This is a genomic window from Shewanella sp. GutDb-MelDb, assembly GCF_002836075.1.
Taxonomy (GTDB): Bacteria; Pseudomonadota; Gammaproteobacteria; order Enterobacterales; family Shewanellaceae; genus Shewanella.
On the sequence record NZ_PJBM01000252.1, the window covers coordinates 1 to 40,976 of the forward strand.

At 43.6% G+C, this 40,976-nt stretch carries 40 protein-coding genes; 22 read left to right on the plus strand and 18 right to left on the minus strand.

Features of this window, described 5'->3' with window-relative positions:
* The first annotated feature begins 247 nt into the window (after nucleotides 1–247).
* The 4 genes from CXF82_RS17105 (at nucleotide 248) to CXF82_RS17120 (ending at nucleotide 3,844) form a co-directional block, all read left to right on the plus strand.
* The gene (locus CXF82_RS17105; protein ID WP_101091754.1) at nucleotides 248–586 is read left to right on the plus strand and encodes a cytosolic protein; all 339 of its coding nucleotides are present in this window, start codon (nucleotides 248–250) and stop codon (nucleotides 584–586) included.
* A gap of 833 nt (nucleotides 587–1,419) precedes the next feature.
* On the plus strand, nucleotides 1,420–1,887 hold the full coding sequence (locus tag CXF82_RS17110; RefSeq protein ID WP_102038065.1) for a TetR family transcriptional regulator: 468 nt from the start codon (nucleotides 1,420–1,422) through the stop codon (nucleotides 1,885–1,887).
* Nucleotides 1,888–2,163: 276 nt separating this feature from the next.
* A complete protein-coding gene (locus CXF82_RS17115) occupies nucleotides 2,164–2,751 on the plus strand; it encodes a hypothetical protein (protein WP_101091756.1) in 588 nt (195 codons plus the stop codon).
* Between the two features lie 10 nt (nucleotides 2,752–2,761).
* Complete coding sequence (locus tag CXF82_RS17120) at nucleotides 2,762–3,844, plus strand: rhomboid family intramembrane serine protease (protein ID WP_101091757.1); 1,083 nt, start codon at nucleotides 2,762–2,764, stop codon at nucleotides 3,842–3,844.
* Nucleotides 3,845–3,936: 92 nt separating this feature from the next.
* Here the strand turns inward: CXF82_RS17120 and CXF82_RS17125 are convergent, their stop codons facing one another.
* From CXF82_RS17125 to CXF82_RS17140, 4 genes are all read right to left on the minus strand, one after another.
* The gene (locus CXF82_RS17125; protein WP_102044642.1) at nucleotides 3,937–5,316 is read right to left on the minus strand and encodes a MipA/OmpV family protein; all 1,380 of its coding nucleotides are present in this window, start codon (nucleotides 5,314–5,316) and stop codon (nucleotides 3,937–3,939) included.
* A gap of 136 nt (nucleotides 5,317–5,452) precedes the next feature.
* On the minus strand, nucleotides 5,453–6,835 hold the full coding sequence (locus CXF82_RS17130) for an NAD(P)(+) transhydrogenase (Re/Si-specific) subunit beta (RefSeq protein ID WP_102038067.1): 1,383 nt from the start codon (nucleotides 6,833–6,835) through the stop codon (nucleotides 5,453–5,455).
* A gap of 6 nt (nucleotides 6,836–6,841) precedes the next feature.
* Nucleotides 6,842–7,117 carry an NAD(P) transhydrogenase subunit alpha part 2 gene (locus CXF82_RS17135; protein WP_101091759.1) on the minus strand — a complete coding sequence of 92 codons (276 nt, stop codon included), beginning with the start codon at nucleotides 7,115–7,117 and terminating at the stop codon, nucleotides 6,842–6,844.
* On the minus strand, nucleotides 7,118–8,305 hold the full coding sequence (locus tag CXF82_RS17140; RefSeq protein WP_101091760.1) for a Re/Si-specific NAD(P)(+) transhydrogenase subunit alpha: 1,188 nt from the start codon (nucleotides 8,303–8,305) through the stop codon (nucleotides 7,118–7,120).
* Between the two features lie 347 nt (nucleotides 8,306–8,652).
* Between CXF82_RS17140 and CXF82_RS17145 the strand changes: the two genes are divergently transcribed.
* The 6 genes from CXF82_RS17145 (at nucleotide 8,653) to CXF82_RS17170 (ending at nucleotide 16,844) form a co-directional block, all read left to right on the plus strand.
* Nucleotides 8,653–10,434, plus strand: coding sequence for an assimilatory sulfite reductase (NADPH) flavoprotein subunit (locus tag CXF82_RS17145; protein ID WP_101091761.1), 1,782 nt, complete (start codon nucleotides 8,653–8,655; stop codon nucleotides 10,432–10,434).
* Nucleotides 10,435–10,526: 92 nt separating this feature from the next.
* On the plus strand, nucleotides 10,527–12,224 hold the full coding sequence (gene cysI, locus CXF82_RS17150; protein WP_102044643.1) for an assimilatory sulfite reductase (NADPH) hemoprotein subunit: 1,698 nt from the start codon (nucleotides 10,527–10,529) through the stop codon (nucleotides 12,222–12,224).
* The gene (locus CXF82_RS17155; protein ID WP_101091763.1) at nucleotides 12,217–12,981 is read left to right on the plus strand and encodes a phosphoadenylyl-sulfate reductase; all 765 of its coding nucleotides are present in this window, start codon (nucleotides 12,217–12,219) and stop codon (nucleotides 12,979–12,981) included. Before cysI ends, CXF82_RS17155 begins: the two co-directional genes overlap by 8 nt.
* 949 nt (nucleotides 12,982–13,930) lie before the next feature.
* Entirely contained in the window at nucleotides 13,931–15,652 is a 1,722-nt protein-coding gene (locus tag CXF82_RS17160; protein WP_101091764.1) for a hypothetical protein, read from the plus strand.
* Nucleotides 15,653–15,751: 99 nt separating this feature from the next.
* The gene (locus CXF82_RS17165) at nucleotides 15,752–16,165 is read left to right on the plus strand and encodes a DUF3010 family protein (protein WP_102044644.1); all 414 of its coding nucleotides are present in this window, start codon (nucleotides 15,752–15,754) and stop codon (nucleotides 16,163–16,165) included.
* A 106-nt stretch (nucleotides 16,166–16,271) separates the two neighbouring features.
* On the plus strand, nucleotides 16,272–16,844 hold the full coding sequence (locus tag CXF82_RS17170; protein ID WP_102038193.1) for a peroxiredoxin family protein: 573 nt from the start codon (nucleotides 16,272–16,274) through the stop codon (nucleotides 16,842–16,844).
* A gap of 109 nt (nucleotides 16,845–16,953) precedes the next feature.
* Here the strand turns inward: CXF82_RS17170 and rpiA are convergent, their stop codons facing one another.
* Nucleotides 16,954–17,610, minus strand: a complete 657-nt coding sequence (rpiA, locus tag CXF82_RS17175) for a ribose-5-phosphate isomerase RpiA (protein ID WP_101091766.1) — start codon at nucleotides 17,608–17,610, stop codon at nucleotides 16,954–16,956.
* 243 nt (nucleotides 17,611–17,853) lie between these two features.
* On the opposite strand from rpiA, the gene CXF82_RS17180 reads away from it, so the two are divergent.
* The 4 genes from CXF82_RS17180 (at nucleotide 17,854) to CXF82_RS17195 (ending at nucleotide 22,736) form a co-directional block, all read left to right on the plus strand.
* Entirely contained in the window at nucleotides 17,854–18,795 is a 942-nt protein-coding gene (locus CXF82_RS17180) for a DUF808 domain-containing protein (protein WP_101091767.1), read from the plus strand.
* A 17-nt stretch (nucleotides 18,796–18,812) separates the two neighbouring features.
* Nucleotides 18,813–19,928, plus strand: a complete 1,116-nt coding sequence (locus tag CXF82_RS17185; protein WP_102044645.1) for an endonuclease/exonuclease/phosphatase family protein — start codon at nucleotides 18,813–18,815, stop codon at nucleotides 19,926–19,928.
* A 216-nt stretch (nucleotides 19,929–20,144) separates the two neighbouring features.
* Nucleotides 20,145–21,908: an alkaline phosphatase D family protein gene (locus CXF82_RS17190; RefSeq protein ID WP_101091769.1), complete on the plus strand. Its 1,764-nt coding sequence runs from the start codon at nucleotides 20,145–20,147 to the stop codon at nucleotides 21,906–21,908.
* A 267-nt stretch (nucleotides 21,909–22,175) separates the two neighbouring features.
* A complete protein-coding gene (locus CXF82_RS17195; protein WP_101091770.1) occupies nucleotides 22,176–22,736 on the plus strand; it encodes a phosphoribosyltransferase in 561 nt (186 codons plus the stop codon).
* Nucleotides 22,737–22,847: 111 nt separating this feature from the next.
* Here CXF82_RS17195 and pepN read toward each other — a convergent pair whose 3' ends face one another.
* The 4 genes from pepN to CXF82_RS17215 all read right to left on the minus strand — a co-directional run bounded on the left by pepN (nucleotide 22,848) and on the right by CXF82_RS17215 (nucleotide 28,100).
* Nucleotides 22,848–25,487, minus strand: a complete 2,640-nt coding sequence (gene pepN, locus CXF82_RS17200) for an aminopeptidase N (protein WP_102044646.1) — start codon at nucleotides 25,485–25,487, stop codon at nucleotides 22,848–22,850.
* Between the two features lie 157 nt (nucleotides 25,488–25,644).
* Entirely contained in the window at nucleotides 25,645–26,238 is a 594-nt protein-coding gene (gene lpoB, locus CXF82_RS17205; protein WP_180960974.1) for a penicillin-binding protein activator LpoB, read from the minus strand.
* A 23-nt stretch (nucleotides 26,239–26,261) separates the two neighbouring features.
* Nucleotides 26,262–27,629, minus strand: coding sequence for a COG3014 family protein (locus CXF82_RS17210; protein ID WP_102038074.1), 1,368 nt, complete (start codon nucleotides 27,627–27,629; stop codon nucleotides 26,262–26,264).
* A 258-nt stretch (nucleotides 27,630–27,887) separates the two neighbouring features.
* Nucleotides 27,888–28,100 (minus strand): SlyX family protein, encoded by a 213-nt coding sequence (locus CXF82_RS17215; protein WP_101091774.1) that lies wholly within the window; start codon nucleotides 28,098–28,100, stop codon nucleotides 27,888–27,890.
* A gap of 442 nt (nucleotides 28,101–28,542) precedes the next feature.
* On the opposite strand from CXF82_RS17215, the gene fkpA reads away from it, so the two are divergent.
* Entirely contained in the window at nucleotides 28,543–29,313 is a 771-nt protein-coding gene (fkpA, locus tag CXF82_RS17220; RefSeq protein ID WP_101091775.1) for an FKBP-type peptidyl-prolyl cis-trans isomerase, read from the plus strand.
* Between the two features lie 65 nt (nucleotides 29,314–29,378).
* Here the strand turns inward: fkpA and CXF82_RS17225 are convergent, their stop codons facing one another.
* On the minus strand, nucleotides 29,379–29,933 hold the full coding sequence (locus CXF82_RS17225) for a DUF4136 domain-containing protein (protein ID WP_102038075.1): 555 nt from the start codon (nucleotides 29,931–29,933) through the stop codon (nucleotides 29,379–29,381).
* A gap of 198 nt (nucleotides 29,934–30,131) precedes the next feature.
* Here CXF82_RS17225 and CXF82_RS17230 point away from each other — a divergent pair, with 198 nt between their 5' ends.
* Nucleotides 30,132–30,437, plus strand: a complete 306-nt coding sequence (locus CXF82_RS17230; protein ID WP_101091777.1) for a DUF1289 domain-containing protein — start codon at nucleotides 30,132–30,134, stop codon at nucleotides 30,435–30,437.
* 41 nt (nucleotides 30,438–30,478) lie between these two features.
* Here CXF82_RS17230 and CXF82_RS17235 read toward each other — a convergent pair whose 3' ends face one another.
* The 5 genes from CXF82_RS17235 to CXF82_RS17255 form a co-directional block, all read right to left on the minus strand.
* Nucleotides 30,479–31,738, minus strand: coding sequence for an ATP-binding protein (locus tag CXF82_RS17235; RefSeq protein ID WP_102044647.1), 1,260 nt, complete (start codon nucleotides 31,736–31,738; stop codon nucleotides 30,479–30,481).
* An 18-nt stretch (nucleotides 31,739–31,756) separates the two neighbouring features.
* Complete coding sequence (locus CXF82_RS17240; protein ID WP_101091779.1) at nucleotides 31,757–32,470, minus strand: response regulator; 714 nt, start codon at nucleotides 32,468–32,470, stop codon at nucleotides 31,757–31,759.
* On the minus strand, nucleotides 32,470–32,883 hold the full coding sequence (locus tag CXF82_RS17245; protein ID WP_308303103.1) for a DUF3019 domain-containing protein: 414 nt from the start codon (nucleotides 32,881–32,883) through the stop codon (nucleotides 32,470–32,472). The genes CXF82_RS17240 and CXF82_RS17245 overlap by 1 nt, the downstream gene beginning before the upstream one ends.
* A gap of 5 nt (nucleotides 32,884–32,888) precedes the next feature.
* Entirely contained in the window at nucleotides 32,889–33,767 is an 879-nt protein-coding gene (locus tag CXF82_RS17250; protein ID WP_101091780.1) for a MipA/OmpV family protein, read from the minus strand.
* A gap of 445 nt (nucleotides 33,768–34,212) precedes the next feature.
* Complete coding sequence (locus CXF82_RS17255; RefSeq protein ID WP_101091781.1) at nucleotides 34,213–34,692, minus strand: YcxB family protein; 480 nt, start codon at nucleotides 34,690–34,692, stop codon at nucleotides 34,213–34,215.
* Nucleotides 34,693–34,838: 146 nt separating this feature from the next.
* Here CXF82_RS17255 and CXF82_RS17260 point away from each other — a divergent pair, with 146 nt between their 5' ends.
* A complete protein-coding gene (locus CXF82_RS17260) occupies nucleotides 34,839–35,180 on the plus strand; it encodes a TehB family protein (RefSeq protein WP_102038194.1) in 342 nt (113 codons plus the stop codon).
* Between the two features lie 64 nt (nucleotides 35,181–35,244).
* On the opposite strand, the gene CXF82_RS17265 is transcribed toward CXF82_RS17260, so the two are convergent.
* The gene (locus CXF82_RS17265; RefSeq protein WP_101091782.1) at nucleotides 35,245–36,129 is read right to left on the minus strand and encodes a universal stress protein; all 885 of its coding nucleotides are present in this window, start codon (nucleotides 36,127–36,129) and stop codon (nucleotides 35,245–35,247) included.
* A gap of 380 nt (nucleotides 36,130–36,509) precedes the next feature.
* Here CXF82_RS17265 and CXF82_RS17270 point away from each other — a divergent pair, with 380 nt between their 5' ends.
* Both CXF82_RS17270 and CXF82_RS17275 read left to right on the plus strand, forming a co-directional pair.
* Nucleotides 36,510–36,755, plus strand: a complete 246-nt coding sequence (locus tag CXF82_RS17270; RefSeq protein ID WP_101091783.1) for a hypothetical protein — start codon at nucleotides 36,510–36,512, stop codon at nucleotides 36,753–36,755.
* A gap of 108 nt (nucleotides 36,756–36,863) precedes the next feature.
* Nucleotides 36,864–37,616 (plus strand): SDR family oxidoreductase, encoded by a 753-nt coding sequence (locus CXF82_RS17275; protein WP_101091784.1) that lies wholly within the window; start codon nucleotides 36,864–36,866, stop codon nucleotides 37,614–37,616.
* 106 nt (nucleotides 37,617–37,722) lie between these two features.
* Here the strand turns inward: CXF82_RS17275 and CXF82_RS17280 are convergent, their stop codons facing one another.
* Together CXF82_RS17280 and CXF82_RS17285 are read right to left on the minus strand one after the other, a co-directional pair.
* Nucleotides 37,723–38,139 (minus strand): VOC family protein, encoded by a 417-nt coding sequence (locus CXF82_RS17280; RefSeq protein WP_102044648.1) that lies wholly within the window; start codon nucleotides 38,137–38,139, stop codon nucleotides 37,723–37,725.
* A 36-nt stretch (nucleotides 38,140–38,175) separates the two neighbouring features.
* The gene (locus tag CXF82_RS17285; protein ID WP_101091786.1) at nucleotides 38,176–38,784 is read right to left on the minus strand and encodes an NAD(P)H-dependent oxidoreductase; all 609 of its coding nucleotides are present in this window, start codon (nucleotides 38,782–38,784) and stop codon (nucleotides 38,176–38,178) included.
* Nucleotides 38,785–38,957: 173 nt separating this feature from the next.
* Here CXF82_RS17285 and CXF82_RS17290 point away from each other — a divergent pair, with 173 nt between their 5' ends.
* The 3 genes from CXF82_RS17290 to CXF82_RS17300 form a co-directional block, all read left to right on the plus strand.
* Complete coding sequence (locus tag CXF82_RS17290; RefSeq protein ID WP_101091787.1) at nucleotides 38,958–39,581, plus strand: helix-turn-helix transcriptional regulator; 624 nt, start codon at nucleotides 38,958–38,960, stop codon at nucleotides 39,579–39,581.
* A 10-nt stretch (nucleotides 39,582–39,591) separates the two neighbouring features.
* On the plus strand, nucleotides 39,592–40,293 hold the full coding sequence (locus tag CXF82_RS17295) for a pseudouridine synthase (RefSeq protein WP_101091788.1): 702 nt from the start codon (nucleotides 39,592–39,594) through the stop codon (nucleotides 40,291–40,293).
* A gap of 188 nt (nucleotides 40,294–40,481) precedes the next feature.
* A partial coding sequence (locus CXF82_RS17300; RefSeq protein ID WP_145991701.1) for a LysR family transcriptional regulator occupies nucleotides 40,482–40,976 on the plus strand: 495 nt, incomplete at its 3' end.

The following is a 40,976-nucleotide window of genomic DNA, read 5'->3' on the forward strand; positions in this document are numbered from 1 at the left end:
ATGATCTGTTTCCACAATTAAGCCAATAATACTGTATGTCCAACCACACTTTCTTACTTAATCCAATGCTGCTGCGTCTATGCCATTTGAGTTCATTTCTGACTCGTTATGGGACAAAAATGTGTTTCAAGTTGGCCTAGTGAATGTCCGGTAATGGCACAGAATTACCGCCTTTAGCAACTAAATCACTACTAGGTTCTCCTCTGATAGTGATAAAATCTCCGCATCAGAATTACCGAGGAACTCTATGTTTATCCATCATGTTAACGGCATCGACTGGCTTGTGATTACAGCTTTTGAAGAACTGAAAACTAAATTTATCGAAGAAGCCGCTGCGATTCCCTTTTGCTTCTCTACCGTCAGCGAATTGAACCTGATTGATCAAGCCAAGAGTACTTATGGATATTTGCCTACACGCAGCGGCGTAATCACTGATACCGGCACTTTTCAAAGTCAGGATAACGAAGAAGATTTGAACCCACAGCTTGCCTGCCTAGTTGAGGGGCGTGGTCGGGTGTTTATCTATCACGGCGGCTTTGTGGCTTTTGTGGATGACGATCAAACCTTTATTACCCGAATGGACTGAAATTATTCAGTAAGTTGAAATCAGCGAATTGGCATCCCTAGCCGTTCATCCGCAAGCGCTTCGTTTATTAACAGGGTGCGAATCGAATGGAGCCGGATCCTAGCTTCAATAAGAAAAGCAATGCTGCGGTTAACTGGCGAGCTGTATCCCTAGCAAGTTTTGGGGCATAGATGCGTTAGCTACTGACCAAAGTGGTTCCAATGACCTGCGGTCGGCCCATGTGCAGTCACTGCCGAGGCTCGCCGCAAGTTCGTCCCTGAAGGCTCAACGAAATCATCCTTGATTTCGACGGCCTCAGCCGCATCTACACTGGGTTATAAAAGCGCAAACTCTCGGCATTTTAGTTTTAAATTTAAAGACATAAGCCTTAAATTAAGCAATATTGCCAAACAGAATAAACATTGATTACAGAATCCAATCTCCCCCGTTGGAAATTTTGCTGTTTAAATTTCGCCGGGGTGCTGAGGGATTGTCAAGGGGCGCAAGCGCTTTGCCCCTTGGCTCTGGTGTGGGCGAAGCACCACGACTTCGATTTTGATTTTGAAAAACAATAACTGATAGTACAGCCAAATTGTTTTGGGGCAAAAGAGAGTTACCTTCAGGCAAAGGTGGTTCCAATGACCTGAAGTCAGCGTATGCGCAGCTTAATATCTAGTAATGTAAAAACATAGAACCAAGCTCTAGCTTGCTCGCTAATGAATAGCAGACAACCACTGTTCAGCCATTTTTTGCTGAACCTAGGCTGAACACTTTACTGATTGCTTCATAAGGAGTGGGTTTCTGGCAACGGCTTTTGATAGAGTCATTTCACGTCGAATCAATGGGGCCGTATAATGCCAAAGCGTTCAAGAGCTGAAACCAAGCAAACCATAGAACAAATAACAGCAGCTGCACTGCAACAGATGTTGAATATGGGTTATGACGCGATGTCCTACTCCACCCTTTCGCAAGCAACAGGGATCAGTCGTACTGGGATCAGCCATCACTTCCCTTATAAAGCGGATTTTCTCACCCTGTTAGAACCTAAACTCGGCGCCTTGTTAATTGAGGATTTAGACTTTAGCAGCACAGAATTGCTGCAGGAATCTTGGCTTTACGCATTAGAAACCCCTCAGTTTAGCGCGATTATAAAATTGTTCTTTGCTATTTGTGGCTCCAATCAGTTGAATACAGCCCAATATAAGACACTGACTTTGTTACATGACAAAGTGGCCGTTGAGTTTGGGGAGCCGGGGAGAGCAACTGTCGATACGCTATTAGGTAAAAGCGCAATATTTCTGTTTGAGCAAAATAGGCAATAAATAGTTCACGAACCTATAAAGCTAATGATTTTCTCTGTGTATGCTATTCGGGCTAAAATTAATCTCATCTTTGTTATCTATGATTCGCCTTTGATATTCTGGGTTAGCAAGGGCGTAGCGGTTGAGAGCATGACCCACATAGAGTAACGGATAGCCCAATGCTGCTTAAGTATAAAAAGCAAAAGGTTAAGGTGCTAGCGCTGTAGCGACGAAGTCAGTTTTTCTATATGCTAGCGGCCAATAAATATTTTAAGCCTGTAATGAGTGATGCACGATATGGACGTCAAACCTAACATCTCAGTAGCCGCTGAATCGATCAAACGTTTCCCCAAATTAGATAATCAAGAGTTAGTCAAACCCAGCTTTTGGATAAGCCAAGTGTTTATGATCATTGCCACCATTGTTGGTGTCTATTTGGCTGCGCAAGAGGGCTTGTCACAGGCGATTATCTTCGATGATTTATCAAACAAACAAGATAACTATTACCTTCGACATGCACTTTTCGACGAAGTGAATGACAATGTCACTATCATCAATGAGTATGCCGATACAGTGGCAAAAAGCTCCCCTTATGACTTAAAGAGTATTCACCCTACAATGGCAACATTCGTCTGGGAGAATATGCGCTACTCAGCCAATACATTGGAAACTCCAACGCAAATTCTCACTGAGACTCGGCGATTCTATATGACATCGGCAAACATTATTTCTAAAATGGAAAGTCGATTCTATGGTGCAAAGTTTGGCGCTGAAAAACTCAAAGAGTTAACCAAAAATGTGTCTGAATCAACCCTCCCAATGTTGCAAAAAAACTATCAAGCACTCGCCGCAGAGTTAGATGCTGCCAATATTACGGTTGAATAAGGATATTTAAATGACGATTAAGTGCCCCGGTTGTAACAGCCAAGCGATGCGAGTGTTCGAGTTTCATGGTCAAGAGGTTGATAGCTGCACTGAGTGCGGTGGTATATGGTTTGATAGTGGTGAGCTTAACGGTGCACTTTCAACGGCAGACAATGGCAATGACAGCGTCGGCATTGAAAATTCACTCGGTGAACATCAAGGCGTGTCACTCCGACAATGCAGTCATTGTCAGTGCAGTATGCAGCACTACTTTTTAATGGACGACTTTCAAGTTGAGGTGGAGGTTTGCCACTCTTGTACTGGGGTATGGATTGATGAACACGAACGAGAGAAAGTGCTGCAGTCCCCGCAAATTAGAGCGGCATTAGAACGACTCAATCAAAAAACCAATGTCAAAACGTGGCTGTTTCAATTTTTACTGCAAATGCCGTTAGAGTACAACTTAAAAACCAAGAGCAAACCTTGGGTCACGTATAGTTTACTTGCACTGAATATCATCATCTTTTTTGCCTACGGTTATAGTGACCCCGCTACTGTGTGGGTGTTTGATCATTTTGCCATGCAGGCGTCACTCGTGATGCAAGGGCAGCAGGTATTGCCTCTGCTAAGTCATATGTTTCTTCATGGTGATATCGTTCATCTGCTGGGGAATATGTATTTTCTCTATGTGGTTGGTGACAATTTAGAGGATGCACTCGGTCATTCTCGTTTTCTTGCGGTGTACTTACTGTGCGGTTTTGCTGCCGTCTTTGCTCAAATTGCATCGGATCCAACATCGACCGTATACATGGTTGGCGCGAGTGGGGCGATAGCGGGCTTGTTTGGTATGTATCTGTTGTGGTTTAGGCATGCCAGTCTGACATTCATGTTTGTTGTCTTTCAAAAGAAATTGTCGCCGATGGCATTCTTTGCGATTTGGTTATTGATCAATATTGTAGGGGTATGGTTTGCTGAGGGCGGCGTGGCTTATTGGGCGCATATTGGCGGTTTTATCGCAGGTCTGATTATCGGTATCGCGCTTAAGCAGCGAGTCATGTTGGCTAACCCCATGTTGGCGATGCTTAATTCACCCGAAGTGAAAGTGTCTCGATAGTTTGTGTGTGTTTACGCATGTTTAGAAAATTAAGGCCGCGAATGCGGCCTTTTTGTTAACTCACTACCAATCAACTAATCAATCAATCTAGCTTAAAAGTGCCATTGCAGGTAAACACTTTGATAATTACTGCCACCACTTATGCGGCCAAAGGCCGAGCTCGACTCAAAAATGCCTGAGCGGTGGTGGATGCTATAACCAAACCAAAGGTTTTCCATTTTTCTTGAATTGAACACATCTCCGACATTAACATCTAAAGAAAAATCTAAGTAATTAAGCAGCTTGGATGGCTTATAGTCTTTTTCTTCTAACTCGCTAGATTCAATGTAAGTGACCGTGCTGGCGTAAGATAAACCTTCGGCGACACCGAGTCTAAATCGTGGGCCAATTTCAAAGGTGTAGTATGCTTTAATCGCAATAATGGCTTCAGCAATATTATCTTGTACTTCAGAGTCATGGTGCCAGACTAAGCCCGGCGTCAAGTAAAGCTCTATCGGTAAGGTAAACAGGGTATCGGTGAGCTGAGTACCGTAAAAAGCGGAGGTCATTTGGTTGTTATAGGGATCGGTTGCGGTTTGCCATTTGAGTATCGCATTGAGGTTCGACGGCGTCGCCCAGCCATGAGCAATACGCAGGTATTGGGTAGGTTTTTCTTGTCTAGTCACAACTGGCTTAGCCGAATAATTCTTTTTATCCGGTTCGGGAAAAAAGCCGAAACCGAAAAAGGACTCATACTGAAAGCGGTTATTAATACTGGGCAGATTGTAGACATCATCTTCTAAGCGTCCTACGCCAAACTGGCCCAATAAATACAGGTTTCTGATCACATGATATCGCGCTTTTATGCCCGCATTAAAGCTCACCCCACCGCCCACTTCATATTTATCTAAGCCATAATAATATTGATTAAAATCGGCACTTTTCCACTGAAACTCAGCGTAAGGTAATAGGCGCCAATCTCCAGACTGCCAAAGGTATTGAGTGCGACTATAGCCATAACTGCGCTTGTCGGAGTCAGAGAGAATGGCTAAATCGACATCCCATTGATCTTTGACAAAACGGTATTGAAAACCAAAATCAAAGGCTTGAGATTGAGTGTCATTTTGCAATTCTTGGGGAATATCAACAAAGCGGAAACGGGTGTATAGATTGACTTGATGGTTGTCGTTTTTCCAGATGTGACCAGCAGCTTCCATTCCATTGATGTAGAAATAATCATTCTTAAAATAGATGAGCGGCAAGGTGTCATACACCTCATCTTCTTCGGTGGCGTAGGGAATATCGCCACGGCGTTTACCGATACCAATGCCCCAACTGTTATTCCATTGATTGGCTGTCGGCTCTTCTGCTGTCACCGCGATTGCCGATTCTGTTGTCGTTGCCAATGCAGGGTCTTTCGCCGCGTTAACGTTGCCTTGGGGCACAAGCATTAACAAGCAGACAAAAGTTGTTGAATATAGATTGAATTTCATATTATTTTTCTTAGATTAGCGCTGAGCGAAGTATAGAGAAAAAAGCAGGTTACATACATAAGTTTAACAAAATTGTATTAATTTAGACTTAAAAAAAAGACCGCAAATGCGGTCTCTTAATCATTGAAGCTAATAATTAATCTGCTTCTTTTAAGCTCTTTGTCAGCTCAACAATGGCTTTCTTACCATCGCCAAATAACATGACCGAGTTGTCCATCGCAAACAGAGGGTTAGGCAACCCTGCAAAGCCTGGGCTTAATGAGCGCTTTACAATTACGACGGTTCTAGCCTTGTCGACGTTGAGAATGGGCATTCCGTAAATTGGGCTGCCTTTGTCTTCTCGTGCCATAGGATTAGTTACATCGTTAGCACCAATCACAATCGCCACATCAGTTTGCTCAAACTGAGGGTTAATCTCATCCATCTCGATTAACTGCTCATAAGGCACTTCAGCTTCTGCTAGCAATACGTTCATATGGCCTGGCATGCGACCCGCTACGGGATGGATGGCATAAAGCACCTTGGTGCCTCGCGCTTCCATCACCGAGGCTAGCTCACGTACAGCATGTTGCGCTTGTGCCATTGCCAGTCCGTAACCTGGCACGATAACAACGCGCTCGGCAGTTTCGAGTAACATCGCCACTTCTTCTGGTGAAGACGAGGTGATTTTACCGGCATAAACTTCGTCAGCATCAATCGTTTCTCCGCCTTCGGCCATAACGCCAAAGAGCACATTAAACAGTGAGCGGTTCATTGCCTTACACATGATCCGTGTCAGAATAATACCTGATGCACCGACCAGTGAACCCGATACGATAAGGACGGTGTTGCCGGTAATAAAACCAGTCGTTGCCGCAGCAAGACCTGAATATGAGTTAAGCAGGGCAATGACAACGGGCATATCAGCGCCGCCAATGGGGATGACGAGTAATAAACCGAGTACCACTGACACAGCAACTAACGCATAGATCAGATTAGTATTGCTTGGGTCCATCACGATAGCAACAGACAATCCAATGGCACTGATCAACAACAATGCATTGAATATCTTGTTACCAGGCACCTTTATCGGATTGCCTGAAATAAGCTCTTGTAGCTTAGCAAACGCAATAAATGAACCTGACAGCGTCACGGCACCAATAATCACGGTTGCCGTAATGGAAATCAAGGCGACGGTGTGTGTGGCAGACTGAGGATCGAGGAAGTTAGCCAAGGCGATAAAGAGTGATGCTCCACCGCCAAAACCGTTTAGCATTGCGACCATCTGTGGCATCGAGGTCACTTGAATTCGGGACGCCATAACTGCGCCGATAGTTCCCCCCAATAGCACACCCGCAATGATCCACTCGTAACTTAAAATACTCTGGTCAAACAGAGTCACAACGACCGCCATTAGCATACCTAATGCAGAGAGTTGGTTACCCCTGACCGCCGTTCTCGGTTTTGTCAGGCCTTTTATCCCAAGGATAAATAAGCTCGCAGCCACCAAATAGACGAGATAAATAATTGTCGCACTCATAGTGGCTTATTTCCTTTTGAACATAGCTAGCATGCGGTTGGTGACCATATAGCCACCGACAACATTAATCGTGGCAAGTACCACAGCGACAAACCCTAAAACGTTGACCCAAATACCGGCGCCAGAACCTGCTGACAATAGTGCGCCGACGAGTGAAATCCCTGAAATTGCGTTTGAACCTGACATTAACGGAGTATGCAAGGTGGGTGGTACTTTGGTGATGACCTCAACGCCGAGAAATACTGCGACCATAAATAGGGTCAGTAAGAGTAAAATTTCCATTTATTTTTCCTCCGGTGTAGCAGCCGTTATGACAGGCTCCAATGCGGGTAAACCTAATATATCGCGTAAGCGTGCACTGGCGACTTCGCCTTGGTGTGCCACAACGGTATCTCTAACAATTTCATCTTCAAAATCAAGTGTTAAAACACCCTCTTTATCGACAAGCAGTTTAAGTAGATTTTCAATGTTGGTGCCATACATCTGGCTAGCATGGTTGGCCGCGCTACCCGGTACATTGGATGGCCCAAGAATGGTCACACCTTTGTAAACCACTTCTTTATCGACTTCCGTGAGTTCACAGTTACCGCCCGTTTCAGCGGCGAGATCGACAATAATGGTGCCATTCTTCATACCATCAACCATCTCTTTAGTGATCAAGATAGGGGCTTTGCGACCTGGAATAGCGGCAGTGGTAATGACGATATCTTGCTGTGCCAACACGTTTGCCATTGCCTGTTGCTGACGCTTAAGGAAGTCATCAGTTTGCTCTGCAGCGTAACCGCCTTTGGTTTCGGTATTTTCAGTTTCCAAATCGAGTTCAACGGGCTTAGCGCCTACTGAGATGATTTGCTCGCGTGCGGCAGGGCGAATATCGTAAGCTTCAACTACAGCGCCTAAGCGCTTGGCGGTTGCACAAGCCTGTAGGCCTGCAACGCCAACTCCCATAATAAAAGCACGTGCTGGTTTGAGGGTACCTGCGGCTGTCATCATCATTGGGAATATACGTGGAGCTTTATGCGCGGCAAGCAAAACGGCTTTATAACCCGAAATAGTGGCCATTGAAGAGAGAATGTCCATGCTTTGTGCACGCGTGATCCGCGGCACGAGTTCAAGTGCAATCGCAGTCGCTCCCGTTTCGGCAATCGCCTGGGCATTTTCTGGATGCGCAAGTGGGTCCATCATACCGATCACGATTTGATTCGGTTTAATGGTGGCTTTAAGTTCAGCGAGTTGCTCATCTTTAGCATTGACGACAGTAATCACATCCGAGTCGCTCAAGACTTGTTCGCGAGGTGCAATCGTGGCACCTGCTGCAACATAATCTTCATCGGTAAACCCGGCATGACTTCCAGCATCGCTTTCAACAAGCACTTGCACGTTTTTCTTTAGCAGACGAGCCACATTGGCAGGAATAAGTGCAACACGACTTTCTCCAGCATGACTTTCTTTGGGGATACCTAACTTCACAAAGGCTAACCTCTTCGTTGAGGACATTCGTAGGGACAGATGTCATTTTTATTTGTAAGGTCTCATATTGTGGCGACTCTGAATTTAGACACAAGCTGATATTTTTCAATATCGTGTTTACAGTACTGGTCTGACTGAAAAATTTGCGCTAGGCCACACTTTTAAATGGAAGTTTGCTGTCATCAAGCCCACTAAAAGTGAATTCATTCAAATGTCAGTTACTTTTGTAGCTTACTTTTCAACCTTTGTATATTCCAAAATGGAATTAAAAATCATTTTTTATTCTTTTTTACTTTTAGTGAGAGGCGCTAAGCTTGCAAACACTAAACTGATACAGGGCCGTTCTAATGTTGTTAAAAGAGCTTTCATCACTCGCATCACCTTTGTCTTCTGGGCAAGTTGATAAGCTAAAGCAGTTCACCGCTGAATTGAGTGCCGTACAACTTGCGTGGGTTAGTGGCTATTTGGCTGCAACATCTGAACAGGGAACTTCGGTTGTACCACAAGCTAGTGCAGAGCAAATTATGACTATTTTATACGGTAGTCAAACCGGTAATGGTCGTGGCGTGGCATCGGCACTTGCTGAAAAGGCGCAAGCCCAAGGTTATGCGGTTAATTTAGTATCGATGGGTGACTACAAGGCGCGTCAGCTAAAGCAAGAGTCATTATTACTGTTAGTCGTTAGCACTCATGGCGAAGGCGATGCTCCTGATGACGCCATAGAGCTGCACAAGTTCTTAGCCTCAAAGCGTGCACCTAAGTTAGATAATCTTAACTACTCGATATTGGCACTGGGGGATTCAAGTTACGAGTTTTTCTGTCAAACCGGTAAAGATTTCGATGCTCGCCTTACCGCGCTCGGTGCAACATCAATTTCGCCCTTAATTGAATGTGATGTGGATTATGAAGAACACGCAGAAGCGTGGCAAGACAGTGTACTTGAAGCCGTTAAGCCGCTGATCCAAAGTGCTGGTGCCAGTGTGGTGTCAATTGCGAGCACGGCTCAGTCTGTAACCTCTAGCTTTACCAAACAAAAGCCATACGCTGCAGAGCTGCTTGTCAGTCAAAAGCTGACCGGCCGGGATTCCGACCGAGATGTGCGTCACGTTGAAATTGAGCTAGGCGAGTCAGGTATTCATTATCAAGCGGGTGATGCATTAGGAGTGTGGTTTAACAACAGTGCAGCGCTGGTTAATGAGCTGCTTGCGCATTTAAGCCTTAATGGTGATGAGCAGGTCAGCATTGGAAGCAACACGCTTAGCTTGCGTGATGCGCTAATTAATAAAAAAGAGTTAACTCAGCTTTATCCTGGTTTAGTCACAGGTTGGGCTGAATTGAGCCAAAGCCAAGCACTGCTTGATATCAGTGCCGACAAAGTGCTTGTGCGTGAGTATATTAATAACAACCAAGTTGCTGATTTGGTCCATCAGTATCCAGCGAGCGTCAGCGCAGAGCAATTGATTGGGCTGCTTCGTGGTATCACTCCAAGACTTTACTCGATAGCCTCTAGCCAAGCGGAAGTGGAATCGGAAGTTCATCTAACCGTGGCATTAGTTGAAGACGAGCGCGCTGGTGTTGCTCGATTTGGCGGTGCATCTCAATTCCTAGCAAGTGCGGAAGAGGGTCAACAAGTTAATGTCTACGTTGAGCCAAACAATCATTTCCGTCTGCCAGAAAATCCTGATACCCCAGTTATCATGGTAGGTCCGGGTACGGGTGTCGCTCCGTTTAGAGCATTCATGCAGCAACGTTCAGCACAGGGTATTGAAGGCAATGCGTGGTTAATCTTTGGTAACCCCCATTTTGAGCAAGACTTCCTCTACCAAACAGAATGGCAGCAGTACATACAAAGCGGAGAGCTGTCGCGCATTGATTTAGCATTCTCGCGCGACCAAGCCCATAAAGTGTATGTGCAGCATAAAATTATTGAACAAGGTGAGACGCTGTGGCAGTGGCTTGAATCTGGTGCTCATTTATATATTTGTGGCGATGCAGAGCGTATGGCAAAAGATGTTCACCAAGCCTTATTGGATGTGGCCATAAAATTTGGCGGTAAGAGCGCTGAGCAAGCTGAAGATTACCTCGAAGCGCTGCGAGTCGCTAAACGCTACCAAAAAGACGTTTACTAGCTTTTTTGCAGATGACAAAGAACGCATTAATGAGTCGCTGGCAAAACGCAAGTCAGCGCTAAATATAAAAGAATAATAGAGAGTATCTTGCTATGAGTGAGAAAAAGTTAGCTATAAATGAGTATTTAAAGACCGACAGTGATTACCTGCGTGGCACCATTCAAGAAGGTTTGGATACCCTTGTCACCGGTGCTTTTAGTGAAGGCGACCAACAGCTAATTAAATTTCATGGCTTTTATCAGCAAGATGACCGCGATCAGCGTAACGAACGTAAAGAGCAAAAATTAGAGCCGCTTTATAGCTTTATGTTGCGTGCACGTGTTGCGGGGGGCGTTTGTTCACCGCAGCAGTGGTTAGCGGTCGATGAGATAGCGTCTAACTTGACCAGCTCTAACAGTATCCGTCTCACTACGCGTCAGACGTTTCAATACCATGGTATTCCAAAGCGTAATTTGAAAACCATCATTCAAGATCTTGATCGAGAAGCATTAGATTCTATCGCTGCTTGTGGTGATGTGAACCGTAATGTGATGTGTAATCCCAATCCGGTGCAGTCTAAGTTACATCAACAAGCTTATGCTTACGCCAAGCAGTTGTCAGATAACATGCTGCCACACACCAAAGCTTACGCAGAGATCTGGTTGGACGATGAAAAGCTAGTGACAACCGAGGGTGAAGTGGTTGAGCCTGTTTACGGTAAAACGTATCTGCCGCGTAAGTTTAAAATGGCAGTGGCAGTGCCACCAGATAACGACGTTGATGTGTACACCAATGACCTAGGGTTTATTGCAGTGGCCGAAGATGGCGATCTCGTTGGCTTTAATTTGGTTGCGGGTGGCGGTATGGGAACGACCCACGGTGAAGTAGCGACTTTCCCGCGTTTGGCCGATGACTTTGGTTATATTAAAGCGGAAGATACGCTTAAATTTGCCGAAGCGATAATGACGGTGCAACGTGATTGGGGTAACCGAGAAAATCGTAAGTTGTCGCGCCTTAAATACACCATTGTTAAGCATGGCTACGACACTTTTAAAGCCGAAGTCGAAAAGCGTACTGGCATTAAGTTTCAACCAAAGCGTGATGTTGTTATTGGTGACCGTGGCGACCGATATGGTTGGAAGCAGGGCGTTGATGACAACTGGCATTTAACCCTATTTATTGAAGGTGGCCGTGTTAAAGACTTGCCTGGTCAACCTCTGCAAACTGGGCTTAGAGAGATAGCGAAAATTCACCAAGGTGACTTCCGCATGACGTCTAATCAGAATATTATTATTGCTGGCGTGCCAGCAGCAGATAAAGACAAAGTCGAAGCGTTAGCAAGACAACATGGGTTAATGGGTAAGCTTATTACCGAAACGCGTGGCCGCTCTATTGCGTGTGTCGCGTTACCAACGTGTGCCCTAGCAATGGCTGAGGCTGAGCGATATTTTCCTAGTTTCTTAACCAAAGTTGAAGCGCTGCAAGATAAGCATGGCTTCTTAGATCAAGGCATTGTTATTCGCATGACAGGTTGCCCTAATGGTTGTGCTCGCCCATTTGCAGCAGAAATTGGCTTAGTCGGTAAAGCCCCAGGTCGTTACAACCTCTATCTTGGCGCGAGCTTCGAAGGCACACGACTTAATAAACTCTATCGTGAGAATATTCAGGAAGCTGAAATTCTTGCTGAACTTGATGACTTGTTTGCTCGTTATGTATCAGAGCGAGAAGCAGGTGAAACGTTTGGTAACTATACCGTTCGCAGCGGCGTAGTGGCCGCAGTGATTGATGCTGCTAAGGATTTCCATGGCTGATCTACAGATTAAATCGGTTATCTCTAAAGAGGCGCTAGCCGCTTTGCTGACCGCGCCAAAAATTGAGCAGCAGATTGAGCTTGAAATAGTGAACCGTTTTCTAGATGAGCTAACGCCTGAGCAGCGAGTACGTTGGGCGCTGGAATATCTGCCGGGCAATGCTGCATTATCGTCGAGCTTTGGTATTCAAGCGGCGGTGATGTTGCATATGCTGAGCGCTGAGAAGTCCGATATTCCGGTCATTTTGACTGATACTGGTTACTTATTTACCCAAACGTATCAGTTTATTGATGAATTGACTGAACGGTTGAAGCTCAACCTTAAAGTATATGCTTCGCCGCTAAGTGCTGCTTGGCAAGAAGCCAAGTTTGGTTTTCTTTGGTTGCAAGGCATTGATGGGTTAGATCGCTATAACCAAATCAATAAAGTGGAGCCGATGCAGCGAGCATTGAAGGAGCTTGAAGTGGGAACCTGGTTTGCCGGACTTAGACGTTCGCAATCGAGTACTCGCGAAGCGCTACAAGTGCTAGCGATTCATGGTAAGCGTTATAAAGTGCTGCCGATTATTGAATGGGACAATAAACAGGTACATGAATACTTAACCGCTTTTGACCTGCCTTACCACCCGTTATGGGACCAAGGTTATGTTTCCGTTGGTGATACTCACTCAAGTAAACCGCTTGAAGTGGGAATGACCGAAGAGGAGACCCGATTCAACGGTATTAAACGTGAATGTGGCTTACATTACGATATATAACCCCTAGGCGCGTATGTCGATATTTAGCAGCGCGCCAATGTTCATTTAAGGGGGGAGAAGGGAGAGGTTAAACGCTATTTTTAGCTCTATTTATAAATATTTAACAATATAAATATTAATGCTTTAGGTTATCTTTTGCTGCGTTTGATAATAAATTGTACATTTTTATTAACAAGGTTATGCACAGCGGTTTTTTTTAGACTATAGTTCAACGTTCCCGTAGATGGTTTTAGGTAACTGTTCTGTATCAAGCCTATTTAGGCTTAGCAATATTTAGTCTTCCAATGGCTTAGTTTGTAGTTGAGATATTTGTTAATTCTCCTATAAATGAAGCTTCGCTAAATACTGCAGACAGAGCCGTCAGTAACCAAACAAACCAAGCTCAGTTTCGCTCACCATTAGGTGGCTTTATTGAGTGCTTAGGTTGACTTGCTAGCGCCTGTTTATCCAAGCAAACAGCCCCCAGGTAGTCTGATTAGGCTGCCTGGGGTTTATCACTTATTTTGTGCTGTTAATGTCTCTTTTAATGTGTCCCCCCTTACAGCAAGGGCCTCATTTGCCCTGCCGACTTACCTCCTTCCCTCTATTTCCCCTTTAGTCATTGGGCTATTTATCAGTAAAAAGGTCGTAATAGGGCTATCGATGCTTGCCAAATGTCTCGATATTAAATCAATCGTTTAAGTTGCCTGCTCTGCGTTAGTGATATTGAAAAAAGGGAGCAAGCATTATCGCAATCACTGCCTTGTTCAGCGCCGATCTTACAGGAACTCTGAAACAAGCATGTTGAAGTGGCTTGGGTATATAACTCAGTCAATAATGATGTAATATACCCCGCGAAGTTATTAATATAATGAGTAAGTTATTGCTTGCTAGGCTTAGCTTGCAGTGACAGAGTAAAAACAAAAGCGTCAATGACTGGATTGATGGAATTATTAAATGGAGTTTTTAAATGAATAAGATGCTAGTTGCTGCCTTAGTGGCGGTTGGTGCTGGTGGGTATTGGTACAGTCAGCAAGATGCTGAAGTATCGGCGAGTGATAACGCTGTAATGGCTTATATTCCGGCTGATACGCCTATATTTTCTGGACAGTTGCAGCCATTTCCGATCAAGTCATATATCGATTCTCTTTCTGATGCCTACAAGCAATCAGGTGCAAACTCGCTGGGCGAGTGGGAAACGGAAGAAGATCCACGTGCACAGTTTTTTCTCAGTCTAACGAAGTCGTATTTAGCTGCAATGAAAGATGGTGATACTTTCATTAGTACATTTGGTCTTGCTGAAAATATCCGTAGTTACTTTTATACCCTAGGCGTAATGCCTGTACTTAAGATTGAAGTGGCCAACGAAGATGCGATTTGGACATTGCTGGATAAAGCAGAAGCCGAGAGTGGCTTAACGCATGTGCCCGCTCAATTAAAAGGGGTTAATTACCGTAGCTATCCGCTGCTTGATGGCACTGAAGATGAACAGATAAATCTGGTTATAGCGGTACATGACTCAATGTTAACGATGACACTAGACGCCTCGTTTAGTGAGCCCGTATTACTGGAAACCGCACTGGCAGTTACGCCCGTTGAACGCTCGATTGTCGACGCTAAGATTATTGAAGATATCATTGCTAAACATGGTTTTACCAATGAAGGTATCAGTTATATTAATCATCAAGAGATAGTCAAAGCATTCACTAGCACTGATGGTAATCAACTGGCGCGTCAGCTAACTAAGTTATTTGCAATGGCTGAAGAAGACCCTTTTGCAGAGCTTAGATCGCCAGCGTGTGACCAAGAGTTGTCGGCAATAGCCGCAAATTGGCCGCGCACGGTTGCCGGTTATGATCAAATAGATATCACCAGTAGTGAAAGCTCACTGAGTTATAGAGTGGTTTTTGAAAGTAAGAACCAGATTATGCTCAATGCATATCAACAGATGCGCGGTTATATTCCTGCATATGTACAAGATATTGATAACAGCGTTGCGACTCTTGGGCTTGGCATCGATATTAACCAAATGGTGCCATCTTTACAGGCCATTTGGGACGAAATGTTAACGCCAGAGTATCAGTGTGGTCCATTGCAAGAGATGCAAGCGGAAATGAGTCAACAAAGCCCAGGTATGCTTGGCATGTTTACTGGAATGGCTAATGGAGTCAAAGGTGTCGGTGTGTCAGTGATTGACTATAAAATCAATGATGATATTGACTCTCCTGAACTCGAAAGCTTAGATGCCGTGATGACCTTGTCTGCCGAAAACCCAGAAATGTTGTTTAATATGGTTAAGCCATTTGCTCCAGAACTCGCTAATATTCAACTGCCGACAGATGGCAGTGCGATTATTTTGAACGATGTATTGCCCATGCCACCAGAGATGAAAGTCACCGCCAAGTTGGCAGTGAAGGGCAACCATTTGGTGTTGTTCTTCGGTGATAAGGGTGAAGCGGTTGCTAATACGCTGAGCTCTGAAGCCTTGGCCAGCAATGGTCTGCTGACAATGTCTGCAGACTATATGAAAATGTTTGCGCCCTTGCTTAAGTTTATTGAGCTCACTGGAGAGCCTATTCCAGAGGAGTTCAAGGCGATGAAAGATTATGACATGCGCGTTAAAGTTGAGCTTGATGTGGATGATAAAGGTATCGTTATTGATTCATCGGTGAATTCACGTGCGAGCAAGTAACCTTTAAAATAGCGTTGAACGCACTGATAAAACGCCAGTTTATAAAAACTGGCGTTTTTATTTCCTTCTTAAAGATAATGTCGATTCAGGAGAATTAGTTTGATTATTGCAGGACTCTTTTTAAAAGCTAATGAGGTCAGAGTAGTGACTCTCACTGGTGAGCGTATAAGCCATAGTGTGATCGCGCCTAAAGTGACTAAATTTGCTTTGTTGAAAAACCCGACTCAAACAGATGTGGTTGCATTTATAGCGCAGATTAATGGTCATGTTAGTGAGCATGCTATTGATAAGTTGGTGCTAAATAGACGTGCGACCACAGGGCAAGGTGCGGGAGGTGCGGGAACATTTTTGATGGAAGGGGCGATTCTGGCAACATGCGCTTGTGAGGTGGAGTTTATTCACCCCGCGACATTACGTGCGTCAGACAAGAAGCATAATGAGCTTAAAAACTGTCGTCCTAAGACGGTTGATTTGGGTAAGGCCTACGATTTAGCATTTGAATGTTTAAGCTAAAGCTTGCTGGTCACTTAAGGTGATCTATTTAGTTCTACGCACGTATTAGTGGTATAACAGTGAAAGGCGACACAGGGAAACTTAGGTGAAAACAATGATTAAAACAATGATTAAGAAAACGTCAAAAATGCTTTTAGCTGCAGCGTTACTTTTACCATTGAGTGCTATGGCAACCGATTTGAAGGTGGGTGATACCGCACCAAACTTTAAGTTACAAGCCACAGATGGACACTTCTATCAGCTGAGTGATTATAAAGGTAAGCAAACGTTAGTATTGGCATGGTATCCAATGGCTAACACCCATGGTTGCACACTAGAATGTAAATCGTTGGTGCAAAAAGGACATCTTATTCGCGAGTACAAAGCGGTATACATGATGGCCAGCGTTGACGACCTTGAAGATAACCAAGCGTTTGCTAAAGAACAGAAAGCAGACTTTCCAATGTTAAGCGATCCGACCAAAGAAACCGCTAAAGCTTACGATGTGCTTAATTTTGTGCGCGTTGCCAGCCGGGTGACTTTTTATATCGGTGAAGATGGCAAAATCTTAAAAATTGATGATGATATCAATGCTGAAACTGCCGCTGAAGATATTGCTGCAACGTTAAAGGCACTTGAGATTGACAAGGTAGTTGAAGATGAGTCTGTTAGCGATGGCGAAACAGCTCAAGTAGAGTGATCTGCAAATAGCTAATACTGAATCAAAAAAGCCACAATACAAATAATGTATTGTGGCTTTTTTAGCGGTGCAAAATAGTGCTTAGTGACAGCAAAAGACAGTCGCCAATCTATTTGATGGTTTTAACCCCTTCAGGGGTACCGACTAACAGCACATCAGCGCCGCGCATGGCGAATAAACCATTAGTCACAACACCCACAATAGCGTTGATATTAGTTTCAAGCTCTTTTGGATTGATGATCTTCATATTGTAGACATCTAAGATAATGTTACCGTTATCAGTGACTACACCTTCACGATAAACAGGATCGCCACCAAGCTTCACCAGCTGACGTGCTACGTATGAACGTGCCATTGGGATAACTTCAATAGGCAATGGGAATTCACCTAAGATATCAACTTGCTTAGTATTATCGACAATACAGATGAACTTTTCAGCCACTGCCGCAACAATCTTCTCGCGAGTCAATGCCGCACCACCGCCCTTAATCATGTCCATATGGGCGTTGATTTCATCGGCGCCGTCGACGTAAACGGAGAGTTCATCGACACTGTTTAGATCATATACTGGAATACCAAGTGCTTTCATTTTTTCAGTAGAGGCTTCAGAGCTTGATGTAGCGCCGTCGATCTCTGCTTTCATTGTCGCGAGTGCGTCAATAAAGTGATTCACGGTAGAGCCAGTTCCTACACCCACAATGCTATCTTTCTCTACATACTTAAGTGCTGCCCAAGCGGCGGCTTTTTTCATTTCATCTTGAGTCATAACGAAATCCTATTTAAAAGCAAAGGTTAAAAATATTGGCGATAGTATACGCTTTAAACTAAAGCGTGTCTGAAATTTGCTTTTAAAGTGACAAGCTGGCGATATCATGATTAGCTTGGCTCAACAGATAAAAATTAGATTAAAAAGCGCTTAGGCTAATTTACCGTTGGCAGGCAATGAGCATTGATAAGCACTCATCTACATCGGTTTTTCGTTCAGGTAACGCTATTAAAAGGAGTTTGTATGGCTGGGGCAAGTTTATTAACCTTATTAGATGATATCGCCACTATTTTGGATGATGTTGCCTTAATGAGTAAGGTGGCGGCGCGTAAAACTGCCGGGGTGCTCGGGGATGATTTAGCCTTAAATGCGCAACAAGTCACTGGTGTTTCAGCGGATAGAGAGTTGCCAGTAGTATGGGCTGTAGCCGTAGGGTCTTTTAAAAATAAATGCATTTTGGTTCCCGCTGCAATGCTCATTAGCGCTTTTATTCCTTGGGCGGTAACCCCTTTATTGATGTTCGGTGGTTTGTTTTTATGCTTTGAAGGTTTTGAGAAAATTTACCATAGTTACCAAGTGAAGAAGCAGCCTAACGTCATCAATGAACAACCAGACGAAGTGATTGGCGATCTCAAAGCGTACGAAAAGAAAAAAGTGAAAGGCGCCATTAGGACTGATTTTGTGCTTTCTGCGGAGATTATCGCTATTACGCTTGGTATTGTTGCTGAAAAAGGCTTAATAACTCAGTTTTTCACCTTGAGTGTCATCGCGATTGTGATGACCATAGGTGTTTATGGGTTAGTTGCCGGTATTGTCAAAATTGATGATGCGGGCTTGTATTTAAGTCAACGCCAAGGAGAGAGCTTAGCGGCTCGAGTTAAACGCCGTTTAGGGCATATATTGCTGAGCTCTGCGCCTTATTTAATGAAAACCCTGTCCGTTGTCGGCACCATCGCCATGTTTATGGTCGGTGGCGGTATATTAACTCACGGGCTGCACTGGGTAAGCGATAAGATCAGCCACGTAGCGACCTGGGTTGAGGGTCTGTCTGTGGTCGGCCCAACGCTATCATTTATCACGCCGAGTATTTTAAATTCTATTTTTGGTGTGGTTGCAGGTGCAATCGCCGTTATGTTGCTGCAACTGGTCCTCAAATTGAAAAGCGATAAACCGGTTAATCATTAAAGACGGTTATTTAAGGAATGATCTTGTTGGAAACAAACATAGAGCAAGTCGCGCTAACGCCTTTTAAAGTAAAGGTCGCGAGTTTCAATCTGTTTAATTACGTTGAACCTCCACTGGCTTATTATGATTTTGAAAATATCTACACCAGTGAGCAATGGGTAAAGAAACAGCGCTGGTTGCATGATTTTTTGTCTGAGCAGCAACCCGACATTATTGGGTTTCAAGAGGTCTTTTCAGCATCTGCACTTGCAGAACAAGTTCGTGATGCTGGCTTAAGCCATTTTGCAGTAATGGACAAGCCTAGCGTTGTTGATGATTTTATCTGCCGCGACCCGGTTGTCGCAATCGCCTCTAAATTCGCTTTTGAAGAGGTAGTTTCGATTGAGGTCGATAAACCTTATGCTGAAGGGCTTGGACTCGAAAGTGAGTTTAACTACAGCCGTAAGCCACTGCGAGTGACTGTGGTGCTGCCTGATATCGGTCACTGCGACATTTACGTGGTACATTTTAAATCTAAACGGCCATCGGTGGATGAACTTCCCCCGCCTAAAACCGCTACTGAAGGTCAAGCAACTCAAACAAATCGAGCTAATCGAGCCAATTATGGCGAGTTACTGGGGCGTAATGTGTTGGGGCAGTGGGCGTCAAGTATCCAACGAGGTAGTGAAGCGGCATTACTGTTTCATAGCATGATGCAGCGTCGAGTAGAGACTCAGAATGCGATGATGTTAATGGGAGACTTTAATGACGACCTTAGCAATCAGGTACTTTCCTTTTTAACCACCAAAGAGTTAAGGTTTGAGAAAGATGGCTTGGGTGAGCTTGCAAGTTACCCGCTAACCGATGCTTATCAGTTGTATTGCCAAAGTGTATCAGCCGCGATTGATAAGCAAACTCCTGACGAGGAAATACCCCTCAGCCAAAGACAACCGACGCACTATTACGGTGCTCAAGGCAATGTGCTCGACTACATCTTACTGTCACAAGACTTCAATCCCGCTTTTCACACTAGCACTGCTGAGGTGAGCCATTACCATACTGAAGATCGTCATTTAATCAATCCTCAATATGATCGAGATAGCCACAGTACCGATCATGCTCCAGTGGTATGTACTCTCTGTTCACGTCGATAACCTATTATTATCAATTATATAGCGGTAACACCTTCGCTATCTCTTCTTTCTTAGTTTGCTGTTTGATTGAGTTCTACAGCAATGAAGACCTGTTTAAGAATCTCCTTAACAAATACTTTACCAAATTGTCACGTATGTGTAATAGTAGCGGTTTACCATCTCGACTCATTAGACCTCGTACCACTAAAATAGAATAATATTAAGGGAATAATAATAATGAAACGACCTTTTTCACGAAGAGATTTTTTAGCCATATCAGCCAAAGGCGTTGGCGCTGCCGTAGTTTCTTATGGCTTGATGGGCTGTAGTAGCGACGATGATGAATATGTGATCCCAGCAGAATTTTTACACGGTGTGGCCAGTGGCGATCCAAGCCACGATGCTGTCATTCTATGGAGCAGAGTGACGCCTCTGTCTGCGGGCGACATTAAGGTGACTTGGGAGGTCGCGACCGATAGTGCCTTTACTCAAGTGATCACTAACGGTGAAATGATCACCAATAGCGACAGAGACTACACCGTTAAAATTGATGCCATGGGGCTTGAAGCGGGAACTCAATATTACTATCGCTTCAAGGCTGGCAAAAATATGTCACCGCCAGGAATGGCTAAAACTTTGCCACAAGGTGCGTTAGCGCAAGCCAAGTTTGCCGTGCTTTCTTGTGCTAACTTCCCAGCGGGCTATTTCAACGTCTATGAGATGGCGTCGAGAATGGATGACTTAGATGCGGTTATTCATCTGGGGGATTATATTTATGAGTATGCGCGTGGTGAGTATGCCAGTGAGCGTGCTGCTGAATTTGGCCGCGAAGTGCTGCCAGAAGGAGAGCTGTTTAGCTTATCGGACTACCGCATTCGCTATAGCCAATATCGCAGTGATTTGAGTTTGCAAAAGCTGCATGCCAAAACGGCCTTTATTACTGTTTGGGATGACCACGAAGTTGCCAATGATAGCTGGCGTGAAGGCGCAGAAAACCATAACGACAATGAAGGTGATTTTGATGCGCGTAAAGAAGGGGCCTTGCAAGCCTACTTTGAATGGTTGCCAATCCGCCCTTGGCGCGAAGGCAATCATGAAGAGATCTATCGCAGCTTTCAGTTTGGCGACCTCGTAGACTTACATATGCTTGACACTCGTCTATTAGGGCGAGATAAGCCGCTTGAATATCCGGACTATATGGATCCTGCTACCGGCGGGCTCGACGGCGCACGTTTTATGGCTGATGTCACCGACACTAACCGCACGATGTTGGGACAAGAGCAGCAAACATGGTTGCAATCAACACTACTAACCTCAACGGCTAAATGGCAAGTGCTTGGGCAACAAGTGTTAATGGGGCAGATGATGTTACCTGCTGCTATCGCCACGCAGCAATTGTCTATTCCAGAGTTTGGTCAACTGGCAGCGCTAGCAAAAATAGCCGCCAGAGCACAGGCTGGCGATCCAACCTTGTCTGCAGATGAACTTAAATATCTACAGTTTTATGGACACAAGTTGACGCCAGAGGCGATGGCGTTACTGCAACTACCTGCAATACCTTATAACCTAGATGCATGGGATGGCTATGCCTATGAGCGAGAGGTCATACTGGCGACGGCAAAATCGCTGGCTAAAAACCTCGTCGTGATTGCAGGCGATACTCATAATGCTTGGGCAAATGAACTTAAAGATGCAGCGGGCGATGCGGTCGGTGTTGAATTTGCGACAAGTTCAGTATCATCGCCAGGATTGGAGTATTACTTGGGTATTGATGCTAAGGATATTCCCGCGACTGAAGAGGCGATTATCGGTTTAGTTGATAACTTGAAGTATGCCAACTTAATGAATCGCGGCTTACTCACGCTAACCTTCACTCATGAAGAAGTACGTAGTGATTGGCGTTATGTCGATACCATTGTTAGTCGTGGTTTTGTTGAAGATACTGAGCGTAACCATTCTATGGTGACCAAAGCGGGGACACCAAGCTTAACAGCCGTATAGATCGGCTTTTAACAAGGTTAAACTCAACGGCTACCCATTGGTAGCCGTTTTTGTTTTTGTGTTCAAGCCACAAGTTTGCTGCATTTTTGCAGCATTAATCCTGATTTTAGTATAAAATTTGCCTCCAAAATCGGGTGGGTGCCTACACTTTAAACAGTTGAGCGGCGAGATCGCTAGCAAGGTGCTATTTCAGAGTTTGGAATAGTGATCATCAGCTGCATTTTGAGACCCAAAATAAGATAACTATACCAAGATGGGGACGGTCAGATGTCAGAGAAATGCTTTATTACGGCGCAAGAATTACTAGAAGATTCTTTTCGTTTAGCGGCACAAGTTTATGAAAGTGGATTTCGCCCGCAGTTTATTGTGGGTATTTGGCGTGGTGGCGCGCCAATCGGTATCGCCGTGCAAGAGTTTTTTGACTTTAAAAAAGTAGAAACTGACCATATTGCAGTGCGTACGTCCTCTTACTACGGAATTAACCAACAAAGTAAGCAGATTAAAGTACACGGTTTGCACTATATTGTTGAAAATGCCAATGCTGGCGACGGTCTGTTAATTGTTGACGACGTGTTTGATTCAGGCCGCAGTATCCATGCACTTAAAGAGAAGTTAAGTGAATTGATGCGTTTCAATATGCCTAAAGATGTGCGCATTGCTTGCCCATATTTCAAGCCTAAAAACACTACAGTGCCGTTAAAGCCTGACTACTATATTCATGAATCTGAAGAGTGGTTGGTTTTCCCTCATGAAGTTTCTGGCCTTTCAGCACAAGAGATTGCAGAAGGTAAAGGCGACTTAAAGAACATTAGAGAGTTGTTTATTTAAGCCTTTCACTAACTCACTTAATCAATTAAATATGATTAAGTGAGTCGATGTAACGTAAAAGCCACCGCGAAGGTGGCTTTTTTGTGATTCGAGATAATTGTTTCTTTACTATTATCGGCTCATTTTAGAGGTTATCAACAGGCACTTTTGTTCCTGTTGAATGGCTTCTTTTAGTGCCCGCTGGGTGCCGTCAGACAGCTGTTCACTGTTGCTCTGCAAGTGTTGTAATGCACTGACATTGCCATAGCTGCAATCCGTTGGGATTAGGTCTTTTGCGTAACTGCGCATAAATACTGGGCCTTTGTCTTGGTCCAACTGCGCCAGTGTGGTTAGTCGCTGCTCTGCAGTGACGGCGCTGAGAGACTTTTGTTCACTGGGATACAGGTTATCCATAATGGTACGTTGCTTGGAGAAGGGGAGATTGGTGTCTTGCTGAATGCGGGTTAACCACTGACGCTTTTTCAGTGCATCTGGGCGGGATACTTCAGCGGCAAGTGCTGATTTCTGGCCCGAATCACTGCTATCCAGTTCACGTTCCTTACGTAGCCAGTACATCGCACTCGGGTGGTCATAGCGGTTTAAATGGCTAATCATCATCCAACGAAGATCTTGATCCAAGGTTAAGCCTTTAATACTGGCTTTATTATTCAGCAAGGCATCAATGTTATTGAGCGCATCTTGGCTTCGTGCAAACGCGATATAATTGGCAAACCAACGTCGCTGAACATCACGATTTTGACTATTTATCATCACCTTTCTAAGGCTCATTTGCTCAATAGCTCGGATAGCTTTTTGTGCATAACGTTGGTTTATTGGAGCCATCTTGTCGAGATAGATGCGCGTCTTAGATAAGCTTGAAAGCACCTGACCTACAATTGTGTAATCAATTTCCCCTGGTAAATTTACCAGTACTGTGCCGATATAATCGTTCAGTGAAAGGCTGCCATCTTCCACGCTATCCCACAAGCTTTGCCAAAGCATAGAGCGTAATAGTGGATCTTTTACTAAACGTAAACTTTGTTTTGCGGTGTTGAATGATACAGGGTCTAAATTAACTTTTACAAAGCCCCAATCTTGATAATTGGGATAGACCAGATCAGGGCAATAAAGGCCCACAAGACTGGTGACATTGGTGGTGCTGCCACTATAAGTCACTGGCATACTGATATTGTGATGCAGTCGGTTACGGCCTTTAGTAAATAAGCCTATTTGAACGTGCTGCTCACGTAATGTCGGTAGCGCGTCGCTTGCAGCTGTCTGATTAAGACTAAACTGTGTGATGCGACCATTTTCACAACTAAAGCTGGCCTGGATACTGTTAACACCGGCTTCATAAAGCCATTGCTGACTCCAAGTGGTGAGATTTTTATTGGCCGCCTTGCCTAAGCTTGTAATAAAATCATTTAGCTCTGCATTCTGATAACTGTATTGAGTGAGGTAATTTCGCACTCCAGTTTGAAAGGCTTTTTCACCCAATAGATGATTCAGTTGTTTGAGGGCTGAAGCGCCTTTCGAATAGGTAATTGCGTCGATATTATCAAAAGCATTTTGTGTGGTGGCGACGGGGACTTCAATAGGGTGAGTGCTAGCTTGGCTATCTAAATGATAAGCACTCTGTTTATTGTTGGCATAAAAGCTGCGCCAAGCATGGGTGAATTCAGTGGCTTCTGCGGTGGCAAGAGTGCCCATAAAGGAGGCGAAACTTTCATTTAGCCACAAACCATTCCACCATTTCATGGTGACGAGATTACCAAACCACTGATGTGCCATCTCATGCATAATCACGCCTGCTAGACGTTGCTTTTGCGTTGCGGTCATTTCGGTATTAAACAGAAAACGACTTTCGCTGAAGGTAATTGCTGCGGCATTCTCCATCGCGCCATAGAGAAAGTCGGGCACCAGCACTTGGTCATACTTTTTAAACGGGTAGGGGATCCCAAAGTACTCATCAAAAAATGTAAGTCCCTGCTGAGTATAAGTAAACCAGTCTTGTGGTGTGACTTGGTCTACAACAGATTGCCGCGCAAATAAACGGAGCGGGTACTTGCCACTGTTATCTGTCCACTGATGATATGGGCCGGCATGCATTGAGAAGTTATAAGGGCTCAACTTAGGGGATTGAGGAAAGCGCCATTGGCGGGTATCGCCCTGTTCTGTTGTTGAAGATTCTCGCATCGCACTGATGACCGTCCACTCTTTTGGCGCGGTGACCGACAAAGTGTAGGTCGCTTTAAGATCTGGCTGGTCAAAGACGGCAAACATCTGTTGGGCTGCGGCGGGTTCGAAGTGGGAGTAAAGATAGACTTTGTCGTCAACCGGATCGACAAAGCGATGCAGCCCCTCGCCGTTGGTGCTATGCGCACGGGTGAATTGAACTTCAACGGTGTTGCGGCCACTGACTAACAATCCTGGATTAAGGGTTATATAACGGTTGTTATAGTTTGGATAAACCTTTTTGCCATTAATACTAAAGTGGCTAATGGTTGCTTGATTGAGATCGAGTGTGAGCGCTTTATTGGTATCACTGAGGTTAAAGTTAACGTTAGTGGTTGCAGAGAATGTCGTGCCCCCCGTTAAGGTAAAGTCCAAATCATAATGCACATCAGACACTCTAGCGGAGCGCTGTGCTGCAGATTGTTGACTAATGTAGGCAGAAGCATCTCGCGTCGATATTGGCTCTCGAGGCGTTGAATTACATGCAGCAAGTACAACAGATATTACAATAACGACAGCAGTATGAAGCAGGTTCAAAACAGCATCCTTTTAATAAGCGATTTAGTGCCAATAGCAACAAGCTGCATACGGTACCTTATTTCAGCGATACGCTGAAGTTAAAATCACCTTGTTGAGCCATTAAAAAAGCCAGCGAGATGCTGGCTTTATTCGGTTGTGCAGTGCTAACTAAGCATTACATGCCTAGGAAAGACTTAGACTTAACTTTGCGGATCTCTTTTTCATCAGACCATTCAATAAGGCCTGTTTCCAAATCCATTAAACGCATGGTCATCTTGTAGTAAACATCTTTAGTGCTGCCATCTTCTTTTACGATGCTAGATAGGTTGCCGTAAAGCATGTACTGCGCGCCAATTTGACGGCCAAAGCTAATGGCTGTTGATGGGTCAACCATACCTGAATTATTTTGATAATCTAGTTGCTTACGTACCGAGTCAACTTTAGTCATATCGATAAAGCGGAACTTGCCAGAGCGTAATAGTTTATTGCTAATGGAGTCAGTAACCGATTCCGTATCAATATGCTCAGAGGTTTTGTTCTTAATTTTATCAACAAACATAATCGGACGGTCGTTAGCGGTCATCGCAACAACAGGTGGGAAGGTCAACATGCTATCAACCATTTTAGCGGCAATAGCCTGTAGATCGGTTGAGCCAAAGTTTTCGTTGACGGTTTCCACTTCCGTGGCATCACCGTATTCAACTTTTGATTGGCACGCCGACAAGCCGATGACTGCCGCGAGAATAAAAATAACTTTTAAATGTTTCATAGTGAGTTCCATACAAGTGATTGCTAAATTATTATTGAATAAAAACGGGTGTAATTGCCAGTATCAATGACCCAAATGAGTGTGGTTCGGCCACTTTTTACCTCAATAGAGCTCGGTGCTGCATTATCGAGCTTAACGGAGTAGTTACCTGCCTTTATGTAAGTGCGGGCAATTTGTGCTTGTTCTGGCAAGGTTAGCCAGCTACGTCTGTCGGCTTGCTCGGTGACGACGTTAAATATTTGCATTGCAATTGAAGCATAATCCGTTTGATTGTTGCGTCGTTTGCTACTGCTTTCTACGCTTTGTGCCATCTCTGATTTTGCATAAACTCGTGCGGCTTGTCTTATCAGTGCGGCAGGTAAGTCTTCTTTTAGTGCTGTAATCGCTAATGCATCAATATTGGCAATAGGCGCTGCAACTAGAACGGTTCCCAGACCTTGTATACGACCCGCTCTTACCGTTTGCTTCGTTGGGAAGTAGGTGGCGAGTGAAGCGGTTTGCCAGTTACCATGTATCGTAAAAGGCACGGTTAGGCTTTTCTTTTCAGGTACAAAGCCACGCTCCAACATCACGATAACTTGTCCTTCTTCCTTTTTTTGCGATATGGCGTCGCCCCAGCGTTTTTTAAACTCGTCGTACTGTGGCATCGACAATTGCTTAGCGAGTCTGACTAAATCTTTTTGTAAGTATGGGTTGTTTGGCGATATTTGCGCTGCTTTACGGTAGTCGATATAAGCGTCATTAGGTTCACCTAAGATCTCATGCAACATACCAGTGGTGTAGTAGCTATAGGCATTTAAAAATGAGCTGGTGGTACTTCCCGCTGCTTTACCGAGTTTATTGACTTCGGCGTCAATGGTGCCATTAGCCATTGCTTGCACTGACTTGTTGGACTTTTGATAGCGTGCTTGCTCTGAACTTTGCAGCTCGTTACTGCGACGAACTTCCACTAATGCACCTTCAGCGTCACCACTGAATAGATAGTTAAGCGCTTGATACTGGTGGAGCATGACTCGCTCATAACCCGGACCTCGGTAGGGGATCACGTTGTCATTAATAAAGAGGCTGGTGGCCGTGGCTCCCGCATCGCTTAAGCTGAGCTTAGCCTTATCATCAAACACTCGATAAGCATTGGCCGCTTGTTGATAGAATGTTTTACTGCCTTCAAAATCGCCCGCTATTTGTGCCGAGCGTCCAGCTTCTTGTGCGTACAGTAAGCCATCGGCACTGGTCACTTCTGATTCCACAATCTTTGCCGCTTGCTGAGGCGTTGCAGAATTGAGCTGCGCTTTTACGGGGGCTATCTGAGAAGGGTAGTTAATGAATACGCTGTTAAATGCACATCCACTTAGACTTAGCATCATGGTTGTCAGTAATAATAAACGTCTCATGCTAACGTCTCGATATAGTGTGCTATTTGCATTGGCTTCCTTGTTTGCTCTGGAGAATGGACCGAGCACTAAAATGCAGTATAAATGATAAAATCAATCTGATAAGAGAATGTATATATATTTACAAAGTTTCATTTATAGCAGCGCACTTTTAACATATCGAATCTGAACGTAACATGAATGCATAACGACTATTACCGTTTAAATATAGCAAGAATTTAAGCTGTTAATCTAGTCGTTGTCGTTATCCATTTGTCACTAGAAGTGTGGCGGTGGTGTTTCGTCTGCTTGGGATGCCATATTACTCGGTTCAGCTGATTGTAATTTATTGAGTAATAAACGTAACTGCTCCTGCTGTATTGCAACCACATCATTTAGCTTGATGAGCTGTTGATTGAGCTCCTCGATGGTGCCGTCTTGGAACGCCAATTTCATCTCTAACTCTTCAATTCTGTGTTCTATATTATCCACGTTTACCTCTGATGGATGGGGAAATGCTCATTGCACTTACTGTTGATTATCGTTAGTTGAAGCAGAGTATACAACGGCTCCGTATATTTGGGGATAGTCGTATTAACAACTTGTCCAACATGTTAGATGGATTGTCAGTAAACAGTAAGCGAAAAAGAAGTTAATAAGTGGTTTATTAACCAATGTCATCATTCAGCTTTGAACTTGCTCTATTCTGTGTTGTCTTTTAAGTGAATCTTTGTTCATACAAGTGCAATAGTCGTTCAGGCTAGTGACAGGCAATGTATGTAATATATTAATCTGTATTGAAAAAGTGGCTAAATCACGGTGACGTCGCTTTTATCTAATCAGATTGGAATAACCTATTTAACTAGTATAAAGTGGTTCGCTTAATAAAAGTAAAGGTTATAGTAACCACGTGTAGATGCTGAGGAAGCTTTAAATGAAATCTATTTATAAATATTCACTAGTGGCTTTGGCCGTTGTTGGTCTTAGTGCTTGTAATCAAGCACAAGAAGCAGTTGCTGCGCCGGTAGAATTGAAAACTGATGCGCAAAAAGAAGCCTACAGCGTTGGCGCGTCAATTGGTACTTATATGGCTGGCCATATCAAGGAACAAGAGGAACTAGGTTTAACTGTAGACAGAGACCTAGTCGTGACTGGTTTCAGCGAAGGCTTGAACAGCGAGCTAAAGCTAACGCAAGAAGAGATGCAAACAGTATTGCAAACCCTTGATGAAAAGCTAAATGAAAAGCGCCAAACACAAGCGGCAGCATTAGCAGAGAAAAGCTTGGCTAGCAGCACCGCATACCTTGAAACAAACAAAGCAAAAGAGGGTGTTGTAACGACCGAGTCTGGCTTACAGTACGAAGTATTAACCGAAGGTACTGGTGAGAAGCCTGTTGCTGCTGACACTGTTAAAGTTCATTATGTTGGTACATTAACTGATGGTACTGAGTTCGACAGCTCAGTAGCTCGTGGCGAGCCTGCAACGTTCCCATTGAACCGTGTTATTCCTGGTTGGACTGAAGGCGTACAGCTAATGTCTGTGGGTTCTAAGTTTAAGTTCGTTATCCCTTCAGAACTAGCTTATGGTGATCGCGATACAGCCACTATTCCTGCTAACTCTACTTTAGTATTTGAAGTTGAATTGTTGGATATCCAAAAAGCGGATGCACCTGCTGCAGAAGCAAGTGCTGCACACGCACACTAATCCCGAATAATATTGGGAACAAAAAAGGACGCTATGCGTCCTTTTTTAATATCTTCAATTTGATGTTATGGCTTTTTCTGCGGTGGAAATAGCGCTAATATTTTGCTGACAGTCGCGTTGGTCTCTTGCGCCTTTTCTTCGCCGCCATCATCAAAAGTAAATTTGTCACTGCCGCGCCAAATGAGTTTTTGTGTTTGTGGATCCAACACATCAATCTGTATGGTTTGGATTTTTGCGGTATCACTCCCCACGGGAACATCAACACTGGTGCCGATTGATGCGCCGCTAGAGCTACCCCATGAGCCTGCACCGAGTCCAATAGAAAAGCCTGAATCTTTGGGTTTATCATCGACTCTAAAACCATAAGTCACCAAAAAATCAGCAGCTTCATCCTGTTGGATAAATCCTTGAGCGATAAGCGCAGCTGCAATAGATTGCTGAATTCTTGCTGCACTGAGCGGATCGGTTGTTTGCGCAGGTTCTACTTGTGAAAACGTCTTTAGCGGAGAGAAGTTGTAATCAAGGTCGTAATCATTCTTTGGAGGGGAACTGCACCCGAGTAGGGCAAATAGCGGTAGTGATAGCAAGCAAATTAATAAGGTTCGTTTTAGTGTATTCATTATTTAGCCTCTTTAATTTAAGGCGTTAAGCCCCATTATTCTTTTGGTTCACTCGCTGATATGAAGACAATAACTTCAATGAGCGTGCTCAACGTTACGCTAATTCAACGTCATTAAGTATGCTGTCTTCTGCTGTTTTGAATCGATAGCATAGTTAATGAAATTGGTATTACCTCTTACATAGTATATGTTTAGAGTATGGAGCAGTTAGAGTTTTTTGAGATCCCCAGCCCATGCATCGGTATTTGCCAAAGTGATGCGAGGGGATATTGCAAAGGGTGTTTACGTAATCGAGACGAACGTTTCAAGTGGCTCGAGTTTTCTGATGTGCAAAAATTTGATGTCATCAGGCTGTGTAAACAGCGTAAACGCCGTCGTCAGCTTGCGATACTAAAAGCAAAGAAGGCGCAACTTATCGAAGAAAGAGCCACAGTCAATCCGAGTTTAGATTTTAAGGATCAAGCGCCAGACTCACTCGATGTGAGTGATTTTAAATTAGACTAAACGCGTTACCATTAACACTATTAAACGCTTTAGCAGCTCAATTATGGGTGATGCCAAGTTAAGGTGAATTGGGTAAAGCCGGGGTGACTTTTTAGCGATACATCCCCTTGATGACGCTCCATGATCCGCTTGATGATTGCCAAGCCTAAACCATGGCCTTTATTACCATTACAACGGGTATCACTGCGATAAAAGGGTTCGAAAATTTTCAGCTGGTCCTGCGCTAATATCCCTTCGCCATCATCCGTCACACTGAGACATATCTGTTTACCTTTACGGCTAATTTCGACAGTGATCTTTTCGACACCGAAACGTTGAGCGTTGGTGATTAAGTTCTGAAGTGCCCGTTCAATTAACGACGGATCGGCCTTCAGTTGTACTATCTGTTGAGGCTCAATTAACTCAATAGGGGTTGAGTGGTGCGACTGCAACCGTTTAATGGTTTGCTTTGTTAAGCTGTTTAAGTCGCAGAGTTCAAATTGTAGTCCTTCTCGTTGTGTCTCTAAACTGGCATAGGTCAACAGTTCTTGCAGCAAGTCTTCCATCTCTTTTATATCGAGTAACATCTCATCCAAAAATGTTTGGCGCCGCTGCTCATCAGACTCTGGCAAACAATATTGTGGGATCAATGCGAGGGCGAATTTGAGCCGAGCTAGTGGGGTTCTTATCTCATGAGAGACGGCATTTGAAAGGTGTTTTTGATTTTCGATGAGTGCACTAATGTGCGCCGCCATATCATTAAAGGTGGTGGCTAATGGCAACACTTGTGAGCGTTTAGCGAGTTTGATACGGGTATTCCACTTTGCTTGGCCAAACTCTTTTGTCGCGTTACGCAGTGTTTTTAAATCTTTAGAGAGTGGCCACACCCAAATGAGCGTGACAAACGCTAATGAGAGATAAAAGAAGACATTATAAAGGCCACGCAAGCTAGCATCAGGATCAAGTGCAATGGGGCCAGCCATTAAGATTTGTTCGCCTACAGCAACGAATTGAAGTTCATGATTGATATCATACGGCGTAGCGATAACTGCGTGGCTCTGTACCATCTGTTCTTCTGAGAACGCGACTTGGTCGGCATCGAGCAGTGCTAACGGAAAGTCAGGATTGCTGTTAATGCTGTTGAGCATATCTTGTCGCTGCAGCGCGGGTAATTTTGTTAATACCTGCGCCAAAGCGATTAAAGGTGCATCGAGTGCACCCTCTTGATCGGCATTCTGTTTCCAAAAACTATCGAGTGTCCAACCTATACCGAGAAAGCCAAGGCTTAACAGTAAATATAAGCTTAAAAATAGACGCTTCATTTTAGACTAGCTTGAAGATTAGTTATTCCAGGCTTCTGGTGCGAATAGATATCCCTGTCCCCAAACTGTTTTAATTCTGAAAGGTGTTTCAATATTATCACCAAGTTTCTTTCTCAAGCGCGAAATACGCACATCAATTTTTCTATCTTTACCGTCAAAGTCGATATTCAGTAAATATTGATAAATATACTGGCGGCTCATGACTTGTCCTGCTTGAGAAGCAAGTAACCATAATAGTTCAAACTCATGGCTAGTAAGGTCAACTTCTATTTGACCCAGACGAATGGCTTGAGTGTGAGGATCGATACTTAACTTACCAAAGCTTAGACAATGAGACTCAACTTGTGGTGGCTTTGCTTGACGACGTAGTAAGTTATTAATTCTTGCAACGAGTAACGCTGGGTCGACAGGCTTAACTACGTAGTCATCAGCCCCTAGCTCCAAGCCTTTAATTTGATCTTCATTTGAGCTCAATGCGCTCATTAATAAGATCGGCCCGGCAAAATAGTCAGGTAGCTTCTCACACAGCGTTAAACCGTCCATGCCTGGTAGCATAATGTCCAGCAAAATGATGTCAGGTTTATAGTTGATTAGTCGGGTTAATACGGTATCCCCGCGACGCTCCACTTCAACGTGCATTCCATGCGATTTTAAGTAGTCTACGATCAAGTTGGCCAGACGAATGTCATCTTCTACGAGTAGGACTCTATGCGTAGATTGAGAGTTGGTCATTAAAATAAACTCCATGGGTTGCGGTAACGACGCCTTACTTGAGGCGAAGAAGCTTGAGTAACTTTTAATTTTACACCCGCAAGAGTCTCGTGGGTATCTTTGTCTATCATGACAAACTGAATATCTTTGTCTGCACTGACATTGATCGCTAAAGAGTTAACTGCAGGTGAACTATTGCACCACTTCTTAAGTTCTTTGTAGTCAGATATGATGCATATTGAGCGATTTTTTAACAGCTCCCACGTCAGTACAACTTCAGTATTACAAGTTTCTTCATCTTCACTGGTAATACAAATGGTGGGGGATAAGCTCAGACTGGCAGTAAGAGGTTCAAGCTCTTCAGCGACAGCGTAGCCACTGAACGCCGAGTAAAAAAGGAACCACAACCATGATTTTTTTGCTATTGATAACACTGGCGTTAAAACCTATACGCTGCGCCTACAAAATAGGTAGTCGTATAATCTTTGTCGAGCAGAGGGCTATCAACAATTTCATCGGCAAGGTCGGTATAACGTGCTACCAGCAAAATATTCCAATTTTCAGTTAACACATATTGTCCTGTGAATTCGATACTTTGATTCAAAGCTGACTCCGCTTGGTACTTCTCGCTCCAATAGAGGCTCTCACTCGGTCTAATACCATAGTAATAATCAACGACTTGTTCGCTTTTCCAGTCTAACACAGCTGCGAACTCAAAATTCCAACTATCAAGTGGAATATTGTACAACCATTTTAACTGCGCTTCTGTTCCATTATGCACATTAAAAAGATCATGTGTAACAGAGGCTTTGACTATACCAATTCTAGTGTAAAGAAACGCTTCTACTCCGCCAAGATATGTAAAGTTTCTATTTTCGAGTTCATTAGTATCGATCTCTGGCTCTGCCTTGGTTCTCATGGTTGAGATACCTGCAGGCGTTGTCGCTCGCTCAACACTGCTACTTTTGAGAAGGAAAATATTAGAGGGATCCCAGCGATAGAAGAAAGCGCGGTCGGTACTAAACGTGCTCACTACGTTGACGGTATAATTTTCACCTTCAGTAATAGTGTAACCAATACTGCCGTTATCAAAAAACCAACTGTCACCATAGTAGGCAATGGTTGGTGCGGCATAGAGAGGGATATCATCAAAATCTTTAAGCGGGTTTGATTTAACGCCGTAACCGAGTGCAATACCTATATCCCAACGACCAACTTCAATACAGTCGGTGTCGTTGCTGCAAGCATCGTTATTACTAGCGTGCGCAGAAGTTGCAAAAAAGCTAATGCTTAGGATTAGCGCCAATAGATAATGCATAGATTGATATCGACTTATGATTACAAAATTAACAAAAGAGAATATAGAGTATCACTAATCGTTAATCGCATCATGGGGATGAGTGGATTTGTTGCAAAGTGATACAGGTCATAAAGTCATCAACAGGCTAGTCAGATTTGAGCTCCCGCTAAATCTGCAACGACTGACGCAGAATGGGATAAATTTGACGCATTCTAATTAGAGCACTGAATAAAAAGGGTTTATGAATGCAGTTATCGGTACATGCATAGAGCCTAGCTCGATTTTTTAGCTGAATTTAAAGACGTTAACCTCTTAGTGGAGGGACGTGCTTATTGATGTTTGCAACTTACGTTAGCATGAATTTTAAGAGCTTATTCAATTGCCTAGACGTAGTTAATATTTTTGGCTGAACGATGTGGCAGCCTAGCATCGTCAAAACGGTACTAGGGCTCAACGATCGCTTTTAAACGTTATTCATCTTACTGCAGACAAATGCAATGGCCTCTTCATCTAGGCTACGTTTGGATAAGTAATTAACGGTGTTAGCTTGTTTGATTAAAAAGCCTTGTTCTGATTCAGAAATAGACACAACATCTTGCCAAAGAATACTTCCTTTGACATAAAACGAGTCATTAGAGATCCCTTGTTCGTCGATTGTTAGTGTCACTTCATTGCTGGCCGCTTTACTGACCATTTGACGCATAAGCCACCAAGGTTTTTTGTAACGTATGTTTAATGCTTCTAATACGCCGAGTACGATTAAAAACCACGAAGCATAAGCATTGATCCCAGTCAGCAGTAATACAATGCCAATAAGTATAAAGATGATGGCCTTTTTATGAGCGCGTATTGAGGTATCAATGACAACTGACTCATCAAAGCACTCGCTAAAGTGGCTTTTATCTAAAGTATATTGAGTGGTATAGCTGTATTCAGATTTCATTTGGGCTCATTAGTTTAATGCGAAGATAATGCTTAAGGCGCTAATTGGCTATTATACCCTTAAGTTTGCATTTAGTTGATTAACTCAGGCTTAATCAAGCTATATTGAAGCAAGGTTTGGCAATGATAAAGGGGTTAAAAGAGATTATGGCAATGATACCAACAGATTTTGTAAATTATAAATCAACACCATTGTTTGATAAAGACACTGTGCCAAAGATGTTTTTGCATCTGCATAACACTAAAGCAGGCGTGTATGGGCAAATTCATGTATTAAGTGGCACGCTGAAGTTTTATGGTTTTAAAGATAGGCGAGCAGAGGTGGAACAAGAGATCGTTATTGAGGTCGGCCAGACCGCTATTTCGCCACCGCAATATTGGCATAAAGTAGAGTTATTAACCGAAGAAACCCAATTTAGGGTCGATTTTTGGGCGCAAGCGGGCTCAGACATCGTTATTGAAAACCAAAGTGAAAGAGACGCCAGCTAGATCATCAAAGCGTCAATACAGGTTATTTATAATCGTAGGTGTTTGTGCTGATACGTTAGAGTAATTAGTGCTGCGTTGGCTTAATGGCAAGGATGTCACACTTTAATTGGTCAATGATCACCGATGAAGTGTGTCCTTTTAGGTCGTTAATAAAGCCATGATGTTCACCTGCGCCAATCACTAACAGATTTGCATTACACTTATGTGCAATTTCGGGAATAATATGGTCCGGCAGCCCTTGCTCAAGATGCAGATGATCATCTCGCAAATGATACTCTTTAGCCGAATCGATTAGGTGATCCCAGTGATGACTCCTTTGCTCCTCATCAGTAAATAAGCCATGATCTTTATTGACTGACATACTCCAGTTTTTCAGTTGATAACAGTTAAGCAGGTGGATGTCATTTTCCAGTAAGTCTGCGAGTTGCTGTGTATCATCTAACAAATGTTGATTAAGTTCTTTATGGGCAATCGTCGATCCCGCCGTTTCTAGCGCAGTTAAAATGTGCCCCTGTCGTTGCCAACATTTATTGCCAACAATTAAAATAGGCAAATTGCTTTCGCGTAACAGATGCGCTTCGCAACTGGGGATAAGTTCGTTGATAATGGTATTGTGGTGCTGATTATTCATAACCACTAAGTCATAATCACTGGCGTTTGTTTCATTGAGAATAGCCTGATGGTCTTTGACATTCTTGATCACTTTAACGTCTATTTCGACTCCCTGACGTTGGTATTTACTCATTAGTTTATTGACAAATAGCATTGGGTCCAGCGCATTGTTGGGGATCAAACCTAAGCGGCTGAGAAAGTTATTATAGGGTCTATCGACTTTCAATATGGTGACTTTCGCTTTAGTTTTACAGGCGAGCTGTAGGGCTTTATTTAGGGCGAATTGCGTAGCTGAATGATTGTCTATTAGCGCTAACGTATGGTGGTAAGAGATCATCTGAAGTACTCCGTTTTCTTTCACTCCATTTTGAACAACTGTAGACGAAAACCCCATGAACACACGGTTTTCTTCATAACGAATAGCGCTTAAAGTCCGTTTATACAGCGCAATTCAATATACTCAATATTAACTAACTGATTTGTTTCAAAAGCACCACGACTGCAATTACTAAATTCACATAATTTCAAGAATTAGCTGGCGTAAATTCTACGGTTTCTCCTGTTAACAATGTTTAACATGACTTATTTTTAACGGTTCGTTAACCTAGTTGAACGTTGAGATAAACGCCAATTTTCACTGCTGTGTTAACGAAAAAAGCAATCGTTAATTACTCGCTAAAGGCAAAGGTATTGCCGCTAACTCGCTAAGGAGAGGCTATGTTTGTATTTGCTATGGAGTTGGTGTTTTGGGTGCTGTGGGATTATGTGTTGTCATTTGTATTTTGTCTCACCGGGGCATTACTGATCCGTATTTTTAGCTTTGGCAAAACCCGCTACCCTCTAACACCCGTTAGCTATTTTCACCGTCGCAAGTACAAAGAGAAAGACCCATTTAATATAACCTTTATCATTGGATTCTCTTTCTACCTGTTGTTTTTCATACTGGCTATTTGGCTGGGTTAGTGATGATTTTGAGGCATTTCTGTAGTCATTCAAAGTTAAAACAACTGTTTACATTTTATCCATTCAACAGTAGCTTAGCTAAAAATTGCTGCAAAGTTGCTAGATGATATGAAAATAAGAAAAACTATCCTTATCACGGGCGCGAGTTCAGGGCTTGGTCGTGGAATGGCATTAGAGTTTGCCAAGATGGGACGAGATCTAGCGCTGTGCGCACGGCGTATCGATAGGTTAGAAGCCCTAAAGTGTGAGCTTGAAGTGCTCAATCCTAATATCCGTGTCTCTATTAAATCTTTAGATGTAACCGAGCATCAACAAGTATTCGATGTGTTTGATGAATTTAATCAAGAGTTGGGCAGCATTGACCGGATCATTATTAATGCAGGTATGGGCAAAGGTGCCTCAATCGGTACTGGTCATTTTGAAGCTAACAAGCAAACGGCAGAGACTAATTTTATTGGTTTACTGGCACAAGCAGAAGCTGCGATGCAGATTTTTAGAAAGCAAAATGCGGGTCACTTAGTCACTATATCATCGGTTAGTGCAGTTCGAGGCTTCAGGCGAGCGATGACAGTGTATGCGGCCACAAAGGCGGCTGTGACCTCGTTGACCGAAGGGATCCGCATTGATGTGATGAACACCCCAATTAGTGTGAGTTGTATTCATCCTGGTTTTATTCGAAGTGAAATTAACGACCAGGTCGAAAAGGTCCCCTTTATCGTCGATACTGACGTTGGGTGCCGTGCAATGGTCAAAGCGATAGAGGCTGAAAAAGCCAATAGTTTTGTCCCTACATGGCCTTGGGCACTGTTGCATTGGGCACTGCGAGTAGTACCCGATTCGTGGGTCAGAAAAATGAGTTGATCACGTTCACGCAAGTCATCATTAAAGACGTACCACTAAATTTGCAGCACTAATGTGACTCGCCAGTGCGATGATTCACGGTTATAACGGTTAATCATTATAACGATCAATAACGGTTACGTTCACTGGGAATATCGCTAAGGTATTGAACAAACTCAACCTCGTAACCATCTGGGTCAATGTAGTATACATTGCGTCGATAAAGGTCCTCTGCACCCGCTTTATCGACAGGATGGCCTATCGCCGCTAGGCGCGTTATTACAGCGTCTATATCATCGACGACAAAAGCAAAATGAGCCAAGCCGACTTGATGGCCACTCAGATCGCGATTATTGTCGACACCATCATCATTAAACGTCAGATATTGATAATCATCGCCAAAATGGATCCAGTTGCGATCAACCCCATGCCACTGACTCACCCCACCGCCACGTGTCTTCCAATGGGGAAAAATAGCTTGGTAAAAAGCCAGAGTGGTCGGGATGTCTTTTACCACCAAATTTAAGTGTTCTAAATGCATCATAATTTGCTCCTTGCAGCCTGTTTAGTGATTAAGTTTTTACATGCCATAACTGTACTCCTGTTGTTTAGGGTAGGGCATGGCTTCATGGTTAACACGAATTGTTGTTAATGCTTCACTGTATTGCAGCAACATGTGTAAGCAGTAATTGATACGCTCACGTAAGTGCTGATCGCGCTCGCTCATGGGCTCTTCTTGGTTGAGCACCTCTTCAACCTGACGAATAATCAGATGGTCAGGTGTCGCCACCAGTTTATTGTTCTTTAATGCATTCATCCTCAACTCCGCAATCGGGTATGCACCGCTAATGCCACTCACCACCGACACTAATAACGCCGGTTTATGGGCTGTCTCTTGCTTATCACACATCAACAAGAAATTCTTAATGAGCGGTGAGGCCATACCGCCCCATTCTGGTGTTATTAAAACAAGTGCATCTGCGCGTTTAATTTGTTGAGAGATAAAAGGCCAGCGACTACCGTCAACATTTTTGCTCTCGGGCTCACCGTCCCAAAATGGCAACTGATACTGACAAAGCTCAATGTGTTTTACATTATGCGTCGGTAGCATTTGTTGCATTAAGTATTGGGCAACTTTTGCACTTTGCGAGTCCTTACGTTGGCTGCCGCTAACAATCACTAATTCCATTTAAGTAAACCTTTTTGTTTATTAATTTTTATGTAAAGTAATATCTTTACATAATAAAGTAAAGATAAAAGTTTACTTAAGTATGGATTCAGTAATAATGTGCCTTAAGCGTTATAGAGGTGTATACAGAATACCGCCTCTGAAACGAGCACCTTCAAGTAGAATGGGTATATATGAAAACCAGTGACAAAATATTGCAGATGTTAAAGACCCAAGGCGAGCTGACAGCCAAAGTCATCGCAACAGAACTTGAATTGACCACTATGGGCGTGCGTCAACATCTACAAAGTCTAGAACACAGTAGCGATGTGATTTTTGCAGATAGAAAAGCGACTCGTGGCAGACCGACTCGTTACTGGTCCCTGACGCCTAAAAGCAACAGCCACTTTTCAGATCGCCATGAAGAGCTCACGGTGCAATTAATTGATTCAGTGAAAACTATTTTTGGTGATCAAGGTTTAGAGCAGCTCATCGCCCATCGTGAAGAGGCGTCTTTTACGCTATATCAAGCGGCATTAACTGACGCGACAGATCTATCCGCCAAGTTAGCCGTACTGGCTAGATTGCGAACGGAAGAGGGTTATATGGCCAGCGTTGAAGTGAGTGATGATGTTTATTGGCTGCTTGAAAATCACTGTCCAATATGTGCAGCAGCTGCCTCATGCCTCAATTTTTGCCGTTCAGAACTGCAACTGTTTCAGTCGCTGCTAAAAGATGACGCCAGTGTTAGCCGTGAAGAGCATATTATTGAGGGGGCACGTCGCTGCGCTTATAAGATTGTCCCGGTTGACGGGTAGGGGGAAAAAGGTGGAATCTAAACGAGCACGCCTAGATCGATTTATTAGTGTAAAAACCTCCATTAATCGCAAACATGTTCGACTACTACTGGCTAAAGGATTAGTTGAAGTTGATGGTAAAGTCGCACGAGATATTGATCAAATCATCGATGAATTTTCTCATGTTTGTCTAGAGGGCGAAGTATTACAAGCCAACACACCAAGCTATGTGATGCTGCATAAACCGATAGGGGTGGTCAGTGCCACTGTTGACGATAAGCATAAGACGGTGATCGATCTACTGACTCAAAAAGATAAACATAGTCTGCATATTGTCGGCCGTTTAGATCTCAATACATCAGGATTACTGCTATTAACTAACGATGGTCGCTGGTCAAAGCGGTTAATGTCACCAGAGCATAAAGTGGCCAAACTGTATCGGGTGACACTAGAGAACCCACTTGATGTGTCCTACATTAACGCGTTTGCAGCGGGAATGTACTTTGAATTTGAAGATATTACTACCTTACCAGCTAAGCTTGAAATTATTGATGAATATACTGCATTAGTGAGCCTGATGGAGGGGCGTTATCACCAAATAAAGCGTATGTTTGGCCGTTTTCGTAACCCCGTAGTGGGTCTACATCGAATATCCGTGGGCAACATTGTACTCGATTCCAATTTAGTGCCAGGACAGAGCCGATTATTAACCGCAGAAGAAGTGTCTGAATAGCCTCAATAGCGCTTTTTGATAGTATGTTATTCAGTCGCTATCGAAATTCCACCGTCACATTGTTGCGGATCGGTATGATGTGTACCCTATATTTGATTATTATGTTGCAGCTATTAGCAATGATCACTATTTGAGATGCAAGAGTATGCTATATCTATAGCTAAGTATTCAAATAATGACTAAAAATAATGCTTAATGAATCACTGAAAAAGTTGTCTGAATTAGATGTTTTTTGTCTTATCGTGTTTAAGACTCTTTACGAGAATGGCCATGCGAACTCGACGGCAATTGAGTTACAAGTGTCTGCTCCAAAAATTAGCCGTTGCCTTACGTTGTTACGCACAACGTTCAATGACGAACTATTCTACCGTAGACTGCAGGGGCTAAAACCTACGCCCTTGGCTGAACTGTTATATGATCCTATTTGTGATTTTTATCATGCTGTGACGCATATTGAACAGGTCGCATTTGACGAAACTGAATCAGAACTTACTTCAACGCTAAACATTGCTGTTACCCAAGGCATTATGAGGAGTTTAGCGATAGCCATTAGCAGTCATGCCCAGCAAGAGGTTATTGGTAAGATCCGCCTGCAAAGTTGGGAAGCCAATTCTGCTGAATCTATTCATAATGGCGAGCTTGATTTTGGTATTGGATTTGATATTTCGCACACCACTGAACTT

Excerpts from the sequence above, each read along its gene's own strand:
- lpoB (WP_180960974.1), bottom strand. The coding sequence starts at position 26,238 with ATGAAACATTTAAAAGTTATTTTTATTCTCGCGGCAGTCATCGGCTTG.
- CXF82_RS17105 (WP_101091754.1), top strand. The coding sequence starts at position 248 with ATGTTTATCCATCATGTTAACGGCATCGACTGGCTTGTGATTACAGCT.
- CXF82_RS17180 (WP_101091767.1), top strand. The coding sequence starts at position 17,854 with ATGGCTGGGGCAAGTTTATTAACCTTATTAGATGATATCGCCACTATT.
- CXF82_RS17275 (WP_101091784.1), top strand. The coding sequence starts at position 36,864 with ATGAAAATAAGAAAAACTATCCTTATCACGGGCGCGAGTTCAGGGCTT.
- CXF82_RS17185 (WP_102044645.1), top strand. The coding sequence starts at position 18,813 with ATGATCTTGTTGGAAACAAACATAGAGCAAGTCGCGCTAACGCCTTTT.
- CXF82_RS17170 (WP_102038193.1), top strand. The coding sequence starts at position 16,272 with ATGATTAAGAAAACGTCAAAAATGCTTTTAGCTGCAGCGTTACTTTTA.
- CXF82_RS17190 (WP_101091769.1), top strand. The coding sequence starts at position 20,145 with ATGAAACGACCTTTTTCACGAAGAGATTTTTTAGCCATATCAGCCAAA.
- CXF82_RS17285 (WP_101091786.1), bottom strand. The coding sequence starts at position 38,784 with ATGGAATTAGTGATTGTTAGCGGCAGCCAACGTAAGGACTCGCAAAGT.
- CXF82_RS17125 (WP_102044642.1), bottom strand. The coding sequence starts at position 5,316 with ATGAAATTCAATCTATATTCAACAACTTTTGTCTGCTTGTTAATGCTT.
- CXF82_RS17270 (WP_101091783.1), top strand. The coding sequence starts at position 36,510 with ATGTTTGTATTTGCTATGGAGTTGGTGTTTTGGGTGCTGTGGGATTAT.
- CXF82_RS17110 (WP_102038065.1), top strand. The coding sequence starts at position 1,420 with ATGCCAAAGCGTTCAAGAGCTGAAACCAAGCAAACCATAGAACAAATA.
- CXF82_RS17265 (WP_101091782.1), bottom strand. The coding sequence starts at position 36,129 with ATGATCTCTTACCACCATACGTTAGCGCTAATAGACAATCATTCAGCT.
- cysI (WP_102044643.1), top strand. The coding sequence starts at position 10,527 with ATGAGTGAGAAAAAGTTAGCTATAAATGAGTATTTAAAGACCGACAGT.
- CXF82_RS17255 (WP_101091781.1), bottom strand. The coding sequence starts at position 34,692 with ATGAAATCTGAATACAGCTATACCACTCAATATACTTTAGATAAAAGC.
- CXF82_RS17280 (WP_102044648.1), bottom strand. The coding sequence starts at position 38,139 with ATGATGCATTTAGAACACTTAAATTTGGTGGTAAAAGACATCCCGACC.
- CXF82_RS17290 (WP_101091787.1), top strand. The coding sequence starts at position 38,958 with ATGAAAACCAGTGACAAAATATTGCAGATGTTAAAGACCCAAGGCGAG.
- CXF82_RS17130 (WP_102038067.1), bottom strand. The coding sequence starts at position 6,835 with ATGAGTGCGACAATTATTTATCTCGTCTATTTGGTGGCTGCGAGCTTA.
- CXF82_RS17195 (WP_101091770.1), top strand. The coding sequence starts at position 22,176 with ATGTCAGAGAAATGCTTTATTACGGCGCAAGAATTACTAGAAGATTCT.
- CXF82_RS17155 (WP_101091763.1), top strand. The coding sequence starts at position 12,217 with ATGGCTGATCTACAGATTAAATCGGTTATCTCTAAAGAGGCGCTAGCC.
- fkpA (WP_101091775.1), top strand. The coding sequence starts at position 28,543 with ATGAAATCTATTTATAAATATTCACTAGTGGCTTTGGCCGTTGTTGGT.
- CXF82_RS17225 (WP_102038075.1), bottom strand. The coding sequence starts at position 29,933 with ATGAATACACTAAAACGAACCTTATTAATTTGCTTGCTATCACTACCG.
- CXF82_RS17115 (WP_101091756.1), top strand. The coding sequence starts at position 2,164 with ATGGACGTCAAACCTAACATCTCAGTAGCCGCTGAATCGATCAAACGT.
- CXF82_RS17250 (WP_101091780.1), bottom strand. The coding sequence starts at position 33,767 with ATGCATTATCTATTGGCGCTAATCCTAAGCATTAGCTTTTTTGCAACT.
- CXF82_RS17260 (WP_102038194.1), top strand. The coding sequence starts at position 34,839 with ATGGCAATGATACCAACAGATTTTGTAAATTATAAATCAACACCATTG.
- rpiA (WP_101091766.1), bottom strand. The coding sequence starts at position 17,610 with ATGACTCAAGATGAAATGAAAAAAGCCGCCGCTTGGGCAGCACTTAAG.
- CXF82_RS17235 (WP_102044647.1), bottom strand. The coding sequence starts at position 31,738 with ATGAAGCGTCTATTTTTAAGCTTATATTTACTGTTAAGCCTTGGCTTT.
- CXF82_RS17135 (WP_101091759.1), bottom strand. The coding sequence starts at position 7,117 with ATGGAAATTTTACTCTTACTGACCCTATTTATGGTCGCAGTATTTCTC.
- CXF82_RS17210 (WP_102038074.1), bottom strand. The coding sequence starts at position 27,629 with ATGAGACGTTTATTATTACTGACAACCATGATGCTAAGTCTAAGTGGA.
- CXF82_RS17160 (WP_101091764.1), top strand. The coding sequence starts at position 13,931 with ATGAATAAGATGCTAGTTGCTGCCTTAGTGGCGGTTGGTGCTGGTGGG.
- CXF82_RS17120 (WP_101091757.1), top strand. The coding sequence starts at position 2,762 with ATGACGATTAAGTGCCCCGGTTGTAACAGCCAAGCGATGCGAGTGTTC.
- CXF82_RS17240 (WP_101091779.1), bottom strand. The coding sequence starts at position 32,470 with ATGACCAACTCTCAATCTACGCATAGAGTCCTACTCGTAGAAGATGAC.
- CXF82_RS17230 (WP_101091777.1), top strand. The coding sequence starts at position 30,132 with ATGGAGCAGTTAGAGTTTTTTGAGATCCCCAGCCCATGCATCGGTATT.
- CXF82_RS17145 (WP_101091761.1), top strand. The coding sequence starts at position 8,653 with ATGTTGTTAAAAGAGCTTTCATCACTCGCATCACCTTTGTCTTCTGGG.